This is a genomic window from Williamsia sp. Y712 (genome assembly GCF_059445525.1).
The window spans coordinates 457,024-514,694 of sequence record NZ_JCAIUN010000003.1 but is presented as its reverse complement, the minus strand read 5'-3'; the positions used below and the strand labels follow the sequence as shown (position 1 = coordinate 514,694).

49 protein-coding genes (2 of these 49 only partly in view) are annotated in these 57,671 nt (G+C 63.2%); 13 read left to right on the top strand and 36 right to left on the bottom strand.

The window, feature by feature from the left end:
- The 5 genes from AC1D75_RS21695 to AC1D75_RS21675 all read right to left on the bottom strand — a co-directional run.
- A protein-coding gene (locus AC1D75_RS21695; protein WP_495517382.1) for an SDR family NAD(P)-dependent oxidoreductase crosses the window boundary here: on the bottom strand, positions 1-648 show its 5' portion. It extends 105 nt beyond the left edge of the window; 648 of the gene's 753 nt are visible here — the first part of the coding sequence; it begins with the start codon at positions 646-648; the stop codon falls past the left edge of the window.
- A gap of 10 nt (positions 649-658) precedes the next feature.
- Complete coding sequence (locus AC1D75_RS21690; protein ID WP_495517381.1) at positions 659-1,480, bottom strand: enoyl-CoA hydratase-related protein; 822 nt, start codon at positions 1,478-1,480, stop codon at positions 659-661.
- Between the two features lie 81 nt (positions 1,481-1,561).
- Positions 1,562-2,962, bottom strand: a complete 1,401-nt coding sequence (locus AC1D75_RS21685; RefSeq protein WP_495517380.1) for a carotenoid oxygenase family protein — start codon at positions 2,960-2,962, stop codon at positions 1,562-1,564.
- Positions 2,963-3,000: 38 nt separating this feature from the next.
- The gene (locus AC1D75_RS21680; protein ID WP_495517379.1) at positions 3,001-3,420 is read right to left on the bottom strand and encodes a hypothetical protein; all 420 of its coding nucleotides are present in this window, start codon (positions 3,418-3,420) and stop codon (positions 3,001-3,003) included.
- 352 nt (positions 3,421-3,772) lie between these two features.
- On the bottom strand, positions 3,773-5,086 hold the full coding sequence (locus tag AC1D75_RS21675; RefSeq protein WP_495517678.1) for a lipase family protein: 1,314 nt from the start codon (positions 5,084-5,086) through the stop codon (positions 3,773-3,775).
- Between the two features lie 339 nt (positions 5,087-5,425).
- Between AC1D75_RS21675 and AC1D75_RS21670 the strand changes: the two genes are divergently transcribed.
- The gene (locus AC1D75_RS21670) at positions 5,426-6,709 is read left to right on the top strand and encodes a competence/damage-inducible protein A (protein ID WP_495517378.1); all 1,284 of its coding nucleotides are present in this window, start codon (positions 5,426-5,428) and stop codon (positions 6,707-6,709) included.
- A gap of 80 nt (positions 6,710-6,789) precedes the next feature.
- On the opposite strand, the gene AC1D75_RS21665 is transcribed toward AC1D75_RS21670, so the two are convergent.
- Together AC1D75_RS21665 and AC1D75_RS21660 are read right to left on the bottom strand one after the other, a co-directional pair.
- Positions 6,790-7,389, bottom strand: a complete 600-nt coding sequence (locus AC1D75_RS21665) for an NADPH-dependent F420 reductase (protein WP_495517377.1) — start codon at positions 7,387-7,389, stop codon at positions 6,790-6,792.
- Between the two features lie 73 nt (positions 7,390-7,462).
- On the bottom strand, positions 7,463-8,194 hold the full coding sequence (locus tag AC1D75_RS21660) for an SDR family oxidoreductase (protein WP_495517376.1): 732 nt from the start codon (positions 8,192-8,194) through the stop codon (positions 7,463-7,465).
- Between the two features lie 104 nt (positions 8,195-8,298).
- Here AC1D75_RS21660 and AC1D75_RS21655 point away from each other — a divergent pair, with 104 nt between their 5' ends.
- Entirely contained in the window at positions 8,299-9,147 is an 849-nt protein-coding gene (locus tag AC1D75_RS21655; protein ID WP_495517375.1) for a LysR family transcriptional regulator, read from the top strand.
- Between the two features lie 35 nt (positions 9,148-9,182).
- Here AC1D75_RS21655 and AC1D75_RS21650 read toward each other — a convergent pair whose 3' ends face one another.
- The 16 genes from AC1D75_RS21650 to AC1D75_RS21575 all read right to left on the bottom strand — a co-directional run bounded on the left by AC1D75_RS21650 (position 9,183) and on the right by AC1D75_RS21575 (position 27,231).
- On the bottom strand, positions 9,183-9,839 hold the full coding sequence (locus AC1D75_RS21650) for a thiamine pyrophosphate-dependent enzyme (protein ID WP_495517374.1): 657 nt from the start codon (positions 9,837-9,839) through the stop codon (positions 9,183-9,185).
- A 3-nt stretch (positions 9,840-9,842) separates the two neighbouring features.
- On the bottom strand, positions 9,843-10,349 hold the full coding sequence (locus AC1D75_RS21645; RefSeq protein WP_495517373.1) for a thiamine pyrophosphate-binding protein: 507 nt from the start codon (positions 10,347-10,349) through the stop codon (positions 9,843-9,845).
- Positions 10,346-13,669: a molybdopterin cofactor-binding domain-containing protein gene (locus AC1D75_RS21640; protein WP_495517372.1), complete on the bottom strand. Its 3,324-nt coding sequence runs from the start codon at positions 13,667-13,669 to the stop codon at positions 10,346-10,348. Before AC1D75_RS21640 ends, AC1D75_RS21645 begins: the two co-directional genes overlap by 4 nt.
- On the bottom strand, positions 13,666-14,124 hold the full coding sequence (locus AC1D75_RS21635; RefSeq protein WP_495517371.1) for a (2Fe-2S)-binding protein: 459 nt from the start codon (positions 14,122-14,124) through the stop codon (positions 13,666-13,668). Before AC1D75_RS21635 ends, AC1D75_RS21640 begins: the two co-directional genes overlap by 4 nt.
- Before the next feature lie 6 nt (positions 14,125-14,130).
- Entirely contained in the window at positions 14,131-15,141 is a 1,011-nt protein-coding gene (locus AC1D75_RS21630) for an ABC transporter substrate-binding protein (RefSeq protein ID WP_495517370.1), read from the bottom strand.
- 242 nt (positions 15,142-15,383) lie between these two features.
- Positions 15,384-16,169 carry a UTRA domain-containing protein gene (locus AC1D75_RS21625; protein WP_495517369.1) on the bottom strand — a complete coding sequence of 262 codons (786 nt, stop codon included), beginning with the start codon at positions 16,167-16,169 and terminating at the stop codon, positions 15,384-15,386.
- A gap of 85 nt (positions 16,170-16,254) precedes the next feature.
- Positions 16,255-17,601 (bottom strand): NtaA/DmoA family FMN-dependent monooxygenase, encoded by a 1,347-nt coding sequence (locus AC1D75_RS21620; protein WP_495517368.1) that lies wholly within the window; start codon positions 17,599-17,601, stop codon positions 16,255-16,257.
- A 12-nt stretch (positions 17,602-17,613) separates the two neighbouring features.
- Entirely contained in the window at positions 17,614-18,711 is a 1,098-nt protein-coding gene (locus AC1D75_RS21615; RefSeq protein WP_495517367.1) for an LLM class flavin-dependent oxidoreductase, read from the bottom strand.
- A 31-nt stretch (positions 18,712-18,742) separates the two neighbouring features.
- Positions 18,743-20,428 carry an asparaginase domain-containing protein gene (locus AC1D75_RS21610; protein WP_495517366.1) on the bottom strand — a complete coding sequence of 562 codons (1,686 nt, stop codon included), beginning with the start codon at positions 20,426-20,428 and terminating at the stop codon, positions 18,743-18,745.
- Between the two features lie 153 nt (positions 20,429-20,581).
- Positions 20,582-21,349, bottom strand: a complete 768-nt coding sequence (locus tag AC1D75_RS21605; RefSeq protein WP_495517365.1) for an ABC transporter ATP-binding protein — start codon at positions 21,347-21,349, stop codon at positions 20,582-20,584.
- A gap of 32 nt (positions 21,350-21,381) precedes the next feature.
- Complete coding sequence (locus AC1D75_RS21600; RefSeq protein ID WP_495517364.1) at positions 21,382-22,263, bottom strand: ABC transporter permease; 882 nt, start codon at positions 22,261-22,263, stop codon at positions 21,382-21,384.
- Positions 22,256-23,110: an ABC transporter permease gene (locus AC1D75_RS21595; RefSeq protein WP_495517363.1), complete on the bottom strand. Its 855-nt coding sequence runs from the start codon at positions 23,108-23,110 to the stop codon at positions 22,256-22,258. The genes AC1D75_RS21600 and AC1D75_RS21595 overlap by 8 nt, the downstream gene beginning before the upstream one ends.
- A 179-nt stretch (positions 23,111-23,289) precedes the next feature.
- A complete protein-coding gene (locus AC1D75_RS21590) occupies positions 23,290-24,051 on the bottom strand; it encodes an IclR family transcriptional regulator (protein ID WP_495517362.1) in 762 nt (253 codons plus the stop codon).
- Between the two features lie 267 nt (positions 24,052-24,318).
- A complete protein-coding gene (locus AC1D75_RS21585) occupies positions 24,319-25,095 on the bottom strand; it encodes an IclR family transcriptional regulator (protein ID WP_495517361.1) in 777 nt (258 codons plus the stop codon).
- Complete coding sequence (locus tag AC1D75_RS21580) at positions 25,071-26,360, bottom strand: hypothetical protein (protein WP_495517360.1); 1,290 nt, start codon at positions 26,358-26,360, stop codon at positions 25,071-25,073. Before AC1D75_RS21580 ends, AC1D75_RS21585 begins: the two co-directional genes overlap by 25 nt.
- Positions 26,338-27,231, bottom strand: a complete 894-nt coding sequence (locus tag AC1D75_RS21575; RefSeq protein ID WP_495517359.1) for a VOC family protein — start codon at positions 27,229-27,231, stop codon at positions 26,338-26,340. Before AC1D75_RS21575 ends, AC1D75_RS21580 begins: the two co-directional genes overlap by 23 nt.
- A gap of 250 nt (positions 27,232-27,481) precedes the next feature.
- Here AC1D75_RS21575 and AC1D75_RS21570 point away from each other — a divergent pair, with 250 nt between their 5' ends.
- Positions 27,482-28,570, top strand: a complete 1,089-nt coding sequence (locus AC1D75_RS21570; protein ID WP_495517358.1) for an acetamidase/formamidase family protein — start codon at positions 27,482-27,484, stop codon at positions 28,568-28,570.
- Between the two features lie 101 nt (positions 28,571-28,671).
- Here AC1D75_RS21570 and AC1D75_RS21565 read toward each other — a convergent pair whose 3' ends face one another.
- Positions 28,672-29,907, bottom strand: coding sequence for an MFS transporter (locus AC1D75_RS21565; protein ID WP_495517357.1), 1,236 nt, complete (start codon positions 29,905-29,907; stop codon positions 28,672-28,674).
- A gap of 277 nt (positions 29,908-30,184) precedes the next feature.
- Positions 30,185-31,192 (bottom strand): ABC transporter substrate-binding protein, encoded by a 1,008-nt coding sequence (locus AC1D75_RS21560; protein ID WP_495517356.1) that lies wholly within the window; start codon positions 31,190-31,192, stop codon positions 30,185-30,187.
- A gap of 321 nt (positions 31,193-31,513) precedes the next feature.
- On the opposite strand from AC1D75_RS21560, the gene AC1D75_RS21555 reads away from it, so the two are divergent.
- Positions 31,514-32,308, top strand: a complete 795-nt coding sequence (locus tag AC1D75_RS21555; RefSeq protein WP_495517355.1) for a GntR family transcriptional regulator — start codon at positions 31,514-31,516, stop codon at positions 32,306-32,308.
- A gap of 36 nt (positions 32,309-32,344) precedes the next feature.
- Here the strand turns inward: AC1D75_RS21555 and AC1D75_RS21550 are convergent, their stop codons facing one another.
- Positions 32,345-32,914, bottom strand: a complete 570-nt coding sequence (locus AC1D75_RS21550; protein ID WP_495517354.1) for a DinB family protein — start codon at positions 32,912-32,914, stop codon at positions 32,345-32,347.
- A gap of 199 nt (positions 32,915-33,113) precedes the next feature.
- On the opposite strand from AC1D75_RS21550, the gene AC1D75_RS21545 reads away from it, so the two are divergent.
- The 3 genes from AC1D75_RS21545 (at position 33,114) to AC1D75_RS21535 (ending at position 38,009) form a co-directional block, all read left to right on the top strand.
- Entirely contained in the window at positions 33,114-35,351 is a 2,238-nt protein-coding gene (locus AC1D75_RS21545; protein WP_495517353.1) for an NADP-dependent isocitrate dehydrogenase, read from the top strand.
- A 318-nt stretch (positions 35,352-35,669) separates the two neighbouring features.
- Positions 35,670-36,371, top strand: coding sequence for a GAF domain-containing protein (locus AC1D75_RS21540; protein WP_495517352.1), 702 nt, complete (start codon positions 35,670-35,672; stop codon positions 36,369-36,371).
- 141 nt (positions 36,372-36,512) lie between these two features.
- The gene (locus AC1D75_RS21535; protein ID WP_495517351.1) at positions 36,513-38,009 is read left to right on the top strand and encodes a sugar transferase; all 1,497 of its coding nucleotides are present in this window, start codon (positions 36,513-36,515) and stop codon (positions 38,007-38,009) included.
- A 16-nt stretch (positions 38,010-38,025) separates the two neighbouring features.
- Here the strand turns inward: AC1D75_RS21535 and AC1D75_RS21530 are convergent, their stop codons facing one another.
- The gene (locus AC1D75_RS21530) at positions 38,026-39,204 is read right to left on the bottom strand and encodes a polysaccharide biosynthesis protein (RefSeq protein ID WP_495517350.1); all 1,179 of its coding nucleotides are present in this window, start codon (positions 39,202-39,204) and stop codon (positions 38,026-38,028) included.
- 354 nt (positions 39,205-39,558) lie between these two features.
- On the opposite strand from AC1D75_RS21530, the gene AC1D75_RS21525 reads away from it, so the two are divergent.
- Both AC1D75_RS21525 and AC1D75_RS21520 read left to right on the top strand, forming a co-directional pair.
- Positions 39,559-40,917: a hypothetical protein gene (locus AC1D75_RS21525; RefSeq protein WP_495517349.1), complete on the top strand. Its 1,359-nt coding sequence runs from the start codon at positions 39,559-39,561 to the stop codon at positions 40,915-40,917.
- Positions 40,914-42,431: a tyrosine-protein kinase domain-containing protein gene (locus tag AC1D75_RS21520; RefSeq protein WP_495517348.1), complete on the top strand. Its 1,518-nt coding sequence runs from the start codon at positions 40,914-40,916 to the stop codon at positions 42,429-42,431. The genes AC1D75_RS21525 and AC1D75_RS21520 overlap by 4 nt, the downstream gene beginning before the upstream one ends.
- A 27-nt stretch (positions 42,432-42,458) precedes the next feature.
- On the opposite strand, the gene AC1D75_RS21515 is transcribed toward AC1D75_RS21520, so the two are convergent.
- Together AC1D75_RS21515 and AC1D75_RS21510 are read right to left on the bottom strand one after the other, a co-directional pair.
- Complete coding sequence (locus AC1D75_RS21515; protein ID WP_495517347.1) at positions 42,459-44,084, bottom strand: glycosyl hydrolase family 28-related protein; 1,626 nt, start codon at positions 44,082-44,084, stop codon at positions 42,459-42,461.
- Positions 44,077-45,246: a glycosyltransferase family 4 protein gene (locus tag AC1D75_RS21510; protein ID WP_495517346.1), complete on the bottom strand. Its 1,170-nt coding sequence runs from the start codon at positions 45,244-45,246 to the stop codon at positions 44,077-44,079. The genes AC1D75_RS21515 and AC1D75_RS21510 overlap by 8 nt, the downstream gene beginning before the upstream one ends.
- Positions 45,247-45,503: 257 nt before the next feature.
- On the opposite strand from AC1D75_RS21510, the gene AC1D75_RS21505 reads away from it, so the two are divergent.
- Entirely contained in the window at positions 45,504-46,619 is a 1,116-nt protein-coding gene (locus tag AC1D75_RS21505; protein ID WP_495517345.1) for a glycosyltransferase, read from the top strand.
- Between the two features lie 59 nt (positions 46,620-46,678).
- Here the strand turns inward: AC1D75_RS21505 and AC1D75_RS21500 are convergent, their stop codons facing one another.
- The 7 genes from AC1D75_RS21500 to AC1D75_RS21470 all read right to left on the bottom strand — a co-directional run bounded on the left by AC1D75_RS21500 (position 46,679) and on the right by AC1D75_RS21470 (position 54,461).
- Positions 46,679-47,707 carry an ABC transporter ATP-binding protein gene (locus AC1D75_RS21500; protein WP_495517344.1) on the bottom strand — a complete coding sequence of 343 codons (1,029 nt, stop codon included), beginning with the start codon at positions 47,705-47,707 and terminating at the stop codon, positions 46,679-46,681.
- Positions 47,708-47,712: 5 nt separating this feature from the next.
- Positions 47,713-48,777 (bottom strand): ABC transporter ATP-binding protein, encoded by a 1,065-nt coding sequence (locus tag AC1D75_RS21495; RefSeq protein WP_495517343.1) that lies wholly within the window; start codon positions 48,775-48,777, stop codon positions 47,713-47,715.
- 28 nt (positions 48,778-48,805) lie between these two features.
- Positions 48,806-49,711, bottom strand: a complete 906-nt coding sequence (locus tag AC1D75_RS21490) for an ABC transporter permease (RefSeq protein WP_495517342.1) — start codon at positions 49,709-49,711, stop codon at positions 48,806-48,808.
- Positions 49,708-50,664 (bottom strand): ABC transporter permease, encoded by a 957-nt coding sequence (locus AC1D75_RS21485; protein WP_495517341.1) that lies wholly within the window; start codon positions 50,662-50,664, stop codon positions 49,708-49,710. Before AC1D75_RS21485 ends, AC1D75_RS21490 begins: the two co-directional genes overlap by 4 nt.
- Positions 50,665-51,098: 434 nt before the next feature.
- On the bottom strand, positions 51,099-52,676 hold the full coding sequence (locus AC1D75_RS21480; protein WP_495517340.1) for an AMP-binding protein: 1,578 nt from the start codon (positions 52,674-52,676) through the stop codon (positions 51,099-51,101).
- 62 nt (positions 52,677-52,738) lie between these two features.
- Positions 52,739-53,554 (bottom strand): alpha/beta hydrolase fold domain-containing protein, encoded by an 816-nt coding sequence (locus AC1D75_RS21475; protein WP_495517339.1) that lies wholly within the window; start codon positions 53,552-53,554, stop codon positions 52,739-52,741.
- A 10-nt stretch (positions 53,555-53,564) separates the two neighbouring features.
- Complete coding sequence (locus AC1D75_RS21470; protein WP_495517338.1) at positions 53,565-54,461, bottom strand: IclR family transcriptional regulator; 897 nt, start codon at positions 54,459-54,461, stop codon at positions 53,565-53,567.
- A 121-nt stretch (positions 54,462-54,582) separates the two neighbouring features.
- On the opposite strand from AC1D75_RS21470, the gene AC1D75_RS21465 reads away from it, so the two are divergent.
- From AC1D75_RS21465 to AC1D75_RS21455, 3 genes are all read left to right on the top strand, one after another.
- Entirely contained in the window at positions 54,583-56,535 is a 1,953-nt protein-coding gene (locus AC1D75_RS21465) for a flavin-containing monooxygenase (RefSeq protein WP_495517337.1), read from the top strand.
- A gap of 69 nt (positions 56,536-56,604) precedes the next feature.
- Complete coding sequence (locus tag AC1D75_RS21460; RefSeq protein WP_495517336.1) at positions 56,605-57,429, top strand: SDR family NAD(P)-dependent oxidoreductase; 825 nt, start codon at positions 56,605-56,607, stop codon at positions 57,427-57,429.
- A gap of 55 nt (positions 57,430-57,484) precedes the next feature.
- Positions 57,485-57,671 carry the start of an SDR family NAD(P)-dependent oxidoreductase gene (locus AC1D75_RS21455; protein ID WP_495517335.1) on the top strand. It continues 623 nt past the right edge of the window, so the window shows 187 of its 810 coding nt (coding positions 1-187); it begins with the start codon at positions 57,485-57,487; the stop codon falls past the right edge of the window.

The window sequence follows — 57,671 nt, the reverse complement described above, 5'->3', positions numbered from 1 at the left end:
CCTGGCCAACCGCCGGAACGGAATCGCCCGGACCAGAGCATCTTTGAGCTTCTCTGCTTGTGCCTGGAACAGCGGGGTGTCGGTCGGTCCCGGGCACACACAGTTGACGGTGATGCGATGCCGGGCCATCTCCCTGGCCAGGGATTTGCTCAGTGCGATGACCCCGCCTTTGGCTCCGGCATAAATGGCTTCACCAGAGCTGCCGACACGACCGGCATCGGACGCCAGGTTGATGACCCGGCCGCCCGGCTGATCGGGATTGTCCGTGGCCACCTGAACCATCCCTGGCAGGAAGGCACTGCACATGTGCACGGGTCCGAGATAGTTGATCGCGACCACCTTCTCAGCGAATTCCGTTGACGCGTTGAGGAATTGATCCGTACGATCCCAGCCTGCCGCGTTCACCAGGATCGTGGGAATCCCCAGCTCGGCGTTGACCTGATCGCGGAGGGCATCCACCTGTGACCGATCTGCGATGTCCACGCCCATCGGGGTGATCAGATCGCTGTGCTCGGCGGTCCGCTTGGCGGCTTCTTGGTCCAGATCGGCGGCGACGACGGCGATACCCTGGTCGGCCATCGCGAGCGTGATGGCCTTGCCGATTCCCGACCCTGCGCCGGTGACCACAGCGATTGTCTTGGTACTCATGGTTGTCCTCTCAGCTTCCGACATACTTGCCGAAGTCGGGGGTCCGTTTCTCGGCGAAGGCGTGGGCGCCTTCGAGCCCCTCGGGTGAATGGGTGAACAAATCCAGGGCAGACATCGCGAGGTTGCTCAGACCGGCTTGGTGATCGGTGTCGGCGTTGAAGCTCTGCTTGAGGAATCGCAGCGCGGTCGGGCTCTTCTCACCGATCTCGGCGGCGATGGCCTTCGCCTCGTCGAGCAGCTTGTCGGCGGGGACGACGAAGTTCACCAGACCCCAGCGTTCGGCCGTCGTGGCGTCGTACTGCCGGCACAGATACCACATCTCCCGTGCGCGTTTCTCGCCGACGACCCGGGCCAGGAATGCCGAGCCGAAACCCGCATCGAAGGATCCGACCCGGGGTCCGGCCTGCCCGAACTTCGCGGTCTCGGAGGCGATCGACAGATCGCAGAGCACGTGGAGCACGTGGCCGCCGCCGATCGCCACACCGTTGACGGCCGCAATCACGGGTTTGGGGACGTCCCGGATCAGCTTGTGAAGGTTGCCGATTTCGAACATGCCGCTCTCGGTGGGGCCGTAGTCCCCGGTTTCCGCACGTTGCTTGACGTCACCGCCGGTGCAGAAGGCCTTCTCCCCGGTCCCGGTCAGGATGATCGCCGCGATCCCGTTGTCAGCCCATGCCTTGCGGAACGCGCTGATCAACTCCTCGACGGTCTTGCCGCGGAAGGCGTTGTAGCGGCTCGGACGGTTGATCGTGATGACTGCGGTGCGGCCGTCGACCTCATAAATGATGTCCTCGTACTTCGGAGAATCACCATTGAGTGATTGAGTGTTCATAGTGAATGAATGTACATTCACCGCATGTGTGTGTCAACGGTCACAGAGCCTTCGGTCGTTCATGTGCGGGGTTTGCCCACGTTAAGACGCGAGCCAGGCCCCGTGGAGTCCGGCGGGCACCCGGATCGGCAAGGTGATGGTCGCGATCGGGCCCGCGGCGGGATCGTCCGCGGTGAGTAGGTAGAAGTACGAACGCATGTCCTGCGGGTCGGTACCGATCGCACCCCAGTAGTCACGTTCGGATCCCGGGATGAAGATCGGCTCCCCGATGGCCACGCCGGGCGACCAGCACACCTCGGTGCCGCGGGCGAGGTCGTGGAACCACAGGCTGTCCAGATCGTCGCGGTCGGCGTCGGCCTTGCCGACCGTGGCGACGTGCCCATGGTCGAGAGTCAACCTGCGGTCGTCGACGCGCGGGAACTCGATGTTGGTGCGCTCACTGACGACGGTGCGGTTGATGGCCCCGGTCACCGGATCACATACCGTCCGGGTGAGATGGGAGACGTTGGGAACAGAAACCTGCGCGAACCCCGAGGGGTATGCCCATTCGACGTAGTCGACGGTGACGGTGCCGTCGGGGTTGTCGAAGGCGTTGGCGAAGTGCCACACCCAGAACGTGTCCGTCTGGATCCAGCGCACAGTGCTGCCGTCACGCGGGATGAGTGCGATCCGCGTGCCCTCGTCGGGCCGCCACGACAGCAATCCGCCACCCGTCACCGCCGCCTCGAGGTCGAACGCCAACGGGTTGATGAACAGGACGACATAGCGCTGCGTGAGCGCCATGTCGTGGATCATCATCGGGGCGTCGAGTCCGTCCACCACCGTCGGTGGACGCTGTTGCCGTCCGTCCGGACCGACAACCGACCAGGTCAGGTACGGCGCTTCGAGCGTGTAGTTGAACAACACCATCTCACCGGTGTGGGGATCGATCTTCGGGTGGGCGGTGCTGCCGACCCGCATGGCACCGTCGCAGTCTTCTCGGCCGAGTGTCGCCAGGTTCACCCGATCGAGGCGGTAGGGCTTGTCGGATTCGGCCATCGCCATCAGGCGTCCGGCGTGCTGCACGATGTTGATGTCGGGCAAGTGTCGATATGTGCCCACGAGCTCTTCTCCCACCACACCGGCCGGCGGGGTGTAACCGTCGGTGAGTCCGGACCAGATCGCTTGGCCTGCTTGTTCTTCGGCCAGCACCATGGGTGTCCGGACGAATCGATTGCTGTATGCCGCACGTCCGTGTTCAACGGTGATGCGATGGACCATGCCGTCACCGTCGAGTGGGTAGACGTAAGAGCCGATCGGATCGAAACGCGGATTGGGACCGTTGCGTAGATAGCTGCCCCGCACATCGGCGGGTAGCTCCCCGACGATCTCGAGCCCGTCGACGTCGACCTCCTCGCGCTGGGGTGCGTTCACACCGGTGAGGTGCCCGTGGTGTGTGAGGTCCAGCGGGGCGGGACGGTTGGGGTCGACGATTACGGTCATCGAAAGTCTCCTCGATCGAAAGGAATTGTGGTGGTTGGCTAGCGGCTGATGGGCCCGGGCGCGGTCTCAACCGGCGCGTCGGCGATGACACCGGTGCCGGCCCGAGAGTTGCTGACGAGGCTGTCGATCACCAGAACGTGCGGTGCTTCTGCACAGATGGCTTCGATCCGCGCGAACAACTCGACCTCGAAACCTGCAGGCACCGGAGTCGGAGGTTGCAGATCCACCAGTGCCGACAACACCGCATACGGCGATCGCCACGACAGCTCGCCAGCGGTTGACCGCCTACTGTCCGCGCCGAGCCCGGACACCAATTGACGCAAGCGGTGTGTTTTCCCACTGCCCGGGCCGGCCGTGATGACCAATGCGCGCGGTGCGACTCCGTCGACGGCAAGGCGTAGAGCAGCGGCGATCTCGTCGACGACTGCCCGACGAGCGCCCAGCTGCGTCGTCCGCATGGCGCTCAGAATAGGACAGTGCACGACTCGGTGCACTCCCAAAGCCCACGTTGATGCCCGCAGGTGGCAGCAAAACATACACGCGGTGACCGATGTTCGGCCGTGCCCAGGCAACAGACGATTGGTTGAGCGCATGATCGTGCGCTTTCCAGCGGCGACAGCATTGACCATCTGGACCAGAAGCCGGCGCGGGTGTGCTCGGCACTCAGTGTGACTGCGTCGCAACTTATCTCGATCCACACCACAGAACCAACCGAGCGTCACCTCACCTGCGCGCTGACGTGGCTGACTCCGATCTCCCTGGCACTGAACGCATTCCGCCACACCTATACGTCGACCGCTCCCGTGATACCTAGCCCGCGGGAACGGGCAGCGGTGCCAGAGAGTTGCCAGGGGGGATCGATGAGCAGTTGTCCGGGACGTACGCTCCGGCGAAGTGCTGATCGAGGAAGCGAGCCGCTTCCGCCTGGAACGGGACGTACGCCTGGCCGTGGCTCAGTCCGGCGTACCGCGTGTAGTTGACCGGCACTCCCCGACCGCAATACGTGTGGGCCAGAGCCTGGACGTCTCGGGTGATCATGACCTGGTCACCGATTTCATCGATTTGGCCGACGGCCAGGAACAGGGGCACATCAGGGGTTCCGGCGGTGCCCATGATGTTGTCGTTGATGGCACGGACCACCTGGGGTACCTGCAGCAGCGAGGTAAGGGGCGGGGCGACCATCTGGGCGTCGGTGAGTCCGGGATAGGCCGCGACGAACTGGTCGATGCACTGATGCTCGACACGCTTGACGATCTCGGTGCCGTAGGAAGACAGAAACGACGAGGGGTTGAGATCGTAAGTCCGGTTGTATGCGACCACCAACGCCGGGATGACGCCCGACCAGTTCTGGCTCCCACTCACGTAGGGCAAATTGTGCGCCAGGTCGACGGGCAGACCGCCGCCCGCCGCAGCCACGATGTTCAGGTCGGGCGCGTAGGTGGGTGCAACCTCGGCGCCCCACTCGGTCGGGACCGACCCGCCCGAGTATCCGACAAGTCCGACCGGCGTGGACGAGGGCAGGCGCAGGACGGCTTCGGCCGCCCGGACGCCATCGAGTGCGGCGTATCCGGATTGACGCCCCACGGTCCATTCCAACCGTTGACCTTCGTAATCGGGGACGCTGACGTGGTAACCCGCAGTCAGATAGCCCGCGATCACCGACTGTCCGGCCAGCGACAGTTGACTGGGGTTGTTGCCCTGCAGGGTGTACGACGGGTCGCACTGCGAGCCGAGGGCGTCGTATGCGGTGTGGAAGGAGACGATCCGGGTATCTGCGGTTGGTGTGATCGGCCGGAATACCGTGGTCACGGTCGTCACCGGGGCACCTTGCTGATCGGTGGTCCGGTACAGCGCCTGCGTACCCGCGATCGGCGTCCTGAGTTCGCCGGCCGCGAAGGTGATGTCGCGGGTGCGGAGCACGGTCCCCGGCGCCACCGCATCCAACGGTCCTGTGTACACGTAGAACGGATCCTCCGCGGGCAGTGGCGCCGCGGTCGCTGTCCCGGTGGATGATTCGATGGTCACCGGCACCACGAGTGCTGCGACCAGCAATGCCACGAACGCAACGATACCGAAGAAAGCCGAGCGTGAGCTGGTGTACCACCGACCATGAATCCAATTCATCGGGCTCATGGGAACTCCTTGTCGCCATTGCCGCAATCGAGACCGCCAGGAAGAATGTTCCTATTTTGTCACATTCACGCTGCTTTTACTCCTGCATTGTCGAATGTATTGCCATTGGGTTACGGAAACCGGCAATTCCAGACGCAGAGATACCGTCATCGATGGATATTTTGAGGACCAAAACAGTTGCTGCGGTGGACTTTCTATCGCAGCGACACACCGAGGTCGCCGTGGAGCAAGCCCACCGACGGTCTCACCTGTCGATATTCGGGCGATTGCGACAACCGGGACACGATGTCGAATTACGTCTGTACCGCCGGCCCCACTAAGCTCGACAACATGACAGTGCGGGCAGGCGTGGTCGTCACCGGAACCGAGGTTCTCACCGGTCGGATCACCGATCAGAACGGTCCATGGGTGGCCCAACAGCTCCTCGAGCTCGGCGTCGACATCGCGCACATCACGGTATGCGGCGACCGACCCGACGACCTGACGGCCCAACTGCAGTTCCTGGCCGATCAGCGCGTCGATCTCATCATCACAACCGGAGGTCTCGGACCGACCGCCGACGACCTGACCGTCGCGACGGTCGCGGCGTTCTGCGGTCGCGAACTGCTCCTCGATACCGACCTCGAGGAACACATCAGCGGCATCATCAAACGGTGGCGCGGACGACTATCCTCCGATCCCGATCCGGCGCCGTTGCAAGCGGGCATCCGTAAACAGGCGATGGTTCCTCAAGGTGCACAGTCGATTCCGCCGACCGGTACCGCACCGGGCGTGGCGATCGAGGCAACCGGGCTACCTGCCATCCTGGTGCTTCCCGGCCCACCGCTCGAACTGCAGGCGATGTGGCCTGCGGCGCTGAAGACGTCTGCGGTTACAGAGGCCATGGCCAACCGATCAGTGTTGCAGGAGTCCATCATTCGGGCGTATGGCCTCTCCGAAGCCGATCTTGCCGCGACATTGCGCGCCGCCGAACAAGATCTGGCCGGGTTCGAAACCCTCGAGATCACCACCTGCCTGCGACTCGGAGAGCTCGAAATGGTGACCCGCTACCCTGATTCGTCGACTGACACCTACGCCGACTTGTCATCGATCGTCACGGAACATCATGGCGCACGGATCTTTTCGACGGACGGTTCGACCATCGACGACCAGATCGCGGAAAGACTTGCCGGGCATCTGGTCGCCACTGCCGAATCATGCACTGGCGGCCTGCTCGCCGCGCGGCTCACCGACCGCCCCGGGTCGTCGGCGTACGTCGTCGGCGCAGTCGTGGCCTATGACAACGCGATCAAGACCGGTCTGCTCGATGTGCCGTCGGAATTGATCGCGCGGCAGGGAGCCGTCAGCGAACAGGTTGCCGCACAGATGGCCGAGGGCGCGTTGAGCCGGCTCGGCGCCGATGTCGCGGTGTCCACGAGCGGGATCGCCGGCCCCGGCGGCGGAACCGATCTCAAACCGGTGGGTACCGTCTGCTTCGCCATCGCGGTCGCGGGTGAGCCGACGGTGACACGGACACAACAACTCCCGGGTGACCGCGCAAATGTACGAGCACTCGCCGTCACGTCGGCGATGCATCTGCTCGCAGAAGTGCTGGAGGCGACACCGCCCAGGTGACGCTGTGCGCCACCTGGGTCGCAATATGGTGATCCATCAGCCGTTTCGGTTGTGGCTCAGCCTTGTTCCGCGGACGGGGTTCACCGCGCGACGGTGATGTTGAACGTGGCTGTCTGCAAGGCACCGGCGAGCGCGAAGAACATCGGGGCAAGGTGCTCGGTCGCCAACGCGGTTTCGACACCGCCCAGATCGAGAATGCTCTCGTCGGGCCATCCCAGGTCGGTCAGCAAACCGGCGACCACCGTCTTGGCGGTGCTGTCATCGCCGCTGACGAAGACGGACGCCCGGGGTAGGGAGGCCAGTGGATCGACCATGATGGTGAAGTTCATCGTGTTGAGGGTCTTCACGACACGGAGCTGCGGGAACCGGGCCTGTACCTGTTGGGCCACGCTGTCGCCTGGGTATGCCAACGTCATCTCTGGGGTGAGAGCTGCTGACGGGTCCAGCACGATCTTGTCGCGCAAGACATCCGCGCCGATGTCCTGCAACGTGGCGAGTACGGCGGTGCCGGGGATCGCGGTGATCACCACGTCAGCTGAAGCAACCGCGTTCTGTTGACTGACGGTTCCCGCTTTTCCCGAAGGTGTCCGTGACCCGTAGACGACGTGGTGGCCGGCGGAAGCCAGTCGTGCCCCGAGTGCGGATCCGACTTTGCCGGTGCCCAATATTGCGATGTTCATGAACTCTTCCTGTTTCAGGGACGTAAGTACCCACGGTGACGCGGGCTCGAGCCGAAAATGAGATCGACGACGATCACCAGGGAACGACCCCGGCGTCCTCGAAGAAACCCCCCGTGGGACCGTCGTCGGCAAGAGTGGCCAGGGCGATCGCGGTCTGGGCGCCTTCTGTCGGGCTGCGGACACCGCGGAAGCCATTGAGGTCGGTGGCGACAAACCCTGGGCAAGCACAATTGATGAGGATGTTGGTGTCGGCCAGTTCCTGGACGTATTGCAGGGTCACCGCATTCAGGAAGGTTTTCGAGGGCGCATAGGCCACTGCAACCGGACCGGTTGTCGTTTCGCTGCCGGGACCGGATTGCCGGGTAAGAGAGCCCACGCTGCTGGACATGTTCACGATCCGTGCCGACGGTGATCGACGCAGCAACGGCAGCATGGCGTTGGTGACTCGAATGACGCCGATGACGTTGGTCTCCACGACCGCACGGATGAGAGCCGGATCGACGGTGGTCGGCTCTTGCGGACCGCCGCCGGTGATGCCCGCGTTGTTCACCAGGGCGTCCAGACGGCCGGCTCGCTCTTCTATCAGGTCAGCGGCCGCCGCAACACTGCGGTCGTCGGTGACGTCCAATGGGACACCGAAGGCGTCGATGCCCGCTTCTCGAAGTCGGGCCACCGACTGCTCCCGTCGTGTCTGGTCCCGGGCTCCCACACCGACACTCCAACCCAGCGCACCCATACCCGCCGCGATCTCGTAACCGATGCCCTTGTTTGCGCCCGTCACCAGGACGATCTTCGTTTCGCTCATGCCATCGATCATGCGTCCGCTCAATCAGATCCGTCCAAGACCGTTCAGGTCACAAGCGATACCCGCAAGGTATTGGAACTGGCCGCTGTGAGTACGCTGTTGCCGTGGAATCACGAGAGCTGCGGTACTTCGTCGCTGTCGCCGAAGAACTACACTTCGGCCGGGCGGCGCAGCGCTTGGGTATGGCTCAGCCACCCCTGTCCAGAGCGATCAGCCAACTCGAACGGCGACTGGGCGCAGAGTTGTTGCGGCGCAACAGCCGAGAGGTGTCCCTGACCGAGGCCGGCACCGTATTGCTGCACGAAGGACGGGTGGCGCTGGATGCGATGGAGGCCGCCGAACAGCGCGCTCGCCGCGCAGCCCTGGCAGGCGCCGGCCAAGCCGGAGTGATCCTGGCTTCCAAAGCAGGAGCATCGAGCGAACTGCTGACGAAGCTACTGCACGCCTACGCCGCTGAACCCGGATCGATCCGCGTCGATGTCGTTCTGTGCGCGCCCGGCGAGCAAGCCCAACTACTGCGCAACGGTCGCGCCGACGTCGCCTTACTCCACCAACCTTTCGACAACACAACAGGATTCGATACCGAGGAACTTCTCACCGAAGATCAGATCGCGGTCCTTCCGGCCGGCCATCGCCTCACCACTCGATCCGACCTGCACCTCCATGATCTGGCCGACGTACCCGAGCTACCCATGCCTCGCTGGCCCAGACCAGACGGAACCTACGCAGAAGGCCCAGGCCCCCAAGTCCACAGCCACGCCCAAGTTCTGCAGCTCATAGCCCTTGGCCGAACACTGATGGTGGCGCCTGACTCCTGTAGGACGCAACTGCACGATGACCTCGTGGCCGTACCGATTGTGGACGCGCCGAAAATCACCACGGTCATCGCCTGGCCACCACACAGCCGGTCGCGAGCTGTCGCCGAACTCGTTCAAACTGCACTTCGCCTCTGAATCCCGAGGTCCGTTTGGCCGTCCAGGTGATGCGCTTACCCGGATTCAGTCGACAGAACGTGCCCTCGACTGTCCGGGATCACACCCGGGACAGCTGAGGGGTTCTCGTCAGCGTCGCGAGCGGCCAGCTCTTCTTGAAACAGCGTGCGGCACTGGACTCCTGAGTGTTGTCCCGGTCCGCCATAGGGCGACGGCTCCGGCGCCACCTCGACCACGGCAAGACCAGGACCGGGCCGACCCAAGAACTCGGCAAAGGAGTTTCTCAGTTGTTCCTCGGTTGTCTCCGCAGGGATGAGTTCGACGCTGCGCAGTCCGGCGCCGCGTCCGATGGCAGCGAAATCCGCCGTTGCGTTCGTGCCGAGCGGTTGGCCGCCACCCGTTTCGTACCGTCCGTTGTTGAAGACGACGATGTGGAGGTTCGGAGGAGCCGTGCTTGCGATCGTGAGCAGAACCCCGAGGTTCATCGCCAGGTCACCATCGCCTTCCAACAAGACGAAACGCAGGTGCGGCCGACTCACGGCAGCCCCGAGTGCCAGTGCAGGCGCGGTTCCCATCGGGTCGGACGCGTAGTACGTGAGCTGACTCGCGCCCTGATCACGCCAGGCCCGGCCTGCCGTTCCGAGGCTCGCGAAGACCACGGCGTCTTTGTGGAGCGCGTGGTCGAGCGCACGTGCCACCGATGATCGCTTCATTCTTCAGAACCCCGCCAGCACGCGTTTTGTGCACAACAGAACCACGGGACGCTGCGTCATTTCTGCTTCGTCGAAGGCGGTCTCGAAGATCTCGCTGTCCGACGAGGACTGCACCTGGTGAACGCGCAGGCCCACCGCTGACATGACACCGTAGGTGACCGAATGCTTGTAGGCCTGATAGTAGAAGTTGTCACCGGCAGCGCCCCGATCGGCGGCGATGACCACGAACGGAATCTGATGGTGGAGGCCGTAGCCCGCAAGGGCATTGGTGGCCAGAAGCAGTCCGGCGTTCTGGCACAACAGGACCGACCGCGCGCCCATCAACGAGGCACCCGCGCAGATACCCACACCATCGTCCTCTCTGACGACGGACACGTGGCGAATGCTCTCTTCTTCCTCGACCTCGGCGATCAGGGGGCCGAGCCAACTGTCGGGTAGTGCGGCCGAGACCCTCACTCCGGCCCGTACCAGACTCCGCGTGATCGGTCCGGTCTGCGTTGAGGTGCTCACCGGGTTTCACTCCATCGGCGGTATGCCTTGCGGGTCAGGCCGATCGCGGCTTGTATCTTCCACTCGTTACCCGGTAGCGGATGTGCGCGATGCGATAGTTCGACGTCGAGCGCCTTCACCAGTTCCCCTTCGGTCGGTCGTACGTCCCGGAACGCGGATTCGACCGCCGTGGGATGCCATGGAGTGGGTGCCAGTGCACCGAAACACAGTCGAGGCCCGGACCATTGGCCACCATCATCGACGTGGACGGACAAGATCAGCGACAACATCGCGAAGTCACCGTCGTAGAGCCGGATCTTCTCGAAGACGGACCTGGCCACACCCGCCTGCGACGGCACGGTGACCGATTCGATCATCTCGTCCGGCAGGAGACTGAGTTCGCCAGGCCCGGAATAGAGTTCGCCGATGTTGACCGTCCGGGACCGACCGGGGCCGGTGACCTCGATCCGAGCGTCCAAACCGGAGAACACGGTCGCGAGATCCGACGGTGTCACGGCCTGACAGCGGTGCCCACCGAGTGCCGCGTGGTGGAACCGATGATCGCCGTCGACGGCGTAACACGGACACGTGACGCCGCCACGCTTATAACAATCGAATCCATTGCGGAAGTACCAGCACCGCTTGGCCTGTGACAGATTCCCACCCACTGTGGCAACGGTGCGGATCTGAGCAGACGCGATGGAGTCGACGGCTTCGGCGATCACCGGCATCGATCCTCGGGCCCAGTCGGCGAGTTCGGTCAGTGTGACGGCGCCGCCGATCGTGTAGGCCCCGTCCACGCCGTGGACTATCTGGCGCATCGCTGTCACGTTCGCGGTACTGATCAACACCCGCGGCGCGATCAACAACTGTTGCTGCTGGACAAGGACATCCGTTGCCCCACCGACCAGCACGGCGGCTCCGGCCGGTTCGTCGGCGAGCATCGCCACCGCTTCGTCGACGAGGGTCGGAGAAGCCACCACTTCGACCGCCGCGGTCTCGGGTCGGCGCGCCCAGCGCGTTCCGTATCGGTCGAGAAGGTGATGCAGACCCAGGGGATACAGTCGCCGGAAGGCCTCGATCTGCCACCGGGACGGCCTGCGGGCCAGGTGAAAGCGCCGGGTGGCCGGGACCGCAACGGCGCCGTTGTCACGCAGCGCGGCGAGCAGAACGTCAGGTGTCAGCGGAAGGGTCCGGAACCGGATCCCGATCGCGTCGTATACAGCGTTGAGGACAGCGGGTGCCACTGGCACGATTGCCATCTCGGCCACGCTCTTCGCATCGAACGGACCCGCCGGCTCCGGCCCTTCGATCAGGATCGAACGGATATCGGGGGCGGTGGTCGATCGCGGGACGGGGTAGTTGAGGTAGCTCGTATTGACCGTTCGACCACCCTCGTAGATGAGATGCTCCCCCACCACGGCGCCGAGCCCCTGAACGACACCGCCGATGATCTGGCCATCGACGAGCGCGGGATTGATCGCGCGCCCCACGTCGTGCGCCGCCACGTACTCGATGATCTTCAATTCACCCGTATCAGGGTCGATCTCGATCTCCACCGCGTGCGCTGCGAACGTGTAACTCGCGGAGATGTTCGGCCGGTCCAGACCGGTCCAGTAGGGCTCCATCTTCTCTTCGAGATATTCCGCCTCGATGCGCAACACCCCGGCGCTGCTCTCCGGCGCATGCCCGATCAGGTCTGCGAAATCGCCTGACCCGATGCGGCCCAGCTCTTCGAGGCGTTCACGCAATGCGGTCGCGGCCTTGACCACCGCATGTCCACCCATGTGCGTTCCGCGTGAGCTCCAGGCGCCCATCTCCGGAGGCGCCTCATCCCAGTCGGTCATCACGACATCAACCAGGTCAAGAGGTACGTCGAGGATGTCCGCGGCGAGCTGTCCGAGGATCGTGCGTTGCCCGGTTCCGGCATCACTGCCACCGAATTTGACTGTGATGCGCCCGGTTTCGGAAGCCTCTACCGCCGCCGCACTGACATTGCCGCCGGGGTAGGCATACGAACCACTACCGTGCATGCCTGCCGCAACGCCGACTCCACGGTATGCCACCTTCGCGGACTTCTTCTCTGCCCAGCCGATTCCGTCGCGCACCGCGTCGAGACATTCGACGAGTCGGTTCGACCCGATGCGGGCACCGGCCAGGGCGCGAGTATTCGGCAGGCCCGCATTGCGCCGCCGGAACTCGATCGGGTCGATCCGGCACTTCTGTGCCAACTCGTCGACCAACGACTCGACCGCGAGCGCGGTCTGCGGTTGCCCATATCCCCGGAACTGTCCGCCGGGAGTGAGGTTGGTGTCGACGAGTCGCGCACGCCAGATCGCAGCGTCAGGCCGGTACATCGACCCGAGCACCTTGATGCCCGCACTCATCACAGATGGTCCGTAGTGGTTGTATGCGCCATTGTCGACGTCGATATCGGCTTCCAGCAGGCAGATTCGACCATCAGCATCGGCGTGGACGGTCATCTCGCTCCGGAAACCGTGGCGCGGTTTGGTGGAAGCCAACTCCTCGGCACGTGAGAACTCCAGCATCACCGGCGCTCCGGCGCGCATCGACAGCAGTGCCGCGATGACCTCGTGCTCGCTGACCTTGGATTTGGAACCGAAGCTTCCACCGACAGCGACATCCCGACAGACGATCTGATCGGGGCGGAGCTCGAGGAGCTGCGCGAGTTCATGGATCACAAAGTGTGCCGCCTGGGTTGACGTCCACAGTTCCAGTCGGTCGTCGTGCCACCAGGCCAGTGTCGTATTCGGCTCCATACAGGCATGTGACACACGGGGATAGACGAAGACTCCGTCCGTGCGATGTGCACTGTTACGCCTCCCGAGATCGGGTTCGCCCCAGGTCCCGTCCGATTCGACAGACACGTTCGAGCCCGACGATCGCCGGTGGATGCGAGGGGCAGATCTCGCCAGTGCAGCGGCAACGGTCAGCGCCGCCGGTCGTCTCCGGTACCGCACCACGATCCGGCGCAGGGCCTCCTCTGCGGCCTCCGGCGTCTTCGCTGCGACCGCGGCGATTTCCTGGCCGTGAAATCGGATCTCCCCCACCGCAAAAGGCGTGCGGTCGGAGAACGTGCCACCACTGTGCAGGTAGCGGGCACCCGGCGGTAGATCACGGGAGTCGACAACCGTAACCACTTCGGGCGACGCCAACGCACCACTGAGGTCGACGTGCTCGATCCGAGCACTGGCCGTCGTCGACCGCAGGATCTTGGCGTACAGCATCCCGTCGGGATGCACATCCCCTGCATACAGCGCTGTGCCGGAGGTCTTCTCATCCCAGTCAAGCGGGCGGACGGACCGTCCCACCGAGGTCACTGCAGCGCCCTTCTCCGCTGCGCGACCGATTCGACAGCGTCGATGATCTGAACGTATCCGGTACAACGACAGATGTTGCCTGCCATGGCTTCGACGATGTCCTTGCGCCCGGGTTCGGCCACCTCCCGCAGCAGAGCCGCCGCTCGGACAACCTGCCCCGGAGTGCAGAAGCCACACTGGAATCCCGCATGGTCCGCGAATGCTTCGCGGAGGTCGCGGTCATCCTCGCCGAGACCGGCCGCCGTGGTCACCGGCTCGGTGACCACGGCGGCGAGGCTGACGCAGGACAGCACGGCTTTCGAACCGACGAAGACGGTGCAGGCCCCGCACTCCCCCCGGTCGCACGCAGCCTTGGGTGCGGTGTGGCCGTGCGCACGCAGGACACGCAGCAGCGTATCCGCGGGGGCGATGTCCACGACCAACTCGGCTCCGTCGACCTTGAGTGTCTTCTTCACTGCGACTTACGAGGTGACCACGAAGTCAGGAACGTAGCTCGATGCATCGGCCGGATCGTCCAAGATCTTCTCGTCTTTCATCATCTCGGCCATCCGGTCGAGCGCCGCGATGTTCACCGCCGCCGCGTAGGGCGGCTCTGTCAGCGACTTGAGCACAGTGGCGTCCTGCTTGCATGCCTGCGCCTGGATCGCGTAGCGCTCGTCCTGATTTTCCGGGAGCTCGATCTGTTCCGAAGCCTCGATGAGCGCTGTCTGGAACGCCTTGAAGGTCTCCGGATCGCTTTGGGCGGCATCGCCTTTGGCCACATACCCGGCAAAGACAAGCGGCTGGCCCGCACCCGCCACGACGTAGGGGTTACCGAGTGATTTCAGTTCGGGGAGCATATTCTGCTCGGTGATCTGCGCAGCATCGATTCGACCGGACGCCACCGCGGGCCCCAGGTCCGCGAAGGGTAGTGCGACAAAATCCACCGTGGACGGATCGGCACCGCCCGCCCGCATCCATTCACTGGTGATGATCTGGTTGATCCCAGCGACTTCGTTGACTCCGATCTTGGTTCCTTCCAGCGACTTGGCGTCGGTGTACTTCGAGCCTTCCTTCACGGCAACGGCATTCGCCTTGTTCGCCGAATCGGTCGGTGTCTCGTACGCGGTAGAGATCCAGGCCAGGTCGATCCCCTGGTCGAGCGCGCGCATCGTCGAGAACGGATTCGTGAACGCAAGGTCCACCTCACCGCTCTGCAACGCGGACAAGCCTGCCGCGCCACCCTGGGCCCGAATCAATTCCACGTCGAGTCCGTGTTCGGTGAAGATGCCCTTCTCCTGCGCCCAGTACACCGGCATCTCGTTGCACAGTCCGAGTGTCGTCACGGACACCGAGCGCGTTCCGTCCGCCGATTCGCTCGCCGGGGCAGATGATGAGTCCGACCCGCAGGCGACGAGCACAGCGGCCATCAGGGATGCGGCCAAACCGGCACCGATCTGTTTGCCGTAGTGGCGGGAGGAAGCGTCGTTCATGAGGATCCTTACGCGATGTGGGAGATCCGACCACGGCGAGTGCGCGGCCGTTGATGCAATGCCATCAATGACGCGTTTCGGTTGTGAGTCCCGGGCATGTCCGCGATGTTTCGCCCCTTGGCCGCTACACCCGACCGCCTCGAACAGCCCGAGCCGCCACCCGATGCCGTGTTACGCCGCCTGGGTTACCTGTTGGCCACCATTCGATTTAGGGCCACGCAGCCGCTGATCGCGAGGTGTCTTCAGCCTCGTGGAGGGTCGAGGGCAACGGTCACCATGTCGCTTCGATAGCGGGCATGGGAAACCAGAATGGTGTGTCCCCGTTCATCGAAGACCGTGGTGTCGATGTACAGGATCGGGGTTGTGGTCTCGACCTCGAGCAGCGCTGCGGCGGACTCACCGGCCGCGACGGCCGAGATGCGACGGTCAGCGGTCAAAGTTCCGTAGCCGAACCGATTTTCGAGGATCTGGTACAGATCGTCGATTGCATCGTCGCGAGTGAATTCGTCGTTCGGGCGCAGCGCCAGATAGTAGGTCCGCAACTGCCTGGGTACACCTTCGCCGATACTCAGTCGTTCGAAGATCGCAACCGAGGTGGCATCGGGTGGAAAGACCTCGGCCAACGGTCCTGGTATGTCGGGCGAGACCTTCCATCCGATGATCCGTGTGCCGTTGCGATCGTCGTTCACACCCCCGGCAGCCGAATCGATCAGAAGGTCGAACCGACTGCGCCGATGGACGTTTGTGGTGTACGTACCGGCTCCGACCGCGCGGTGCAGGCGTTTCTCCGCAACGAGTGTCTGCAGCGCCAGGCGGACACAGTTGCGCGAGGAGTGAAAGGCGCGCGCGATGTCCTCGTCGGCGGGCAATCGAGCGGCCGAACCGAGCCGGGTGACAACGATTGCCGAAATCAGGTCACGGAGACGACGAACTTCATCTTGGCGCCGATTGCCCTCGAGTCGCAGCAGATTGCTGTTGACGCGGTCCTGACGAAAGCGCGGCTGCCGGAAAGGCGGAGGCGAACTCACCGGTCGATACCGTGATCCGTCACCGCATCCCTCCCAGGTCGGATGTAGTCGGCGACGAACGTGGCCGCCGACGGCTCCTCTCATGCTAGCCGAATGCCTCCAGCCCCAGGTTCTCCCGCAGGGTCGCGCCCGCGTACGACTTGCGGAATCGGCCGCGCCGTTGCAGCTCCGGAACAAGGAGTCCCACGACGTCGACGACATCGCCGGGCGTTGATTGTGGGTGCGAGATCATGAAGCCGCCCCGACTGCCCGTGGCTTCGAAACTCTCCTCCAGATAGTCGGCGACCTCGCTCGGTGTCCCGACCACCGTGTGGTCGTATCCGGTGGCCTCGCGCCAGCCGTTGTCGATGAGTTCGGTCCGCGTCATCTCGTGGTTCTCGTCGTACTTCGCGAAGAGATCCCGGAAGGCCATCGGACTTGCATTGCGGGCCTTGGCTTCCGCCTGCAGATCACCGAGGGTGAAGGTCTCGGGCAACGCCGCGAGGTCGAGACCGGTCTGGTGGGACATGAACGCCGCGGCACCGTCGCGAGGCAGGACGTCTCGCAGCATTTCGCGCCGCGCCAGCGCTTCGGACCGGTCCCGGGCGACGATCACCTGGATGTCCCAGAGGATTCCGACCTTCTTGGGGTCGCGACCACTACGGACAAGGGCGGCGTCGAGTTCGGTCCGGTGGTTGATTCGCTGACCCGGATCCCAGGCCCCACCGAACACGACATCGGCGAACTTCGAGGACGCGTTGATCCCCCGGGGTGAGCCGCCCGCCTGGATCAGCACCGGTGCACCCTGCGGGCTCGGTACGGTGTTCAACGGTCCCACGACGTCGAAGAACTCGCCCACATGATTGATGGGCGACACCATCGAGGCATCGGCCACCTGCCCGGTGGCCTCGTCCCAGACGAACGCGTCGGGACCGACACTGCGCCACAACGCCTGACAGACGTCGATGAACTCTTCCATCCGCCGGTACCGCGCGTCGTGATCGGCCAACTCTTTGAAGCCGTAGTTGGCGGCATCCGCGCCCCGCGAGGACGTCACCACATTGAAAGCTATTCGGCCGGAGGTGATGTGATCAAGTGAGTTCAGCAACCGCGCGACATAGAACGGGTGCATGAAGGTCGAGGAATACGTCAGACCGAACCCAAGCCCCGTCGTACCCTGCGCGAGCGCTGCGATGAAGGGACTCATGTCCTGCCGGGGCCACCCGACGCCCCAGTGCACTGCGGCGTCGATCGACCCGCCGTAGGTCGACGGGATGCCGGTGCCGTCGCCGAAGAAGATCATGTCCAGACAACCGCGTTCGGCCATCATCGCGACTTCCTGGTACATCTTCAGATCCGGGAATGTCGCGCCGGCCCACGATCCCGGCAGCCGCCAGCGGCCTTGGTGATGCGCGAAGGACATGTCGAGCGCCAGGCTCATTTCGTAAGACATGGGGAGCCGACCTCAGGCGGCGGGAAATGTCGAAGGGACAGGTGTCTCCGAAGTGGTGACCGGATGGTCGAGCAACGGGACGACGTCCCGACCGAACCGCTCCATACCTTCGAGAAAATCGTCGAAGGTGAGCATGATTCCCGAAGTGCCGGGGACTGCGGCGAGTTCGTTGAGCCGATCGGCGATGGTTTGCGCCGAACCAGTCAACGGAGCAGCGCCGTAGAAGGGGCTGATGTCGGTGCGGTGGCGCTGCGCGACCGCCGCGCTCGATCCGGTGGTGGCGGTGTCCCTGGAATACTCCGCAACCATGGCGGCCAGCGCTTCGTGATCCGCACCGGCCACATAGCGACTCACGATCCGGTCGGCCTCGGCGTCGGTGTCGGCAATGACCAGCGTTGCGTTGGCGATTGCGGTGGGGTGCCGGCCGGTGTCCCGACAAGCCTCCGCCAGGGCTGTGTTCGATCGCAGCACCGCTTCCGGCGTCGACCCGGCACCGAAGTGGTAGTCGGCGTACTCGGCGACGAAGCGGCGGCCGCGCGGCGAAGAACCGGCCGAGATGAGGTCGATGTGACCGGCCGGCTTCGGCAGGCATTGGGCGTCATCAACCTGGAAGTACTTTCCGTGGAAGGTCGCCGCGCCATCGGCCCACAGGGTCTTGGCGATATGGGTGAACTCGGAGAGCCAGTCATAGCGCACGTTGTAGTAGTCGTCGCCCGGCCACGCACCCATCTGCTGGTACTCCGCCTGGTTCCAGCCGGCGACCAGATTGAGTCCGAAACGCCCGCCGGACACATCGTCGAGTGTCGCCGCGGTCTTGGCGGCCACGAGTGGATTGATGGTCAACGGCGACACCGTTGCGTACAGCTTGATGGTCGAGGTGACGGCGCACAGCGCCGCAGTCAGCGCCAACGGGTCAACCGTGTTGTCCCAGTGAGACGTTGCCCCGCCGAACCCGCGGTACTTCAGCATCGACAAAGCGAAGGCGAAATCAAGCTCTTCGGCTTTGGCGACGATCCGGCGATTCAGGTCGTAGGTGGGCATGTACTGCGGTGCGTCTCGCGACAGCACCCAGCCGTTGTTGCCCACGGGAAGGAAAACTCCATACTTCATCTGTCAGCTTCTTCCGTGCGGTTCCGTTGGTTCAATGTGTGTCGAAGACAGCCTGATACGCGCGCACTTTCGCCCGGATCGCGTCGATCTCCTCGTCGGTCGGTGCCTGCGGATCGACCGCCGGGGGCACGCATCCGAACTTCAGCAAACATGCCATCAACAGCATGCGCGCCTTGGTCGCGGTGAGATTGCCCGCAGTGACGAACAATCCACCCTGCCCGCCGTACCGCGAGACGTAGCCTCCACCACCGCGACCCACCGCGACAACCGGAATGCCCGAATAGACTGCGAGTTTCATCGCAGCCAGCAACGATTCGTACAGTCCCCCGTACGGCGACGATCCTTCGGCGATGAACCCGGACAGCGGGTACCGCGCGAGATTCGCCTTGATCCGGGCCAGCACCTCGACCTCACCATCGACGGAGTCCGAGAAATCGTCGGCGCCGAAGTTGGCATATCGGTTGATGGTGACCTTGGGTAGGGCCGTCTCGAGCAGGTTCCCATCGGCATCCTTGATCGAAACATCGACCAGGACAGTGGATCCATCGACGGTTGCAACGCCCTGGACGGAATCGGGAAGCTGCGTCAGACGCACCGCGGATGTGTGCGTGTGCCGCGCAACCGGAATGAAGGACAGCACGGGATCCCAGACGGTGTTCCCCACGATGCCACCATGTCCCCCGGTTGCGATATAGCCGCCGGGACGTGCATCGGCCTTCTGCACCTCGCGGGAGGTGAAGATCTGGCCGTTCTGCACCATCACAACACCCACTCGGTCCGAGCCGGCCGCATCGGCCCACACGCGCGAGGCGATGTACTTCGTCGACTGGATCAGGTTGTGGTCGCCGTCGTTACCGATCACCCCGTGTGGGTACTGAGATGCATTGCCCACGATCGGACTCTGGGTGTCGATCAGCAGATTCAGCCAGTACAGCGTCTCCTCCGCCGTGGGACTTCCCTCCAGCCAGATGGCACCGTCGTAGCCGCCCGCGCCGAGCGTCTGTGCCACCGAATTGGTCAGCCGCGCCAGGGTCGGCAGAGCGGGTTCGTGCCGAGTTGGCTTGTAAGGAAAGAAATCTTCGCCCAGCACCTCGGGCGAGATGTCGCCATCACCGATGTCGGTACGTTCTGCCGCCGGCAGCCCCTTGGTGTAGCCGCCAGAAGGGGCAGCGCGCACGAACTCGAAGTCTGCGACATCGCCGAGCAGATTGTTGTACCCGAATTCATCGATCCCGAAGCGATCGATCTCGGAGAAGATCTGCGACGCATCGGGATAGAACTGTTGGCGCGGCTCCCCTGCCGACGTGAACCCCGTATCCCACGGCCGCCCGTCGGATTGCCGTCCGGCGTAGGGCAGCAGATACGGGCCATCGGAAGGTCGGACGGTGACCCGGTACACGGGTATCCCGTCGGCGCCCGGGGTCGTGCTGAAGTCACCGGTCACCGGATCGACGAAACCGTCTGGAGATACGTGTGATTCGGCGGCATCCCGCTCCAACGGATGTGCTGAGAGGGCTTCGACGTACACCGTCGCGGTGGCCGCGAGCCGCTGAGATCGAATCGTGTCGAAGCCGGCGCCCTGACCCGGCAGGCCACGGTCTCGGCGGACCGAATCGCTTGTCCTCAGTACACCGCTGTTCTGAATGGTTGCTCGCGGGCCCGAGAACACCGCGATCCGCGGCCTGTCCTTCGCACTCGACTGGTCTCCTGAACTCATACCGAAAGTAAAGACCAGTGGTGTTGCGGCGGTGTAAAGCACTGCAACGCAAGTGGTTACGCCATCTCAAACGCCACGTTTGGGCCTGTGTCCAGGCGTTTGCCCATCACACCCGAGCACTTACGCCACTCATCGGATGCCTTGCGGACAAAGTCAGGCCACGACCGCTTCTGCAGGCCGCATCACGAGCTGGAAGACCTCGGTCCGCAATTCGGCGAATCGCGGTTTCAGTTTGGTGGTCACCTGATCTCGGACATGCCCGAGATCCACCGGGATGTTTGCGACGAGATGACCCGGATGTGCCGCCAGAACCAGCACCCGATCCCCGAGGTATACCGCCTCATCGATGTCATGGGTGACAAAGGCGATGGTCACCTTGTACTCATCGCGAACCTTCAACACCAGGTCTTCGAGGTCGGCCCTGGTCTGCGCGTCGACGGCGGCGAACGGCTCGTCCATCAACATCACCTTGGGTTCGACAACCAGCGCTCGTGCGATCGCAACGCGCTGCTGCATACCGCCCGACATCTGCCAGGGGTACATGTCGCCTTGTCCTGGCAGTCCCACCGAGGTCAACGCATGTTCGACACGGTGGGCCACTTCTGATTTCGGTAGCTTGTACGCGGCCGCGGCCATGACCAGGTTCTTTCGAACGGTCATCCAGGGGAACAGCGACCGGCTGTAGTCCTGGAACACAACCGACAAGCCGAAGGGAGGACCGTCGACCCGTTCGTCGCCGAGCATCACCTGTCCACCGGTGGGCGACAGCAAGCCGGCCATCATCATCAACAGCGTCGACTTGCCACATCCCGACGGTCCGACGATCGAGACGAACTCCTGTTCGCCGATCGCGACCGTGGTGGAGGCGAGCGCCAAACGCTCACCGTAGGTCTTGGTGACCCCTTCGATACGAAGCTTCATGGCTCTCCTTGCGTGCGTTGTGGGTTGGTCGTCTACAGGTCGCGTAGCGAGCTTCGGCGCTGCCACCGCAGAACCCGCTTCTCGACGGTGGTCATGATGGCGTTCAGCGCGATACCCAGTACCGCGATCAGCAGGAATGCGGACCACATCTGCCGGTACTGAAAGGTCTGCTGATAGACCATGACGTTGTAGCCCAGACCCGCAGTGGTCGCATACAGCTCCGAGATGATCATCAGGATGAGCCCGATGCCGATGCTCACCCGTAGCCCGGCCATGATCTGTGGCATCGCCGCCGGGAGCAGAACGCGGCGATAGAGGGCCAGTTTTCCGAGCTGCATGCTACGAGCACTTCGAATCCATTGCGGATCAACGCCTGAGACTCCGTCTGCGGTGTTGACCACGATCAGCCACACCGTGCCGAAGAAGATCAGGAAGATGTTCATGGAGCTGTTGGGACCGAAGATCTGGAACACGATCGGCAGCAACGCGACGTTCGGCAACGACATAAAGAAGCGCACGATCGGGTTGTACATCCCGGCCAGGATCTGGCTGCGGCCCAGTGCCATGCCGAACACGACTCCGACAACCGCGGCCAGTCCCCATCCCGCTGCGAGCCGTCCGAGGCTGACCGGCACAGTGTCGTAGAAGTCGCTGGAGAGGAACAACATCGACGGATCGCTCGACAGCCAGTCCTTGCGGAACTGCACGAGAACATCACTGAGCGGTGGAAAGAACACCGTCGGCGAGGTCTGAGCGAATACTTCCCAGGCGATGAGCAGTGCCACGAGCAACCACAGCGCCCCGATCGGCGTCAGGACGCGACGGGCAGCGGCGACGGTGGTCCGGGACTTTCGCAGGACGACCGGGGGCTGCGCCGCAACAACTTCGGGCCGCAACTCGGTGACGCTAGACAATGTGCACCCACTTCATCGAAGTCTTCTCGATTCGCACGAGAACTGTGTAGACGGTCATTCCGATGACACCGATCACCAGCAGCATCGCGTACACCACGTCGATCTTCAGCGCTTGCTGATACTGGACCATCAACGTCCCCACACCCGACTTCGCACCGAGTAGTTCGGCACTGATGACCACGACCAGTGCAACACCGGAGGCGATGCGCAGCCCGATGACGATGGACGGGAGCGCACTGGGCAGGGTGACGTAGGCGTGCGTCCTGAGCCAGCCCCACTGCATGGATCGGGCGGCGTCTTTACGCATCGGTTCGGTGGATGCGACGCCATACATCGTGTTGATCAGGACGATCCAGAACGTCGCATACACCGCGACGGAGACCTTCATGTCCAGGCCGAGTCCGAAGATCAGGATCACCACCGGGATCAGAGCCGTCGCCGGAATCGACCGAAACACGTTGACTGCCAATGTGGCGGGGAGCGTGAGCCATGGAATCGTGCTGATGAGCAGTCCGACCGCAATGGCGGTGACCGAGCTGAGCACCAACCCGGCAAGCCACGCCCACATCGTGTCGCCGAGACTCGACAGGAACTCGCTGTCGGTCAGCAGGTCGGGCAGACGTGCGGCGACCGCCGAGGGATACGGCAGGGAACTCGACGGCACGAGATTCAGTGCCACGACCACGGTCCACGCCAGCAGCAGCGTGAGGACCCCCAGGGCGCCCAAGCCGACGGCACGAACCCGATCCGGACTCAACATCACCTTGCGCACGCTTGCGACAGCACGGACACCCGTGGAGGGTTTCGCGTCCGACGCAACCTCTTGTTGCGACGTCGTCGTGATCATGGGCTGCACCCTCGATTTGTGTGGAAGTTCACTGCGAGACGTTGTCTCGCACTACGCGACAATTCGACCAAGGTGTGGCTGCGCTGTCAATTCGCCGGGGTTCCCAATCCCAGGATTTACCAGCGTGTTTCACGCCCGTAATGTGCCGATCCGGCCAGAAGTACGCGCGTCCACCACGGTCAGCCAGGTCCGAGTTCGCAGGACAGGGCCTCCGCAGCGGATTTGAGGGCGGCGATGTGTCGGTCGAGGTCTCCGCTGACCGACACAGACGTAGCCACCACCGCCAGGGCCGCCACGATCCGGTCACCGGCGAACACCGGGGCGGACAGTGTCCGAAAACCGTTGACCACTGGTGATTTCACCGAGACGTAGGTGGAACGAATGCGTTGGAGCTCGTCGGCGAATTCGGGATTCGTGCGCAGTTCGGCGCGCGCCATCGAGGCGTCGGATTCGGGAAGAAACGCACAGAAGACCCTTCCCTGCGCCGAGGCCGTCGGAGAAAGCCGTGCACCGACGCGCACCGTCACCCGTGCCACCTGCTCGGTATTGTCGTTGGTGGCCACCACAATTGGACTCTCACCATCCCAGACGCTGAGAACCACCGTCTCGCGGACCTCGGCGAGCAGTTTTTCCATATGGACTTCGGCACTTTTGATGACCGGAAGACCCGCGCGGGCCGCCGCCGCGAGTGTCATGACATGCGGCCCCAATGAGTACATGGATTCACCGTCATCGAATCGGATGAGGTTCGCGTCCCGCAGCGCCTTGGTGTAGCGATGCGCGGTCGCCTTGCTGGTGTTGAGCACCACGGTGATCTCACCAAGGCTCATCCGGGGACGCGCAGGGGTGAACGCCGCGAGGATCGTTGCCGCTCGCTCCACTGCTTGAATGGCCGGTAAGGCTTTGGCTTCCGGTTCTGATACCGCGATCGCCGCCGTCATCGTGGGTTCATCCGCAACGGCCGCCACATCCACACTTACTGGATCGCCTGCGGATTCTGTGACTCGATACCGCACATGATTCCTCTCCCTGGATGCCGGTGTTATGGCCGGCGTGACCCCACCCGCGGCCCGAATCCGGGCCGGAACATGGCACTACTGGGAGGCTAAGTCGCGAATTGGATTACGTCAATGCGGGATACCATCTCGCAATATGACGAGCGGATCGTATCGCCGCTGTAACAACCTGCGTCGGTCAGCCGACACATGTCATCCGTTGCCGAGGGCCGCCGACAGACGTTCGGCGCTGCTGCGAAGCGCGTCGATATTTCGCTGAACCTGCTCATCGCTCGCGACCGACGTCGCCACCACGGCCAGTGCCGCAACAACGTGGTCGGCCTGGAACACGGGGGCCGCCAACGTGCGAAGTCCGTTGACAACAGGAGATTTGACCGAGACGCCACTCTCACGGATGCGCACCAGTTCGGCGGCGAACTCGGGATCGGACTGGATTTCGCGGCGCAGCATCGGGACCTCCTCGTCGGGGAGATACGCGCAGAACACCCGCCCTTGCGCGGACGCGGTCGGCGACAACCTGGCACCGAGGCGCACGGCGACGCGCGCAACGTGATCGGTGTTGTCGTTGGAGGCGACCACGATGGGGCTCTCGCCGTCCCACACACTGAGCACAACCGTCTCCTGGACCTCCCGGAGGAGTTGCTCCATCAGCGGTTCCGCAAGCTTGATCACCGGTAGTCCGGAGCGGGCCGCGGCCGCCAGTGTGAGGACCTGGGGGCCAAGTGAATACACGGTTTCGGTGGGGTCGTAACGGAGCAGGTTCACCTCGCGCAACGCCTTGGTGTAGCGGTGCGCCGTCGCCTTACTGGTGCCCAGCGCCGCCGTTATCTCGTTCAGCGACAATCGCGGACGAGCCGGGGTGAAGGCAGACAGGATGACGGCAGCACGTTCGACCGCCTGGATGACTGGCGCACCCTTTTCTTCCGGCGTCTTGGCCACCACCGTCACCTCTTCTCTCCAGCTGCCCATCTGCCACCGATGTCGGCGTAGATATGTGCACAGCGCATCAGGTCGCTGACGCGCAACACGTCGCGATCGGCATCGTCGTCGTCCGCCACACTAACCGGCCCTGTCCGGACGGTTTCGACACCGGCCTCGCGGAGCAGCGCACCGTCTGTGGATCCGGTCCAACCGGTCACTTCGGGGGCGCTTCTTCCGTGGTGACTCTGCCATACTGCGCGGGCAGTGTTCACGAACACAGAATCTTGTGACGTGAGACCGGCAGCCTGCGGCGTTGTCAGCTCCACTGCGACAGTGCAGCCCTCGAGGGGACTGCCCGCGAAGGCCCGGTCCATTGACGAACAGAGATCGGCGGCCAGGTCGGCGACGACATCGCCGGGCATCGTGACGAGATACACGTAGAGATCGACATGGGACGGCAACAGATCGGGTTTGCGAACCGAACCCGTCCTGACCGCGCCGATCCCCGCCTCACGCCCGATCTGACCATCGCGGTGGCCACTGTGCGTCAGCCGGTGGCGCCAGTCCTCGAATGCGGCGCACATCGCGCCGATGTGGATGGGGAGGCCACCGGATGGTTGCGCACGGTCGCGGCTGAGCACCGCACCCCGCTGACCCGAAACCCGGATACGCAGGTATCCCGCTCCCGGTTCCTCCCACAGCACGCCCGGCGGACCGCATTTCGCGACAATCGCGGCGCCAGGGGGCGGATAGGCCTCGAGATGGTCCTTCAGACCGCTGTAGACCGCATCGGCAGGACCGGGATGCTCACCAAGCGTGTTCTCATGCGTTCCGCCACCGGCAAGTACCAATCGCAGGGAGCGCGGTGCGGATGTCGGCAACGACGTTGCAGCACCGGCAAATCCGACCAGTGCCGCCGCCGCCGGACCGCGCGCGACCCCGAGACCGAACGCCGAGACGGCATCCGCCCGCCTGGTGAAGCCCACCGCTGCATCCGCCCAGGACCCGGTGATGTCGTGATCGGCAGACCCGATCCCCGTCAGGGACGTGTCGAGGTGGGAGTACACAAGCAGATCGTCGCGCGACGCAACCCTGGTGCAGCACACCAGGTTCGCGCCAGCGCTGCCGATCTCGTCCACCGTGAACGACAAGGCCGGCCAGCGCAGGCCTGCCCACCGGGCGAGCGCATACGCGGTCTGCCGCTCTTCACCCCGCGGTGTCGGCTGTGCGGTGAGAACACCGATCGCCCCGAGCAGGCTGTCGATGCCTGTCGAGTCGGTGCTCGGCGGGTCAGTGTGCCCAGGTCCGGTCATCGGCCTCCGCACGCCAGATATCGATATTCCGCGGATCTCGTTTGAGACGACGGGGACGGTGCGTCTCGTGTTCCTCCGCGGAGAAGATGCGGTGTCCGTCACAGAGTTCGTAACGGGGCCCGTGTTTTTCATCGAACAGATAAAACGCGATCGAGGTCGACGCCGAGTGGTTCACCACGTCGCCGAGAATCTTCACGCCCTTGTACTGGGCTCGCGCACGGCGACGCATCACACCGTCCAGATCGCCCATGATGAAACACAGGTGCTCGAGTGCGAACTTCGTACTCCGGCGGATTGCCAGGCTGTGGTGATAGCGATCTTCACACCGCAGAAACGCCGTGAAATCTTCGACATAGTCAGACGGCATGAACCCGAGGACATCGAGGTAGAAGGCCAGGGTCTGCTCGTACTTGTCGGTCACGATGAACGGATGGACCAGTCGCTGCGGCCTCAGGTCCGGCCACGGCGTCTCCGCATATTCGAGGAAGCCCGTGAACAACTCCACCAGAGTGCCGTTGGGGTCACGAACCGCAAAGCCTTCCTGGCACAGCCCTTTTGTCCCATCGGTCAAGGGCAAGATCTCATGCCCCGACTCGGCAACCCGGTTCCGGAGATCGGCAAGATCTTCATCGGCGACGTGGAAACCCACACCGTCGTAACGGAACTCGGTCAGTGACGGGTCCGAGATCAGTTCGATACTGTGGTGTTCCAGGCCGACCCGAAGGTAGGCGTGGGTGTCGTCATGGCCTTCGGTGGCAAGGCCGACATGGTATTCGAGGAACTCGATGGTGGCGGCCATGTCAGGGACCGCGAGGCGCACAAATGCTGCACCTGCGGGCCCCCGACGGCGGTTGTTGCCTGGTTCGGACACGGACCTTGCCTTTCGTATGCGTGGAAGCCGTTGACGCCCACGTGTGACCACCGTTCGCCAGCGGATACGAAAAGGGTAAGAGCCCTGAGACCGACCGTCAAGCAATGTGGGACAACGTCTCGTAATGCAACATGTACGTAACCTAAGGGCAGCGATCGGTCACTAACGTCCATGGTGGGGCGAGAAACTCGTGCCCCGCCCCAGGCACCCGCCCCTCACCCTTTTTCCTCGCTCGAAAGGTTCATCCTCCATGCCCATCTTGCAACCACATTCCGGGGAACGTCTCGGCGATCACTACGTGGCCGCGTCCCCCAAGACGGTGTCGTGGGGACGGCTGCCGACTCCGGACCGTGAACCCGTTCTCACCATCGCCTCCGGCGAGACCGTCACCATCGACACCATCTCCCATGAGGGGCTGATGGAAGATCAGGGACGAGATCCACTGTCATACTTCGGCTCTCACGGCGTATCGGCGGGGGATGTCCTCGAAGACCTCGTTGAACTGGCCGCATCCGACGTGGTCCACACCAGGGGGCCGGATGGCCCACACGTTGTCACCGGACCGATTCACATCGACGGCGCCAAGCCCGGCGACATCCTCAAGGTCGAGTACCTCGACCTCACACCCCGAGTGCCCTACGGCGTCGTCTCGAGCCGTCACGGCCTGGGCGCATTGGCAGGCGAACGCCCGGTCAGCGACGAGACGGGTGAGCCCGTACCGATCATCAGCCAGTTCTGCACTGCGGACGTCGACGAGTTCACCGCGACGATGCGGTGGGGTGACAAGCGGCGAATCACGTTCCCGCTCAGTCCGTTCATGGGCCTGTCCGGACTCACCGCGAACACCGATGTCGCCCTGAACACCATCCCGCCCGGGGCACACGGCGGCAATCTGGACGTCCGCGACCTGGGACTGGGGTCGACGATATACCTACCGGTGCAGGTGGACGGCGCCGGTTACTACATGGGCGACCCCCACTTCGCACAGGGCAACGGCGAGGTCTCGTTGACCGCGCTCGAGGCGTCGCTGCGTACGACCGTTCGGCTGACGGTTCTCTCTGCGGCGCAGGCCTATCCCGCCACCGGGGGCATCGACGGACCGTTCGGCGAGAGCCCCACCCACTGGATTGCCATGGGGTTGGATCAGGATCTCAACGAAGCCATGAAAAAGTGTGTCCGTGAGGCCATCCGACTGCTCAGCCAGGTCGCCTTCGTTCCGGAGTCCATTGCCTATCTGTACCTCAGTGCCGCAGGTGATTTCGTGGTCAGCCAGGTTGTGGACGATGTCAAGGGCGTGCATTGCCTGATCCGTAAGGCCGACTTCCCGGCCTGGACCTAGTACAGGAACAGATCCGCCCCTGCCGGTAGCCCTTCATGGGCTGCAGGCAGGGGCGGATCGCTCTATCCGATGTCCCGGCGGGCAAGTCACAGCAGAGGGTTTCAGCCTGCTGACGTCGGCCGGGTGGCAACTCTGATCCGTTTCAACAACACCGCGGCAACCGCCGCGACGCAGGCGACGCACGCGAAGGCGAATGGCCACGACGACGCCTCGACGATCACCCCCATCAGCGGTGGAGTGATCGCCATCCCCGCCGCGACTGCGGTGTTCTGCACGCCGAGCAAAAGCCCGATTCTGGTGGGTCCGGCCAACTCCCCGATCGCCGTGAACGCCAGGCCATTCCAGCTGATCGACGACAGACCGGCGCATACCAACACGATGACCGCGACGGCCCCGCCGATCATCTCACCGACGACGGCGAGCCCGAACAGCACGCTGGTCACCACGGCGACGTGCTGCAACGGGGCCAGACGCATTCCCTTGCGATCCGACCAGGCACCGAGTCCGATACGTGCTGCGCCGCCACCGAGTTGGACGAGCGCGAGCACTCCGGCCGCCGCGATCGCCGACATCGCGTGTCCATCAACCAGATAGACGACCAGGAATCCCACGACCGTCAATTGCGGCACGACAAGAAGAAACGAAACGACGCACAGTTGCACGAGGACGCGGGTGCTGCCTGCGTGAACTTCGGACTCGTGCGTCCGCTCCTCCGCCTCCACCGGCCTGTCAGGTTCGCGAATGAACACGACCACCACGACCGCACCGACGCCGCAGACAGCCGCCGCGAGGAGTAGCGCACCACTGAGCCCCCATCCCCTGGCCGCCGCCGGCAACGTCACTGCCGCCACGGCCGCACCGAGGGGGATCGCGGTCTGCCGAACGCCCATCGCAAGGCCGCGTTCGGAGCGCGGGAACCACAGGATGACCGCACGCCCACTGGCGGCGTTCACACTTGCGCAGGAGGCCCCGGCCAGCGCCATCGACACCATCAGGGTCCACACCGATGCCGAGAGGGCGGCACCGATCAAGCCGCAGGCGCCGAGCACGAGGCCGACCGTCATGACCCACCGTTCACCGATCCGGTCGGCCAGAAAGCCCCACGGCACGAGAAACAACATCAGCCCGATCGTGCTTGCGGCCAACACGAAACCCAACGCGGTGAGCGACAGGGTGAATTGCGATCGCAACATGGGCGACAGGCTGGGCATGCCCTGAAGCACCGACGCTGCCGAAGCCTGGGCGAAAACACCTGCGGCCAGCACAACCCATCGGTATCGGCTTTTGGAGGCGGCCGCCGGCACCACGATCGACGCTTCTTCTTTCATCTGCGTCATGCCGCGCCGCTCTCCGCCCACCTCATGCGATGTATCTTGTAATGCGCGATACCGTCATGTCAACCAAGATGATAGGTCTCGACGTGCTTTCGGCGCCATCGGCCCGGATCAACTGCCCGCCACCCACACCACGACCGGGGACCGTCAAATATCTACCCGCACCAACACCCCTGGGCGCGCGACCACGGGCGCGGCTGGGCGAGCGGGCGGCCAACAGCTATGGCCCCCGGATCCCCCAGGGGCCATAGCTGTTTTCGGGAGTCGGGGTCAGCCGAACTCAGTCGACCTGGACGCCTGGAACCACCAGGGATTCGAGGTCGGGCATGCTCTCGAGCTGATCGGACTTCAGTGCCATCTGGGCCATGTCCTCGAGGACCGCCATGTCGATGGACGACGTGATGGTGTTCCCTGGCAGTTCCAACAACGTGGCGGCAGGCGTCTTGCAGACGGCACTGGCGATCTCGAAGGACTCCGCCTCGTTTGCCGGGTCGTGAATCTGCTCAATCGACTCGTTCAGCGCCGCAAGCCACTTGTCCTCCACGCCCGGATGATCCTTGATCCAGTCGGTCATGCCCGTATACGTCGCATAGATCGCGTAGCCACCATTCGCGGATGTGAACGCGTTGCCGATGGAGTCCAGGGCATCCGCGTTCATGGCGAGAGCCGAGGCCGGGAGCTGACCTGCGTCGACTCGACCCGACACGACGGCCGGTCCGAGCTCGGGAAAGGGTAGTGCGACGAACTCGACCTTCGAGGGATCGCCATCGGCCTCACGCACCCAGTTCTCGATCATGATCTGGTTGATGCCTGCGAGTTCGTTGACGGCAACCGTCTTGCCCTCGAGGTCGGCGGCGCCCTTGATGTCCGACCCCTTCTTCACCGCGACACCACCGGCCTGTGGCGCGGGTGGCTGAGCGCTTGTGTAGGCGGCACTGACAACAGTCAGATCGATTCCCTGCGCCTCGGCACGGAAGATGCTGAACGGATCGGTGAACGCGAGATTGACCTCACCGGGCTGCAACGCCGCGATCCCCGGCGCGCCACCGACTCCGGGCACAACGGTGACGTCGAGCCCGTGTTCGGCGAAGATACCCTTCTCGACGCCCCAGTAGAGGTACCGCTCATCGCAGAGATTGAGGCTGCTGACCTTCACGGAAATCGGCGCGTTGGGATCGGCCGAGCTTCCCGAATCCGATGAACTGCCGCCACAGGCGGCCACCATCAACGTGGCGGCGACGGCTGCAGTGACCCCAAAGGTCCTGACTATTGGACGCGTACAAATCACGGGGCATTCCTCCTGAGCGGACACAGCCGCACATGCATGGTCGGTGAACGCATCTCTGGACACATGATGCGATCTTGCTATGGGAGATGGTGTTCCCGTCAGATTGCCCGTCGGTCGCGGGGCCGTAACACTCGCGTTTCGCCGGGCATCCGACATCAACCCCCGACGTGTTCGGGCAGCTCACGGGGCTGCAACCACCGTCGACCAATCCGGCTTCGCCACCCACCACACGGGCTGATCAGACCTTCCCGCGGCGGGCGGTCCGTGTTGGTAACCTCACCGTTTCGTTGCAGCAACACCGGTTCCGTAGATGTACGTGGTGTGGAGTACGGAAAGTTCCCTCGGAGCGTCACCAGCCATGCCCTCCGGGTTCGCACCGGTGAGCGTCGTCGCGAGGAAGCACGTCGCCTACGGGACATCCTCAGCGGCACACTCGAGCACCAACCCGATCAAGTGACACGACTACCTGACGAGTCCGCCCTCTCGAAAGGTCATGGTGCATCGCGAAACACCGTCCGCGAAGCGTTGCACCTACTGGCCGATGAGGGACGTATTCGGCGTCAGGTCGGAACCGGCAGCTTCCCCGGCATGATCCCGAGTCGGTACAGATTCGACAGGTTGTTGGACGGCTCGGAGATTGCGGGGCGCTACGCACGGCTCGATTCCGCCCTCCTGGGATTGAGCGTTCTCGAGTCGATCCCGGACACCCTGCGAACGAGTCTGGACCTGCCTGCAGATGCAACGCGTCTGGCCGTCTTCGAACGGGTCGAGTCTGCTGATGGCACGCCCGTGGAACTACGCACCTATCTGCTCCCCCTGGTTGCCGCTGATGTCATCGACGAGACCGTCGCGGCCGGCGACGTGTACGCGTACATCGAGATGGGACAACAGAGGTCCATCGCATCGGCGGCTCGCGCGGTCTCGGCGGTCGCCGCCGATGCCGGTGTCGCGACCATTCTGGGCGTGCCCGAGAGCACACCTCTGCTCTTTCTCGAATCAACCCTGTTCGACGACGACGGTCGCGTGCTCCTGGTGACCTACGGCCGACATCGCAACGACCGTGTCACCGTCACGTTCAACGCCGTGCGAGAACGCACTCGGCCCGACGCCACGTAGGGACACCCACGCCGCCCCGCGCGGTGTCCGGGCGGCTCACTCGGCAGGAAGGTCGGCCCAGTCCGAACCCTCCGAGATGGCTGCCATGGTGCTCTGTCCGTCAAGGGCCTCACGGATGATGTCGGCGTGCCCGCAGTGGTGCGCGGTCTCACGCAGCAGATGCAATGCCATCTTGCGCACTGTCCACCAGTCCCGCTCGGGCTGCCAGGGGGCGGTCGGCTGTGGGATCAACTCGTCCAGGCTGGCCACCTCCGCGATGACGCGGTCGTAGTCGGCGGCGGCGCGATCATATTCGTCGAGCCAATACGCGAGCGTCTCGTCGTCGCGGAGGGTGTATGCGTCGCCGACCTCGCTCATATCGAACTCGGCATTCTCGTCGCGCTCACGAATCGTCTGTGCATTCCCGCGTTCACCTTGCGCCAGGTGCTTGATCAGACCGCCGATGGTGAGTTCGCTGACAGTCGTCCGCGTGCGGGCCTTGGCGTCGGTGAGGTTGCGTGCCGTCACTTTCAGTAGTGCCCGCTGGTCGGAGAGAAGCGTCAAGATGTCCGCTTTTTCGCCGGTGACGGGGACAGTGAGAGTGACGGAGGTGTAGGTGCCGGCCATGATCGAGTCCTTTCGGGAACTGATGGGAACAGTGCCCACGTTATGACCTATAGAGGACAGTTCCGGTCCGCAATTGTGGCCGCAGCTATAGAGTGCTTCCGAGGTGTCCGCGCTCACAGGGGCCTCGGGTCTTAGGATTACGAACACGGGGGAAGACGGACCAATGCATGACGCGACGAAACTGGAGACGAAGGCGAATATGAACGCAAAGCAGCCGACCATCATTTACACCCTGACGGACGAGGCGCCGATGCTTGCGACACACGCATTCCTCCCGGTTGTACGTGCGTTTGCCGGTGCGGCCGACATCAACATCGAGTCGAGCGACATCTCCGTTGCGAGCCGCATCCTTGCCGAGTTCCCCGATTACCTGACGGATGACCAGCGTGTGCCGGACAACCTGGCCGAACTGGGCCGTCTGACACAACTGCCCGAGACCAACATCATCAAACTGCCGAACATCAGCGCCTCGGTGCCGCAGCTTGTCGAGGCCATCAAAGAACTCCAGGCAAAGGGCTACAAACTCCCCGACTACCCGGGCAACCCGAAGACCGACGAAGAAGTCAAGGTTCGGGATCGCTACACCAAGTGCCTCGGCAGCGCCGTGAATCCGGTTCTCCGCGAGGGTAACTCGGACCGCCGCGCACCGAAGGCCGTCAAAGAGTTCGCCCGCAAGCACCCGCACAGCATGACCGAGTGGTCGATGGCCTCGCGGACCCACGTGGCACACATGCGCGAAGGCGACTTCTACCACGGCGAGATGTCGATGACCGTCGACGGCGACCGCGACGTGAAGATGGAACTGCTGACCAAGAGCGGCAAGACGATCGTCCTCAAGCCCAAGGTCTCCCTGACCGACGGTGACGTCATCGACAGCATGTTCATGAGCAAGAAGGCCCTGATCGAGTTCTACGAGGAGCAGATGGAGGACGCCTACGAGACGGGCGTCATGTTCTCGCTCCACGTCAAGGCCACGATGATGCGCGTCTCGCACCCCATCGTCTTCGGCCACGCCGTGCGGGTCTTCTACAAGGACGCATTCGCCAAGCACGGCGATCTGTTCGACGAGCTGGGCGTCAACGTCAACAACGGCCTCTCGGACCTGTACAGCAAGATCGAGTCCCTGCCCGCGTCCAAGCGTGACGAGATCATCGAGGACCTGCACAAGTGTCACGAACACCGGCCGGAACTGGCCATGGTGGATTCGGCACGGGGTATCTCGAACTTCCACTCGCCAAGTGACGTCATCGTCGATGCCTCCATGCCCGCGATGATCCGGGCCGGCGGCAAGATGTGGGGCGCCGATGGTCGGCCCAAGGACACCAAGGCCGTCAACCCGGAGTCCACCTTCTCTCGCATCTACCAAGAGATGGTCAACTTCTGCAAGACCAACGGCCAATTCGATCCGACCACCATGGGCACCGTCCCCAACGTCGGCCTGATGGCACAGAAGGCCGAGGAGTACGGCTCACACGACAAGACTTTCGAGATCTCCGAGGACGGCGTCGCCAACATCACCGACCTGGCCACCGGTGAGGTCTTGCTGTCGCAGAACGTAGAGGCCGGCGACATCTTCCGTCTGTGCATCGTCAAGGACGCCCCGATCCGCGACTGGGTCAAGCTGGCCGTGTCGCGCACCCGCGATTCCGGGATGCCGGTCATCTTCTGGCTCGATCCGTACCGCCCGCACGAGAACGAGCTGATCAAGAAGGTCAAGACGTACCTCAAAGATCACGACACCGAGGGCCTCGACATCCAGATCATGTCGCAGGTCCGCGCCATGCGGTACACCCTCGAGCGAGTGGTCCGCGGCTTGGACACCATCTCCGCGACGGGCAACATCCTCCGCGACTACCTCACCGACCTGTTCCCCATCCTCGAACTCGGCACGAGCGCCAAGATGCTCTCCATCGTGCCGCTGATGGCCGGTGGCGGTTTGTACGAGACGGGCGCAGGCGGTTCGGCTCCCAAGCATGTCAAGCAGTTGCTGGAAGAGAACCATCTGCGCTGGGATTCGCTCGGCGAGTTCCTCGCTCTCGCCGTCAGTTTGGAAGACCTCGGCAAGAAGACCGGCGACGCCAGGGCGGTGATCCTGGCCAAGTCGTTGGACGCGGCGACCGGCAAGCTGCTGGAAAATAACAAGGGTCCCTCACGCACCACCGGCGAACTCGACAACCGCGGAAGCCAGTTCTATCTCGCCCTGTACTGGGCACAGGAACTGGCCAACCAGACCGAGGACGAAGAACTGCGGAAACACTTTGCCGCACTGGCAGATACGTTGTCCAAGAACGAAGCTGCCATCGTCGAAGAGCTCAACGACGCCCAGGGCAAGCCCGTCGAAATCGGCGGCTACTACCTGCCGGACACCGAGGCCGCGACTGCTGTGATGCGACCGAGCAAGACCTTCAACGAGGCGTTGACTTCCGCTCAGTCCTGAACCGCGGTTCACTGATCCGCTCCACTTCCACGAACCGCTCCAGTTGCAGCACGACGCAACTGGAGCGGTTCGCTATAGGTAGAGCTGTTTTCGTGGCCATCCACAAGATGATCAATCGTCAATCCTGAGATAGCCGTCGCGAAACGTCGTCGTCCCAAATGGTCGCGAAAGGCATCCTCACGGCATACTCGGACTGGGTCCTCCCTGGCCGACCGGGTTATTGATGGTCTGGCAGGCACAGCGGCGGCACCAAATGTGCACTCGACAGGCCGTTCGCGGTAGTACAAAAGCGTGCTACCGCTTCACGAAAGATGAGAAATGGATCCACTGCGCTCGACGGACGCGAAAAGTTCTGCCAATTCGAGCGATCACGGAGTGGGTGAACGAGAAGAGACGATCACGGATTCTCCGGACCGTTCCGAACGCACCCCTCGCGACCATTTCGCAGCCGTCACCGGTGCATATGCCGATCCCGCTCTTCTCGCCATTCTCGAAGGCCTGCGTTTGCCCGACGGAGACTCGCAGTCCCCCATCTGGTCGGTGCTCGGCGACAGCGAGCGGTTGCGAGCGATCGCCGACACCGGACTGCTCGAGCCGGGACCTCATCCGGCGGTCGATCAGATCGTCGGTATGACCATCGAAGCAATCGGGATCCCGTACGCCGCCCTGAACATCATCACAGACGTCGAGCAGGTACACGCCGGGATCGCGTACCGCTCAGGTGACATCGGGGACCGCCGGACGTATCCCCTTGCCGATTCGCTCTGCGTGTACGTGGTCGCCAGCGGATCCCCGCTCATCATCGACGACATCGCCGACCATCCGGTACTCGGGGATCATTCGGCCGCCCGAAGTGGTGCGGTCGGCGCATACATCGGCATCCCGATCGTCGACGACGCGGGTCAGGCGGTGGGTACGCTCTGCGCCTGGGACACCGATCCGCATCATTGGTCCAGCGGCGAGATTCAGATCATGACCGACCTTGCCGACGTTGTCCAAAACTCCATTTTCGATCATTAATATCTCGGCACCCGATTTTAATTCAAGGCCGACTGAGACCAATAATCCGCGCTCGAACCGAGCGTGTATTGCGACACCGCATATAGAGTGTGTTTAATTGTGAGTGCACCAAATTTTATGAGTGATCTGACCTTGCCATGAATGGAGTGGGAATTGCCACAATTGCTCGAGGTCGAAACCTCGACTGCACCCAGTGGCCCCCCGCGTAATTCTCCGAATACTCGAAGAACATTCGGAGAACTCATCCGGACCGATCCGTTGAGCACCATCACCACAATTTCCATAGATGTGTTGTCTGCGTCGATCGCGGTCGCACTCGCCTGGTGGTGGGTGGTCTCGTCGGATTCACCCCACCCACCCATGTGGTGGCTCGCGATGTTTGTTCCCGTCGTCGTGATCGTGATGGGGTTGCGATCGTTGTATCGCCGCTCACTCAACCGCCGATTCCTCGATGAGTTCTACGGAATCCTCTCCTCTGCCGCGATCGCGACGATGCTCTTGCTGTGCAACCTGGTCATTTTCGGGATCACCGATCGGCCCGGGATTGCCGTGACGAAGTTGTGGGTGTGTGCCAGCATTCTCATTCCGCTCGGGCGTCTTCTCCGTGTGGTGGTCCAACGTCGCCTGCAACGGCACTCCCACCTGGTCTCCCCCACGCTGGTCATCGGGTCCGGACCGGTCACCCAACATGTCATCGATCGGATGATCGCGGCTCCGGAGCACGGCATGAACCCCGTCGGCGTGCTGTCGGCCGAAACCCTCACCCGCGGTGACCAAAGGCTCGACACCGACCAGGTGCCGTACCTGGGCACTGTTGACCAGCTGGAAGACGCGATTGCCAGCACACAGGCCGAACGTCTCGTCGTGGCATTCACAAACGTTCGCTGGGAGATGCTGACGGCGGCGGTCCGCATCGCGCACCGCCACGGACTACGGGTGTGGGTGGTACCCCGCATGTACGAGGTGATCGGCTCGAAGAGCGCCGTCGACCATATCGGCGGTATGCCATTGCTATCTGTGCCCCACACCAATCCACGCGGGTGGCAATTTCGCGCCAAACACATCAGCGACCGCGTCACCGCGGGCCTTATCCTGCTGGCGATCTCACCCCTGTTCCTGTTGCTCGTATTGTTGGTGCGGTTGAGTTCTCCCGGGCCGATCTTCTTCGCTCAACAACGGGTGGGGCGTGACGGGCAGGTCTTCGGCTGCCTCAAGTTCCGGTCGATGCGGCTACCCGATCCCGCGACGCCGGCGTATGTTCCGAAAGTCGGCAACGCACCGGGCGGTGTCGAGGGTATCGATCGACGGACACGGATCGGAAAGCTCATGCGGACGACGTCGATGGACGAACTCCCCCAGCTCCTCAATGTCCTTCGGGGTGACATGAGCCTGGTCGGACCTCGGCCCGAACGTCCCGAATTCGTAACCCTTTTCGAGGCGCAGATCCGCCGCTACGGCGAGCGGCACCGAGTCAAGGCCGGCGTCACGGGGTGGGCTCAGGTCCACGGCCTGCGCGGACAGACGTCCATCGCCGACCGTGCCGAATGGGACAACTACTACATCGAGAACTGGTCGCTGTGGCTGGACATCAAGATACTGCTGCTGACCGTGCTCGCAGTGCTCAAGCGCGCCGAATGATCTTCCGATAGAGCCTTCATGCCCTGTCGGACGCGAGTCCATGAGCTCGCTTCCTGCTCACGAAGACCGAGTTGTATTCCGGCGCCAATCTCGACGCGGCCACGTGATAAGGCACGAACATGAGTACCTCGGTGATGACAAACGAGACGAATACAGCAGTGCTGGAGTGGAAACCGAACAGGAAGGCCAGTCCCAGCACGACGTAGAGCGCGGTGTTCGCAGCTCTGAGCCAGAAGACCATCTTCGTCTGTCCCGCTCGTCGCAGCGCGGCAAAGGGAATGGTGGTGATCAGCATGCACACCTTCCACAGGCATGCGATCGCCAAACCGACATACAGGGAGCTGCTCCAGGCGGGGCCGAAGATCAAGCTCCACACTCCCAGGTAGGCACTGCCGAAGATCGCCGCCGTGCCGACAACAAGGATCAACGCGACGCCTGCCACCTCGCCCTTGTGCCCGTGGGCGAGCTGACGCACGCGGCCATAGGCAAGGATCGGTTCGAGAACTCCCGAAATGGTTGAGACAACCCGGAAACCAACAGCTGCCGACGGGCCGAGGATCACCAGGATGAAGGACGCCAATGCGGGTTGCACCATGCCAACCGTCGCGGTCTCGCCGGTGACCCACGCAGCTCTGGTCAGGTCAGGCGGCAAACCTGATTCCCGCCGGTCCGGCAGTGGCCAACACCTGATGAGGATGGCCAGCAGGGCACCCGCGGCCAGAACCCTTACGCAGTTGGAGTTGTCACCCACGGCAAGGATCAAGGCCCCCAGAGCGCCCACCATGAGGACTGCTGCGGCAACCGATTCGAGCTTCCAACTGCCCCGAACGACTCCGATCGTCCGGGCCATCAGCAACCCTGACGACAGTCCCAGCACGCCGACCAGCGTGACGACCGTCGGCGGTACCGGCGGACTCACGATGAGAAGGGTGCCGGATACAAGGCTCAGCAATGCCATCCACCAGGGCATCTTTATCTTGTGGTCCGCTTCTGGGGTGGCAAGGCGGGACTCGACCACGAACGCCGACAGCAGCTGGGCCACATAGGTTCCGATCGCCAGCGAAACGGCCAGGCGACCCTGTTGGTCGATCGGCGCGACGCGCGCGAATACTGCGACGAAAATTGCCGGGAAAGCGTTGAGTGCCAGCCCGGCGGCGATTTGCACCAGCGGCTCGACGCGCTTCCCGTCAACCACTGACCGTATTCGTGTCACCACACGTCGGCCTCGCCGGTCACGTCCATGAATTCTTCGAAATAGGTGTCGTGGACCGCTCCACGATGCGACGCCCGAATATTCTCGCCAGCGGGATTCAATCTGGTTGGGGCAATTCCTGGTAGCAAGTGCGTTATTGCACTTCTGCACCGAAATGTCCGCTCCACCTGTAGTAGTCTATGTCACGGATTGGTTGCCCTGCTCGCTGAGATCGAGCCACTTTGGTTTGTGATGGAGAGGACTCAGCGGTGGGTTGTGCGACATCCTTTTCCACCGGTCGATATTTCGATCCCGCCCGGCCGCAGAATTGTTGCGCAATCACACCCCGCCACCATCATGCAGTTTGATTTTCTGCCGAAATCGGCCGCGGAGAGTCCGCCGCGTAGCAATGCACCGACATGGTGGCTCGCGCCGGCCGTTGTAATCCTCATCCCGGTCCTCGGGTCGTTCATTGCGTGGGCGTCCTTGATCGGCTGGTGTTCGGCCGGGGGATGCCCGGCGGGCTCATGGATGGATCTGCGCGGGTTTCTTCAACCGGCCCCGTTCACCGTTCCCGGCGTGACGTTGCTGGCTGTCTGGTACGGAGCCGTCGTTGTCCTGGCGACAGTCGGTTGGCGACTGGGGCTCGGGACAACGCCGACACCGGAACTCGTCGAGCGCACCACCGGTCCGACGTTCGAGCGGCGGTACTTTTTCCTCATCCTCGCGGTGTCCGCGATCGGCGTCGGATATGCGTACTCCCGAATCGCCGCCGCGACATCGATCAGCGACGCTTTGACCACCCAGACCGGCAATACATTCACGGAGGCGCTACCGGATTCGGCCGGTATCGCCACGCTTCGGTACGCGACCATCCTGGCGGCACCCATCAGCGTCTACCTGTGGCGAAAGAAGGTGCTGCACCCCGGTTTCATGCTGTTGGCAGTCCTCCTACTGGTGGCCAACTCGATGGTTGCCTCTCGCCTCTCGCTGCTGATGGCGGTCGTGGTGTACGTCGTCTTGCAGACCGCGGTTCCCCGCGAATCCGCGGGTGCCGACCGTAAATCGGTACGGCCTTGGCAGCTGCTCGTCGCGGTTGCGCTCATGTTCACGCTCCTCACCGCACTCAACTACATCCGAAACGGCAACTACTACCGCGATGCGGGTGTGTCGAATCCGATCGCGATGAACCTCTACCAGTCCGGCGCATACCTCGCCGTGCCTGCGCAGGTGTCCATGGGGGTGGCGGACGCGGTCATGCGCGGATCCTTCGACAACCCCGGGGCCCCGGTCGACTCGGCGGCGGCGGCATTACCCAGCTTCCTGGTCCCGGCGCACGAGGTCCGGGCCAAGGAATCACTGGGCGCCGACTCGTACGACTTCACTGTCTCATTTGCGCCGAACTTCACGACCAACTCCGAATTCGCCGATACCTACGCAGATTTTGGAGCGTGGGGATGGCTTTACACGCTTCTGCTGTTTCCGCTGGCCGGCTACGTCTTCGGGCGGTTCCTGACATACGGACCAGTGGTTGCCGGATCGGCCGGGGTTATTGCCTACTGCTTTGCCGAAGTGTGGCGTATTCAATTGTTGACCCAGGGAATTACCCTTTTCCTCGTACTTCTGACGCTTGTTTGCGTGTTCTTGGCGGCACGGGGACCGTCCATCGGGAAAGCTGGAACGCATGGTTCCGAGAGGAAATGTGAAGTCACTTGACTAGCAACTTTGCAGGTACTGCATATCGACCGGGCAATGTGGGTAGCGAATGGCTACGCAGCGCGGTTGCCGCGGTCCGCAGTCGGTGGATCGTCTTACTGTTGGGAGCATTGGTCGGCGGGATCCTGGGTGCGGTCCTGACCACCGCGCAGTCGCCGAGCTACGAGTCGTCGGCAGTGATCTACCAGACGCCCCACTTCGGTGACACCGATGGTATGAGTCGCCAGCGGACCGAGGCGTACACGAAATTGCTGACCTCTGACCTGGTCATCGAAACCGCGCTTGAAAACACCGGACTGGCGATGTCGATCTCCGATGTGCGTGAAATGACCACGGCCAGCGCCAACGTCGGAAGCGCGATCCTGACGGTGACGGTCCGCGCGGACGACGCGGACACGTCCGCAGAGCTTGCCAACGGCCTGGCACAAGCGCTTCCGGGCACCGTCTCGGCGCTGGACGGGATCACCTCTGCGCCCGAGCAGCCGGCCACGGTGGACGGGATCACCCCTGCCCCCGAACAGCCGGCCACGGTGGACGGGATCACCTCTACGCCCGAACAGCCGACGACGGTGGACGCCGACCCGGTGCGGTTGTCCGTGATCAGCCCGGCTCTGTCCGACGACGCCGAGGGCGGCCCGAAGTATGTGCGCAACACCGCACTCGGCGTGGTCGCAGGACTGCTGGTCGGATTGCTCTACGCGTATCTGCGGAAACAGGTGAGCCGAAGGGTTCAGGATGCGGGCGCACTCGGCAAGTTTCTGTCCGGGCCGGTGTTGGCAGGCATTCCTGCCGACAAGGCACTGGAATCCGGTCTCGTCGACTTCCGAAGAGACGGTCCCGCGGCCGAAGCATTCCGCCGGCTTCGCGCCGTGATCGCCGACCACGAACCCGGCCAAGGCGATTGCCGGACCATCGTCGTCTCGAGCGCGGTCGGCGGCGACGGCAAGACAGCGGTCGCGGTGAATCTCGCAGCCGCTCTCGCAGAGAGTGGAAACGAGGTCGTTTACGTCGACGCCGCCCCACCCGACTCCGAGGGCTCCGGGGACCTGGCCGCACCGGCCGGGTTGTCCAACTACCTTCTGGGTGACGGTGACATCGGCCGATATGTCTCCGCGAGTAGATATTCGAAACTCTCGCTCATCTCAAGCGGTCCCGCCGCGGCCGGTTGGTCCGAGCTGATCGGCACCGGTCGGATGCGCACCGGACTGGCAGATCTCGCCGCTCGCGCCGACTACATCATCGTGGACACCGCACCGCTGGGTACCCGATCCGATGCGCTCGTGCTGGGACGTTGGGCCGACGGCATCCTGCTGGTGGCGCGGTCCGACCACACCAGGTACGCAGAGCTGAGTGCTGCCCTCGAGCGCTTGTCATTGGCCGGAGTCCGCATGTGCGGCGTTGTGCTCAATGACTTTCCGAGGCCACTGGTCCGCAGCGTGCGCAAACGAGGCAAACGATTGTCAGGTACTCATCTGCTGGCACCTGCGTCCCGTCCCGTCAAAACAATCGTCTGACCAAGGGCCGATGGGACATCGGGTTCGTCATCGGCAGGCGACGAAGATCGGCTCTCCCTTCGGCGGGTTGGTGGTCACGGCGCCGATGGTCACCTCGGTGTTTCCGGGTGTCCCACCGACGCACCGGTCGCTATAGATCAAGATCGGCAGCCACCCCGAAGGCGCTTGCGTCCAGACCAATTCCGCGGTCGACACCGCCCCGGACGAGCCGAGGAACTGGACGAATGGTCCGCCACCTTCGGAACTGATCGGAGGGCCGGTCACCGTCACGCTGAGCTGGTCGATCTCGAAGTCCGGTGAGTTGTGAGCAGAGAACGCCAGCCCCGGCTTCGTGCTCGTCACGGAGACGGTTCCCAATGACATGCCCTGCGCGGTCTGCAACCCGACCGCCCCGGTGCCCTGGGCGATCTCTGTGTCGGTCACGGAACAATCCGCCAGTCGGACACCCGTGACCGGTTGTGCTGCGACTGATTCCATGAGAACGGACCAACTACGGCAATCGGATACGGTGACCCCCGAGATGTCGAGGTCGAAACGGCTGAACGCGTCGCCGGTTGACCCGTTCGGTCTTGCGAGTACGTGCAACCCCATCTGCGAGTTCTCAATGGAGAGCCCGGTGAGGCTCACTCCTCGCGATGCCACGTAGCGCCACCCGGCATTTGAGTCAGCCGCGGCCGAATCGGCCATGACACCTGCACCATTCGTCTTGCCACTGACCGTTACCCCGGTGATCGTCGACCTGTTGACACCGGCCAGACGCATCCCGTTCGCCGCACCGCCCGTCACGACCACATCGGAGATGCTGAAGTCGGCATTCGACCACCCGGTCAGAGCGGGGAACGAGAAGGTCTCGGAAGCATTGTCGAACTGGTTCACCGCGGTGTGATAGGTCACCAGGGCCAGACCGTCGTCACCAGTATTGGTCGCTGAAAAGCGTTCGATGCTTCCGCGGCGGCACGCGTTGAAATGAAGTCCGTCGGCCATGGTGTTCTCGACGTGCAGGCCGTCGACAGTGATGTCGGAAACGCCCATCATGATCACACCCGCCTGCGGGCTCGACTCCACGCTGCAGTTCAGCAGGCTCACCCCGCTCGCCGGACCGTTGGAGCCGGTCCAACCACTGGGGACGGCGGACGTTTCCGATGGGTAGCCCACCACGCGGATACCGTCGCCCATGGACCGCTGCGCCGGCTGGGTTGTCCACCGCACTGTCACGTTCTGGAGTGATACGCGCTCCAACGGGCCGCGCAGCACGATGCCGTGGCTCGTGCCGGCACCGTTGGCGTCGAGATTGTCCATCAACAGTTCGGCGCCTGCGTCGAAGTCGATGGAAACGTCGGAGATCCCGGCTATCGAGATCGCCGCGGCGCCTGTCGGATTACGCTCCGCGAAGCGATACCGGCCAGACGGGAAACGTAAGACGTCTCCAGACCTCAACGCGGAGACGGCGTTGCGGATGGCAACGGAGTCATCGTGTACGCCATCACCCACGGCGCCGAAAGCGCGGACATCGCGGATCTCGCCGTCGTCGGCGACGAGGCGAACGGCGTGGGTGGATACGGGCAAGGCGGCGGAACACGAGGTGAGCGCCAACGCTGCCGGAAGCACACCGAGAAAACTACGACGCGATAGCGCCGACGACCTGTCAGACAATGGATCTCCTCTTCAATACCGAACAGATCGCCTCGGCCGTCACCGGCGACGAAATCTCCGACTGGCGCCGCTTGACATGCAGCTGCCCACGATCACTCAACAATGCCCTGGCGGCGCCATCATTGCAGTACTTCTTCATGAGCAGCGCCAACGCCGCAGCGTCATGCGGGTCGAAATACTCAGCGCCGTCACCACACGTTTCCACCAGGACCGGGATGTTCGACGACAGGACAGCGGTGTGCGATGCCATTGCCTCCAGCGGCGGGAGGCCGGCACCCTCGTAAAGCGATGGCATCACAAGCATGTCCGCGCGCGCGACCAGAGCGCGCAACTGGTCAAAGGGAAGTCTGCCCGTCAGCTGCACACGGTCACCCAGGCTGTCCACGAGCCGGTTGACTCGCTCGTCGAGCGTTCTGAGCGACTCATCGCCACCGGCAATCACCAGTTTGTGCGGCACCGAATCCGCTATCGCCGCAAACGCATCGAGAAGCACCGGCAGGTTCTTGTGCCGCTTGATGTTGCCGACATACAACACATACGGCGGCTGAATCGGTGACGGTGTGGGTTCGGGGGGAGAAAACCAAATATCGTCAACTGGGATGGGAGTCACCAGTATCTCGGCCGAAGGTGCGATCGCGGCCATGGAACGCGCGGTCGCCTGGGACGGCGTGAAAATTGTTTCCGCCCGTCGTGCGCCGAGTTGCAGCATTGTCCGTGCGTACACGTTCTTGGCCAGATTCTGATCGCTCAACTTGTTGTCTTCGATATGGAGGGTGTCGTGCACCGTGGAAAAAAATCGCACGTTTCGACGGCGTGGAGACAATAGAGCAAGAGGAAAAGGATAGTGCGGGACCCACAGTGCCTGGGGACGCGTCAGGGACAATGCACGACCCCACGCACGCTGTTCCTGCGCCGAATACATCCGGGCATCGGCAGGGTCGGAGAGAATCACACGCGTGTTTGCGCTGATCACAGGTATCGCGTCTCGATCGGTGAGTATCGCCAGAGTGAATCCACGATCGCCCAGCACCTGTTCGAGATACGGGATCTGTGTCCTGATGTAAGTGCCGATACCGCTCTGACGGATATGCCGGGCATCAAATAGCACATCAACGGGTAACACGCTGTCGCAGCTCGCCTGAGCGGCGCGGGAAGTGTCCACGAATTCATTATCGCAGGTCTGACAAATCGGTGAAACAGTTATTCGCGCGGTGACACGGCGACCTCCAAGAGAAAATGATATCTTCGGACACGAACGAACTGACCATTTACTGGGGCAGCGGCAGTTCTTCAGCTGCATTTCTCGGCAAGCGAAGGGCGACTTTGCGTGAATATCCGCAATTCTCAATTGTCTGGGGTCCCGGATGAAATGGGTCCACGCCGAGTGATTGCCACCCGTCGCGAGTCCCCGAAGCAATCATGACCGGTCCCCGGTTGGCGATAGTCCACGAGCGATTCACGGAGATCGCCGGTTCTGAACATGTGGTCGAGCAGATGTCCGTGACGTGGCCGCATGCTGCCGTCCACGTTCCCATTGCCCGTCCGGCGGGCATACCGGCCGGCCTGTCGTCCCCCCCGGTGACGACATGGGTCGACGGCGCTTACCGCTTGCTGGGGCAGTCTTCTTACGCCCCATTAATGCCGTTGCTGCCAAGAGCCTTTCGCGGCATGAAACTGGGTGCGGTGGATGCGGTGGTGGTGAGTCATCACGCGTTTGCCACGCAGGCCGCCTTCGCCACCGACGCCCCGGTGATCGCATACGTGCACAGCCCGGCGCGCTGGGCTTGGGACCCCGCCTTTCGTGCGCAAGAAGCCGGGGGCGCCGCCGGTGCGGCCGTGCTCGCGGGACTGGCGCGGGTGGCGCGTCGGGATGAGTTGAAAGCCGTGGACCGGCTCACGCAGATCGTCGCGAACTCGAGCGAGGTCGCCGACAGGATTCACCGCTGGTGGGGCCGGGAAGCAGTGGTGGTGCATCCACCCGTGGACACAGACGGTTTCACGCCTGACCACTCGATCGAGCGGGAGGACTTCTTCCTGCTCGCCGGTCGTCTGGTGCCCTACAAACGACCGGATCTCGCGATCATGGCCGCGCGGCGGGCCGGTAAACGACTCGTCGTCGTGGGCGACGGCCGATGGATGGACGTCTGCAAAGAGCTGGCCGCTGCCGACACGATCTTTGCCGGGCGACTCCCCCACGATGAACTACTGGCGCTCTACCGGCGCGCACGAGCTCTGATAATGCCCGGTGTCGAGGACTTCGGCATCGTTCCGGTCGAGGCGATGGCCACCGGGACACCGGTGATCGCCTTGGGCGAGGGCGGTGCGCTCGACACGGTCATCCCGGGCGAGACCGGGATGCTTGTTCCCACCGGTGACGACGAACACGTGGTCAGCGGGCTCGCCCACGCCATGGAGGCATTCGATCCGACAGAGTTCGACTCAGAGAGAATCCGCACATGGGCCGAAGGGTTCTCGCGGAAGATGTTTGGAGAGAACATGATCGGTGTCGTCGACGGCGTACTCAAAGCCCGCTGACCACTGCGACGGCCAGATCTGGTGCTGCGCGCTGCACGGGAAACCGTTCTCGCGTAGCACTAACCCACAAGTGTCTTGACCGAGCTCGCTTCGTTGCTCCCGGGCGTTGATTCGAGCGGGAAGTGACAGGCGGCGAACTGTCCGGATCGAATCTCTCTGACCTCGGGTTCTGTTGTGGTGCAGAGATCCTGGGCGTTGGGACAGCGAGTGCGGAAACGACATCCGGTCGGCGGGGCCAGAGGTGAGGGTACGTCGCCTTCGAGTGCCGGTCCGGCGAATCCCTTGTCGGGGTCGGTCAGTGGCACCGAGTCCAGCAACGCCCGGGTGTAGGGGTGAGCGGGACTGTCGTACACCTGGACCGAGTCGCCGAACTCGCAGACCTTGCCCAGGTACATCACCATGACCTTGTCGCTGACGGTGCGCACGACGCCGAGGTCGTGGGCGATGAACACCACGGTGAGGTCGAACTCCGCTTTGAGTTCTTCGATGAGATTGAGGATTTGGGCTTGCACCGATACGTCGAGTGCGGAGACGGGTTCGTCGCAGATCAACAGTCGCGGGTTCAGCGCCAGGGCGCGGGCGATGGCCACCCGTTGGGCTTGTCCACCGGAGAGCGCGCGTGGGAGGACATCTGAATACCGTTCCGGGGAAAGACCCACCGAGTCGAGGACCTTGGCCGACGTGGTGGCGCGGTCAGCTTTTCCGGCGCCCGCCACGGCCATCCCTTCCACGACGATGTCCTTGACGGATCGGCGCGGATTCAGGGAGCTGACCGGGTCCTGAAAGATCATCTGCATGTCGCGCCGCAGCACCCGCATGGCCTTTTCGTCGGCCTTTTCGATCCAATCGTCGCCGAACCGGATCCGGCCCGCGGTGACCCGGTCCAGACGCAGGACCGCCCGGCCGGTGGTCGATTTTCCACAACCGGATTCCCCTACGATGCCCAGGGTTTCACCGGGCAGTACATCGAAGCTGATCTTGGAGACCGCCTGCACGGTGCCGGCGCTGGTGGGGTATTCCACGACGAGGTCCTCGACGCGCAGGAGTGCCTGATCGCCGCGTAGATGCGCGGTGCCGCTGCCAGCCATGAGTTCTACCTTCCGGACAGTTCGAGGGTTTTGATGGGCTGCGGCAGGACCGGGTGCAGACACGCCACCTGATGATCGCCGCCCGCTGATTGCAGCGTCGGGCCCGGTGTGACGCAGTTTGTCTCTGCGTGTTCGCACCGCGGCGCAAACCGGCACCCTGACGGTGGCGCGGTGGGATCGGGCAACGAGCCCGAGATCACCCGCAAGGGCGCGTGCCGGGCATGGTCGATGGTCGGTGTGGCGCCCAGGAGCGCGTGGGTGTAGCGATGCATCGGCGCCTCGAAAACCTGACGGGTGGAACCGACTTCGGCGAGCCGGCCTGCGTACATGACCGACACCCGATCGGTGCGTCCGGCGACGACGGCGAGGTCGTGGCTGATCAGCATCATGCCCATGTCGCGTTCGCGTTGCACCCGCCGCAACAGGTCCAGGATCTGGCGCTGGATGGTCACGTCGAGCGCGGTCGTCGGCTCGTCGGCGATCAGCAGGTCCGGCTCGCACGCCAGCGCGATCGCGATCATCACCCGCTGACGCATCCCGCCCGACATCTCATGCGGATAGTTCCGAAGCCGCCGTTCCGGATCGGGAACCCCCACTTCCTGAAGGAGTTTCAGCGCCCGGCTGCTCGCTTCGGAACGGCTGACACCGAGGTGCTTGCGCATCCCCTCGGTGAGTTGACGCTCCACCCGCACCACCGGATTGAGGGACCGGCCCGGGTCCTGGAACACCATGGCGATCTGTTTCCCCCAGATCTCCAGCGTCTCCTTCTTGTTCAGGGCCAACAGATCCCGGCCCTGAAAGGTCACCTCACCCGAGCGTGCAGAGCGCGGCGGCATCAACCCCATGATGGCCCGGGCCATCACCGATTTTCCCGAACCGGACTCCCCCACGACGCCGAGTGCCTGACCGGTGTCGAGCGAAAGGGACACATCGTCGACAGCCCGAACCGTCCCACGCGCGGTACCGATATACGCCCGAAGATTCTTCACCTCGAGCAGCGGACCGGCACGCTTGCCTTTCGCGAGCTCTGAAGGGTCGCCGGGCCGTTCCATCTCGGACTCAACGCTCATGGTCACTCTTCCTCGGCTCGATCATGTCTCAGTGCTGGATTGTCTTGTCGAACTTCATGCGGAGGTGGTCGCCGAGCTGATTGAGGGCGAAGACGGTGCAGAAGATGGCCAGCGCCGGCACGAAGACCAGGTGCGGCGACGTCGCGAGCGCGTCCTTGCCGTCGCTGATCATTCCGCCCCAACTGGGCGTGGGTGGGGGTATGCCCAGTCCGAGAAAGCTCAGGGAGCCTTCGGCCACGATCAAGGCTGCCATCACGATGGGCAGGTAGGACGCCAGTGGCGCGATCACGTTGGGCAGGATCTCTTTGAACAGGATCCGAGAGTGGCCGGCACCCATATTCCTTGCGGCGCGGACGAACTCTCGCGACGACCATGCCATCGTGTTGGCTCGGGAAAGGCGGATGAAAGCCGGGACGACGACGAGGGTCAGTCCGGCGAGCATGGTCGTGACACTGGGTTCGAAGATCGAGGCCAGGGCCAGCAGCAGGATCAGGGGCGGGAAGGCGAGCATGGCATCGGCCAGCAATGAGATGCCGTTGTCCAGGTGGCGACCGAAGTAGCCACCAACCAATCCGATCAGCGATCCGATGATGAACCCCACCAGTCCGGCAACGGTTCCCACGACCAATGAGACCCGGGCGCCGTAGATGATTCGGGACAGCTCGGAGCGTCCGAAGTTGTCGGTCCCCAAGAGCAGATCGAGTGATCCGAAGGCCGGATTCAGTCGGGGTGCGCCCACGGGGGTGTCGTAAGGGGCGATGGGAAGCAGGTTGGCGAACAGCGCTGCCAGGATCAGTGCGACCAGCCAGCCCACTGACAGGTACACCAGAAACGAGCGGGGTTTGCGAACCGCCGGGACCACAAGCACCGGTGTCGCGGGTTCGGTATGCGGGCCGGCGGCGGGGAGGGGTTCTTTGGTGATCATGTCGGTCATGCTGTGGCCGCCACCTTCCGGACGCGTGGGTCGATCAGTCCATAACTGAGATCGACGATGGTGTTGATGGAGACATAGACGACGGCGACGAACACCACGATGCCCTGCACCATGATCAGGTCGCGGGTGGTGATGGACGCGGCGATCAGTTGCCCCAAACCTGGTAGACCGAACAGTGTTTCGACGATCACCGTGCCGCCGATCAACCGGCCCAAATTGATTCCGGCCAGGGTGATCAATGAGAACGACGAGGGCCGGAAGGCATGCCGGAACATCACGTAGGTGCCCGACATCCCTTTCGCGCGGGCCGCGGCGATGTAGTCCTCACCGAGGGTGCCGATCAGGTCGGTGCGCAACAACCGGTGGAAGGAGGCGATCTCGGTCAGTGCGATCGCGATCGCGGGCAGCAGGGCGCTCTGCAGATTCAAACCCAATCCGTCACTGATATCGGACCATCCGAGCACCGGGAACATCTGCAGCTGGATCGCGAAGAAGTAGATGAGGATCGGACCGGCAATGAATGCCGGCACCGACAAGAAGACCGCCGAGAGCGCGTTGATGCCGCGATCCAGGGCTGACCCGGGCCGTGACGCCGAGATCACACCCATCACGATCGAGACCACCAAGGCGATCAACAGACCCAATGCTGCCAGCTCCAACGTCACCGGCAGTCGCTCGAAGATGGCTTCGGTGACAGACTGATTCGTCAAAGGCGAGGTACCGAGGTCCCCGGTCACCGCATTACCCAGCCAGTCCAGATACTGTGACCACACCGGCCTGTCAAGCCCCAACTGCGCATCCATTTCCGCAACGGCTTCGGGGGTTGCATTGTCACCAAGAATGACCTGCGATGCAGAACCGGGAGCCAAACTCAGCAAACTCACCACCGCAATGGTCACCAATAGGACCACAGCAATACTGCGCGCGAGACGCGTCGCAATTGTGCGAAGCATGAATAGTCAACTTTCGTCCTGAGCAACGGGCAGAAGGAACAGGTGACATGCCGATTCATGGTGATTACGCGGAACGGGCTGCGCTCCACGGCATGTGCAACCCTGAGCGCTTTCACTGGTTTCTTGTGACAAACGCCGCATTGACAGCGACTGTGCTCTCACCATAGAAGAGCGGTCCTCTCGATGGCAATACCCAAATCGGACTTTTCTCAGGGGACACTTCCGACCAGAGCAAAAGACAAACTCGCATGCCAATTGAATAGCCGCGGTTATAACCACGCGAATTGTGTAGTTCGCGGACGCAAAACTACAACGCCGATCCGAAATCTGAAATCGGCGCGCCAAATAGGCGCTACCACAACATATTCAAATGCTGCAGTATGCGAAACGGCCTGTCGCCTCCGACAGCCCGTGGTGCGTGAGCCCCGTTTATGTCATCTGACACCTTCGATATGGAGGTCGGCGATCTGTCGCCGCACGTGGTGTTTTTTGACCTTGCCGGACGCTGTCCGCGGAAAGTCGTCCACCTCGTGGAGCTCTTCCGGCCATTTCTGTCTGGCCGTGCCCGCATCTGCGAAATGCTGTTGAACCTCGGAGAGCGTCGGCATCATCTGCCCGGGTTTCACCCGCACCACCGCGGCAGTGCGTTCCCCGAGTCGCTTGTCCGGCGCCGCGACCACCACCGCTTCCGCAATCGCGAACATTTCGAGCAGAACGTCCTCGACCTGCGCGGCACTCACATTCTCGCCACCGCGAATAATGATGTCGGACTTACGATCTGTGATCATCAGATAACCATCGTCGTCGATCACCCCGATATCACCGGTGCGATACCAGCCATCCTCGTCGAACGCCTGTGCCGTCAACTCCGGGTCGGTATAGCCCAGGCACAGATCCGGTCCGCGGCTGAGAATTTCGCCGTCTTCCCCCAGCCGGATCTCGACGCCCAGCTTGGGATTGCCATCGGTCAGCAGTCGCTTGTCTTCGGGAGCAGTTGTGACCGATCCGGTGATCGATGGATGTTCGGTGCTCCCATACGACCGGGTGACGATGATGCCCAGGTCGGAGAGGCGCCGGGTGACCGCGGCGGGAACAGTCGAGCCGCCGAGTCCGATGTATTTGAGGTAATGCAGATGGTCCGGGGTGAAGTCGGGATGGTCCAACAGACTGGTCACGAAGTACGTCGGTCCGCCACCGATCGCGACACCATCGGAATCCATCAGGGCGATCACCCTGGTCGGATCCCACTCGTCGCAGAGGTCGACCGGGGTCCCCTCGAGCACCGGGACCAGGAAAGCCCCCAACATGCCGATGAAGTGGCCGACCGGGAGCGCGGTGAGTTGCCTGCCGCGGTCCGCCTGGTAGTTCGCGAGTAGTTGCCGCGTCTCGAATGCCAGCGTCTGGTGAGTGTGGATGACACCCTTCGGGTCACGCGTCGTCCCCGAGGTGTACGCGATCAATGCCGGACTGGCCGGGTCGACGTCGAGGGAGCCGACCATCGGAACATCATCGAGCAGGTCGTCGAAGTTCAGACCGACCACACCCACGATCGGTACTGCTGCACTGACCTCCGGAACGTACGTCATCCGCCCGAACCGATCGGCAGTGATGAACACACGCGGCTTGGCGCGCTCGAGTATGAAACCCAATTCCTTTGGGCCATAGAAATGCACGATCGGTACGACCACTGCACCGAGTAACGACGATGCCCAGAACGTGGCCGCCGCCTCCATCCAGTTCGGGAGTTGAAAGGCGACGACATCCCCTGCTCGCACACTGCGGGCCCGCAATCCTGCCGCCAGCCGACGGGCAACCAGTTCGACGTCGGCCAATGTTCCCGAATACGGCCGAACCTTCGAATGAATCCGGAAGTGGACCCCGGCAGAGTCGTTCAAACCTTTCCCGAGAATTTCTCCGAGCGACTCATCCGTCCACCACCCCATCGCCTCGTAGTGCGCTCTCAGGTGGTCGGGGAGGTCTCGAACGGGAATCGCGCTGATCGTCGAACTCATCTGCTTAACAGTTCCTTTCACGATCTGAAGTGTGTTTTCTGGCTTGATGCGGCGAGCTGGCCTCAGGTGTGTGCAATCGGATCGAGCAGCTCTGAGAGTTGCTCGACCATGTACTCGATCGCGAGAGTTGAACCGGGGGTTGACGGATACGAGAGGTTCCAGATGTGCGGTTCCCCTTCGTGCACCTTCAGACGCACGTCGACCCCCGCTTCGGCGGCGGTGCGACACAGGAGCAACGAGTCGTCCCGGAGCACCTCGGAATCACTGACCTGCACGATGATTCGCGGCTGACCCGCCCAATCTCCCAGGACCGGCGAGGCCAGCGGATCCGTCTCCGGGGTCCCGGCCAGGTAGCCCGCTGCAGCTTCGGTCGCCTGGTCGAGCGAGAAGCGGGCGTCGGTTGCGGCATTCTCGGCAAAACTCGCGGCAGTATTACGCAGGTCGGCCCAGGGTGAGAACAGGAATGCGCCGGCGGGAGCCGATATCTCCAGTTGCCGTATCCGCAGCAACAGCGCCGCGGCCAGTCCACCTCCCGCAGAATCCCCCCACAGCACCAGACGTTCGGGCCCGATCTGTTCGATGATCAACCGGTAGGCGGTCAGCGCATCGTCCACCGCAGCGGGGAACGCACTCTCGGTCGAGAGGCGATAGCCCACGGAGAACACCTGGGTCTTGCAGGCGACCGCGATTCGAGACACGCTCTCGGAGAACATCTGCGGGGACCCTTTGCGGTAGCCACCGCCGTGGAAATGAAGCAAGGCGGTATCGGTACCTGCGCAGCACGGCCGGATCCGCAGCACCGGTACGCCCGCGAAGTCGAGTTGTTCGACTTCGACGCTGACGTCCGGATCGGCTGCAGCAAACTCTGTTTCGGTCATCGCCTGCCTCTCAAAGTGGTTCATTCCAGTCATGGGTTGGCGCGCGACCGCCGATCTGCCTCGTCAACAACTGCGCCGAGGCGATGACGGGCTGCGCTGCCGTCGCGATCTCTTTGCCGACGAGCTTGCCGATGTGAAGCAGGGTGAGGCAGAAGACAACCCGGCCGTCGGGGTCGAAGACCGGCGCCGCGATGTTCCCGACGGTGTATTCGACATCCGGATCGACCTGCAAAACCGCATAGTTCGGCTGGTCGTCAAAGAACTGTTCGAGCAGGGCTTCGCGGAGACCGAGATCATTCGGGCGTTCGGCGAGGTCGTGGGTCAGTGAACGTCGTACGGGGTTCGGATCGTCCAGACCCACCGTGTAACCCCTTTGCCGTACGGCCGGACCGTATGACTGGAGATAGTCGGTCACGCGTTCGTGCAGGTCTGCCGGCATTTCCAAGATCCGCTCGCGCAACTCGGCCGGGGCCATCCATGCCATGAAGGGCTGCCCGAACGGGGGCTGCAGTGGTATCCGCTGTCCGGGCGCGAGTTCGAGCTGTCGCCCCGTCGGCCTGCCTTCTACGGCAATACAGAGGATGTCCCTGCCGACCATGACGGTGCCCGTGCACTCGTGTCCGGTCGTCGCCGCCAGCGCTGCCAACTCCTGGCGCGCCAGTTCGATAACCGGGTTGGCTCCCGCTGCCGCGTGCCCGGCAGCCAACACCGCGGGACCGAGTGTGTACGTCTTGTGGCGCGGGTGCCGCGACACGTAACCCCCCTCGCCCATGGTCTTGAGCACCGCAAACATCGAGCCCGGACTCACATCCAGCGCCTTCGAGAGCTCGCTGAGAGTGAAGGTGCCGCGCTCATTCACCGTCAGAAAGTCCAGTACTTGCAATGCGCGCCGCGCCGAGAGGGCCATCCAAATCCTTCTGTGAGCAAATCGTTGACGTGATCTTCGCCTCAGGCTAGCGTAATCCACCAAGTTCCGAAACTGGTTTCGAAATGCTGAAAAATAGTGGGAAATGGTGAATCGCTTGTTCATGAGAAAAGCTTTGGAAAGTTCGAATCTTCACGCCCTGCGACTGGCACTGCTGCACGCCACCGGCGATGAAGAGCTCGCGGCAATGAAGCTGGAGCTGGTGCCGATCCGCAGCGGCGCCGCGTTCGAGATGACTATTGCCGAAGAATCGCGGGCCGACCTGTTCCGCAAAGCCGAAGAGTTCGTGGCCAACAATGCCGCCACGTACATCCCGCGAGAACTCGACGAAGATGAACTCCGCTCGATGATGGAACTCGCTCTGGGTCACGAGCTCACCGACGCAGAGTTCGCGGTGGCGCGGACCATGCCCGCGGTTGAGAAGTTCCCGCTTTTCACGAAGTGGACCGAGCAGCGCCCGGACCGTGCAGACGATTTCACCGTTGTCATCGTCGGCGCGGGCCTGTGCGGAATCGCGATGGCCGTCCAACTCGAACAACTCGATATCTCGTACGTGCTCTACGAGCGGCGACCAGATGTCGGGGGAACCTGGGCCATCAACACGTACCCGGATGCGCGCGTCGACACAGCGAGCACCACGTACGAGTACAGCTTCGTGAAAAACCATCCGTGGACCGAACAATTCGCGCGACAACCCGAGGTGCGCAGCTATCTCGAGATGGTCGCGAAGTCATACAACGTATTCCAGAACATCAGGTTCGAGCACGAGGTACAGGCTGCCGAGTTCGATGAGTCGACGTCGATGTGGTCGCTGCAGGTGGCCGACCGTGATGGCGTGTCCGAGAACGTGACCAGCAACTTTGTCGTTACTGCGACGGGACTGTTCTCGACTCCGAAGAGGCTCGACACCAAGGGTATCGAGGACTTCACCGGTGAAATCATTCATACGACGGAGTGGACCGACGAGCACAGCGCGAAGGGCAAATCGGTCGCGATTATCGGCAACGGTTCCACCGGAGTCCAGATTCTGTCTCGGATCGCGGAGGACGCCGAGCAGGTTCATGTGTACCAGCGAACCCCCCAGTGGATCGCGCCCCGCGAAGGATACGGCGAAACCGTGAGCCCGGAGATGCGGTGGATTCTCGACAACATCCCGCATTACTGGAATTGGGCCCGCACCACGGCACTCAAACCCAACAATCCCCGCGACACGATCCAGCCCGATCCCGAATGGCGCGCTGCCGGTGGCATTTTCAGCAAGAGCAACGACCGACTCCGGGCGAATCTGACCCAGTACATCCGTTCCCAGGTCGATGACCGCGCCGACCTCGTCGAAAAGCTCGTACCCGACTACACGCCCGCGGCACGACGTCCGGTGGTGGACAACGGCTGGTACCGATCGCTCACCCGGGACAACGTGGAACTGGTGACCGACGGCATCGAAAAGTTCACCGAGCATGGGATCGTCACCGTCGACGGCACCGAGAGAAGAATCGACATGGCGCTCAGCGCAGTCGGCTTCGAGGTGACGAAATGGTTGTGGCCGATCGACTTCCGCGGACGCGGCGGTGTCAGTATCGAAGATCGCTGGAATCTGCCGGGAGGTCCGCGGGCATACCTGGGCCTGGCAATTCCCGAGTTCCCGAATCTGTTCGTGCTCTATGGCCCCAACGCGCAGCCGGCAACCGGTGGCGGCATCGGCGTCGGCGGACTCCCCGCGTGGATGGAGTCGTGGGTGGGCTACATCGCCAGGGTGATCGTCGCCGTCGTGGAAGACGGGAACACTTGCGCCGAGGTCACCGACGAGGCCTTCTGGGAGTACAACAATGCGGTCGACGACGAGGCAAGCAAACTCATCTGGCTCGATCCTGCCGCGAACCCGAAGCGGAACTACTACGTCAATGAGCACGGACGGCTGGGTACGAGTACCCCGATATCCGGACTGGAACTCGCAACGCGGCTACTGCATCTCAATCGGGCCGACTTCACGTTTTCCGCTGTGGCACAGAGCTCTTCGGACACCGACGGAACCGACGAACTCGAAACCGTGGCCTGAAGCCTCCGACGCACACCACAACCTGACGCCTACTGCACCGACCACACAAGAGAAAGCCGAGAACTCAACATGATCGATCTAGGACTGGACGGGGCCCGCGCCATCGTCGTCGGCGCGGGATTCATCCCCATGCGTGCCGGGAACGGGCGTGGTTCCGCGTTGCAGCTCGCCAGGGCCGGTGCCACCGTCGCCTGTGTCGACAAGGACGCCGAACGCGCCGACCAGACCGTCCGGGAGATAACCGCCGAGGGCGGCAAGGCATTCGCGATCGTTGCCGACGTGCTCGACTCCGGTGAGGCTCGGCGTGCGGTCGACGAGGCCGCGGCTCAGATGGGAGGGCTGGACGTATGCGTCGACATCGTCGGCGGTGCAATGTGGAGCAAGGCCGCCGACATCCCGGATGAAGATTGGGACGCGCAGATCCTCCTCAATCTCACGCAGGTCTTCTATGTGTTCAAAGCTGCTATCCCGCACCTGATCCTGAATGAGAAGGGCGGCTCACTCATCGCCATCACCTCGGTCGACGGAATCGGTTCGTCCCGCTTCCATGCCGGATATGGAGCAGCCAAGGCCGGCGTCGTCTCGCTCGTCAAGACGTTCGCCGACGAATACGGCAAGCACGGCGTACGGGTCAACTCGATCGCACCCGGCAACGTCGGCGGTGGCAACTGGGATCTCCCGGAAATCCCGTTCGGTGAGGATGTCGTCAATGCACTCGCACCACCTCGCGGGCGCGACATCGCCGATACCGTCCTGTTCCTCGCCTCCGGCCTGTCCGCGAAGATGACCGGTCAGACGCTGGTCGTCGACGGTGGCGCAGTGATCCAGAGTCCCTGGCGCATGACCGAAGACCAGATCGGCCGCAACGCCGCGTTCTCGAATGCGTCGTCCTAGCCCGACCGCCGGAACGTCTGTGATCAGCGGCCGCGGGGCCAGAACGGAGCATCCTATGACCGACGGCCACATCCCGGCTGTGACCGACGCTTTTCTCGTTACCGACAAAGTCGCGCTCATCACCGGCGGAGGCAGTGGCATCGGCCAAGAGACGGCGATCGTGCTCGCGTCGGCTGGGGCGCGTGTGATCGCCACAGACATCGACGAATCCGGTCTGGCGCAGACCCGTATCCGTGCCGGGA

What these genes read in the sequence shown, in the direction of transcription:
- AC1D75_RS21690 (WP_495517381.1), bottom strand. Translation starts at nt 1,480, where the DNA reads ATGAACACTCAATCACTCAATGGTGATTCTCCGAAGTACGAGGACATC.
- AC1D75_RS21685 (WP_495517380.1), bottom strand. Translation starts at nt 2,962, where the DNA reads ATGACCGTAATCGTCGACCCCAACCGTCCCGCCCCGCTGGACCTCACA.
- AC1D75_RS21680 (WP_495517379.1), bottom strand. Translation starts at nt 3,420, where the DNA reads ATGCGGACGACGCAGCTGGGCGCTCGTCGGGCAGTCGTCGACGAGATC.
- AC1D75_RS21675 (WP_495517678.1), bottom strand. Translation starts at nt 5,086, where the DNA reads ATGAATTGGATTCATGGTCGGTGGTACACCAGCTCACGCTCGGCTTTC.
- AC1D75_RS21670 (WP_495517378.1), top strand. Translation starts at nt 5,426, where the DNA reads ATGACAGTGCGGGCAGGCGTGGTCGTCACCGGAACCGAGGTTCTCACC.
- AC1D75_RS21665 (WP_495517377.1), bottom strand. Translation starts at nt 7,389, where the DNA reads ATGAACATCGCAATATTGGGCACCGGCAAAGTCGGATCCGCACTCGGG.
- AC1D75_RS21660 (WP_495517376.1), bottom strand. Translation starts at nt 8,194, where the DNA reads ATGAGCGAAACGAAGATCGTCCTGGTGACGGGCGCAAACAAGGGCATC.
- AC1D75_RS21650 (WP_495517374.1), bottom strand. Translation starts at nt 9,839, where the DNA reads ATGAAGCGATCATCGGTGGCACGTGCGCTCGACCACGCGCTCCACAAA.
- AC1D75_RS21630 (WP_495517370.1), bottom strand. Translation starts at nt 15,141, where the DNA reads ATGAACGACGCTTCCTCCCGCCACTACGGCAAACAGATCGGTGCCGGT.
- AC1D75_RS21620 (WP_495517368.1), bottom strand. Translation starts at nt 17,601, where the DNA reads ATGTCTTACGAAATGAGCCTGGCGCTCGACATGTCCTTCGCGCATCAC.
- AC1D75_RS21615 (WP_495517367.1), bottom strand. Translation starts at nt 18,711, where the DNA reads ATGAAGTATGGAGTTTTCCTTCCCGTGGGCAACAACGGCTGGGTGCTG.
- AC1D75_RS21610 (WP_495517366.1), bottom strand. Translation starts at nt 20,428, where the DNA reads ATGAGTTCAGGAGACCAGTCGAGTGCGAAGGACAGGCCGCGGATCGCG.
- AC1D75_RS21605 (WP_495517365.1), bottom strand. Translation starts at nt 21,349, where the DNA reads ATGAAGCTTCGTATCGAAGGGGTCACCAAGACCTACGGTGAGCGTTTG.
- AC1D75_RS21595 (WP_495517363.1), bottom strand. Translation starts at nt 23,110, where the DNA reads ATGATCACGACGACGTCGCAACAAGAGGTTGCGTCGGACGCGAAACCC.
- AC1D75_RS21590 (WP_495517362.1), bottom strand. Translation starts at nt 24,051, where the DNA reads ATGACGGCGGCGATCGCGGTATCAGAACCGGAAGCCAAAGCCTTACCG.
- AC1D75_RS21585 (WP_495517361.1), bottom strand. Translation starts at nt 25,095, where the DNA reads ATGGGCAGCTGGAGAGAAGAGGTGACGGTGGTGGCCAAGACGCCGGAA.
- AC1D75_RS21580 (WP_495517360.1), bottom strand. Translation starts at nt 26,360, where the DNA reads ATGACCGGACCTGGGCACACTGACCCGCCGAGCACCGACTCGACAGGC.
- AC1D75_RS21570 (WP_495517358.1), top strand. Translation starts at nt 27,482, where the DNA reads ATGCCCATCTTGCAACCACATTCCGGGGAACGTCTCGGCGATCACTAC.
- AC1D75_RS21565 (WP_495517357.1), bottom strand. Translation starts at nt 29,907, where the DNA reads ATGACGCAGATGAAAGAAGAAGCGTCGATCGTGGTGCCGGCGGCCGCC.
- AC1D75_RS21550 (WP_495517354.1), bottom strand. Translation starts at nt 32,914, where the DNA reads ATGGCCGGCACCTACACCTCCGTCACTCTCACTGTCCCCGTCACCGGC.
- AC1D75_RS21545 (WP_495517353.1), top strand. Translation starts at nt 33,114, where the DNA reads ATGAACGCAAAGCAGCCGACCATCATTTACACCCTGACGGACGAGGCG.
- AC1D75_RS21540 (WP_495517352.1), top strand. Translation starts at nt 35,670, where the DNA reads ATGGATCCACTGCGCTCGACGGACGCGAAAAGTTCTGCCAATTCGAGC.
- AC1D75_RS21535 (WP_495517351.1), top strand. Translation starts at nt 36,513, where the DNA reads ATGGAGTGGGAATTGCCACAATTGCTCGAGGTCGAAACCTCGACTGCA.
- AC1D75_RS21525 (WP_495517349.1), top strand. Translation starts at nt 39,559, where the DNA reads ATGCAGTTTGATTTTCTGCCGAAATCGGCCGCGGAGAGTCCGCCGCGT.
- AC1D75_RS21505 (WP_495517345.1), top strand. Translation starts at nt 45,504, where the DNA reads ATGACCGGTCCCCGGTTGGCGATAGTCCACGAGCGATTCACGGAGATC.
- AC1D75_RS21500 (WP_495517344.1), bottom strand. Translation starts at nt 47,707, where the DNA reads ATGGCTGGCAGCGGCACCGCGCATCTACGCGGCGATCAGGCACTCCTG.
- AC1D75_RS21495 (WP_495517343.1), bottom strand. Translation starts at nt 48,777, where the DNA reads ATGAGCGTTGAGTCCGAGATGGAACGGCCCGGCGACCCTTCAGAGCTC.
- AC1D75_RS21490 (WP_495517342.1), bottom strand. Translation starts at nt 49,711, where the DNA reads ATGACCGACATGATCACCAAAGAACCCCTCCCCGCCGCCGGCCCGCAT.
- AC1D75_RS21485 (WP_495517341.1), bottom strand. Translation starts at nt 50,664, where the DNA reads ATGCTTCGCACAATTGCGACGCGTCTCGCGCGCAGTATTGCTGTGGTC.
- AC1D75_RS21480 (WP_495517340.1), bottom strand. Translation starts at nt 52,676, where the DNA reads ATGAGTTCGACGATCAGCGCGATTCCCGTTCGAGACCTCCCCGACCAC.
- AC1D75_RS21475 (WP_495517339.1), bottom strand. Translation starts at nt 53,554, where the DNA reads ATGACCGAAACAGAGTTTGCTGCAGCCGATCCGGACGTCAGCGTCGAA.
- AC1D75_RS21470 (WP_495517338.1), bottom strand. Translation starts at nt 54,461, where the DNA reads ATGGCCCTCTCGGCGCGGCGCGCATTGCAAGTACTGGACTTTCTGACG.
- AC1D75_RS21465 (WP_495517337.1), top strand. Translation starts at nt 54,583, where the DNA reads ATGAGAAAAGCTTTGGAAAGTTCGAATCTTCACGCCCTGCGACTGGCA.
- AC1D75_RS21460 (WP_495517336.1), top strand. Translation starts at nt 56,605, where the DNA reads ATGATCGATCTAGGACTGGACGGGGCCCGCGCCATCGTCGTCGGCGCG.